Here is a 57671-nt window from a genome sequence, read left to right on the forward strand (position 1 = left end):
AAGATAGTCTGTTTCAGCAATGGTTAGATTTCGAGGCCGAAGCTCTTATATCCAAAGATAAGCGAATCTGGTGTTTGCTCATCAACACAAACGGCAACAGGTCTTTATCTAATACGCCTTTTGGCCATATACAAACTCTGCAGATCAAGAAGCATGATTTTGAGCGTCTGTTTAAGGAACTCTGTAGCATATACGGCGATAACTACGATGACTATAAGATCAGGTTTGACGAATGTTGGCCTCGATTTGAAGAAGAAACAAAAAAGATAATCCTGGCGAATCATATTGATGAAGGTACTGACATCAAAGATATAGTTTCGCATTATACGCAAATATACAACGATGCAGTGAGCACAGACAGTATAACAACAATACCTTGCGGATTTGAAACACACGAACTCTATGATTATGTTTTAAAACAATGCACCAAAAGACTATGGGTCTTCGGTAGAAAGAACAAAAAACTGTTTGACATACAGCATAATAAGGAATTGATCGAACTCGGCTTAAAGATCAGTGACGGCTGTGACTTCCGTTGTCTGTTCTTCAGTCCGAAGACTACCGGGTATGAAGAATCTTTCCTGCAGAATAAGAGGCATTTTCATCGCGCTCTGGAAACAAGTATTGATGATGCTTTAGACCGTTGTTGCGATGCAAATATCAGCAGCCAGAAATGCTTCCGCTATTATTCCGGATTAAGAAACACAGCTATGATCATCATTGATAACACAGTCATGTTTGCACATGTAAGTTACAATCTCGACGGAACTCCTATGCATCTGACAAATGTTCCTTTTCATATCGTAGATGTTGATTCCATGATCGGAAAGCAATTGATCAATGAGTTCGCCACTGCTTGGAATGGGGGTGTGTTAGTTGAATAATTTGGAGATCTTTTCCAATAAGGCAGATAATTACAAGAGATATCGCCCCCCCTATTCAGATGAGGCGATCAACTTCTTATTTGATAACTCCATTCTTGATCCAACTGACACAGTAGCGGACATAGGATCCGGAACAGGTCTTTTCGCATCACAAATAATCGGCAGAGTTCAAAGCATCTATGGTGTTGAACCTAACGAGCAAATGCGAAATGCAGCGCAAAATGCTTTTATCAATGAACCCAAGTACATTCCGGTTAACGGAACTGCCGAGAACACACAACTGTCTTCTGAAAGTGTTGATGCTGTCTCTGCCGCACAGGCTTTTCATTGGTTTGATCCGATCCGTTTCAGGAACGAGTGCAAAAGGATATTAAAACCTAACGGTCCTGTAATCCTTGCAAATTCCGCTAAAACAGCATGCCGATTCCGATAGAACGGCATGCTGTTCCGCTTCACGCGGCACGGAGTGACGCTATAAAATAGATTTACTCTGTTTTGCGCATATCTCTGCCGTTACATTCTAGGCGATATGCCTTAGCAGTCATCCTGCTTAAGCAGGCATCCGCATAGGTGCTGTCTTTGAATAAGTCCCACCAGTTTGCGACTGGTAGCTGAGATACAATCATTGTGGCTTTTCTTGAGTCGCGCGTTTCAATAATCTCGAAGAGATCTCTGCATTTCTCAAGATCCAGTTCCATTAGACCGAAGTCATCAATTACCAGAAGATCGTAAGAAGACATCTCGTTTGTATATTCATAGCTTGAGTTTGTCTTTCTGGCCTTCTCGCTCTGTTGCAGCAGTGTGTTGGCTCTTATGTATTTAACAGTTCTAAGCTGTTGCAGTGCCGTAATGCAGAAAGCATTAGCTATGTGTGTCTTGCCGGCTCCGGCACTTCCGGTAATCAGAAGGTTTTTGGGCTCGTCGATCCATTTACATGTCTGTAGCTTCTCTATGGTGTGAGTATCAAGTTTCCTGTCAGGTTCATACAGTGATTCGTCAAAGTCTGCATGCGGATACTTGAGCGTAGCTTTGCGCAGCAACTTATTGAACTTTGTTGTTTGCCGCTGATCCCATTCATAGTTAATGAGAGCAGCTATTCTGGTGTGAAAATCTTCTAGCTCTGAGTTAGGGTTCAGGAATTGCTGCTCTAACGCTTCTGCCATATGAGACAACTTAAACTTGAAGAGCCGGTCCAACAGAATGTTTTCTTCCGTTGTCAGTTTAGGGTTATATGTATAGTCTTTTTGTCTGTATGCCATAGTCAGTTACCATTACTTATAGAAGCCCTTTCCTCTGATGTTCTCATGCTGCGGAAGATGTTCTTCTGAACATGGTTCACCGGATTGTAGCTTTCCGAGCACCTGCTTGAAGGTTTTATATCTGCACGAGTTCATCTCGATACACTGACGTGCAACTTCCTCGACAATTCCGTGAGGCAGATCCTTAACAGAATGCAGGATCCCCGCACAAGCGTTATAAGATTGTTCTTCATGCTTAGAGGATTTGAGCAGTCGGTCTATAAATTCCGACATGTTGGGACCAAAAACAGATGCCCATCTTCTGTAATATGCCCCATCCTTGGAGTTAACTTCCTTGTAGTAAAGGTGTTCCGGTCTCATGTGACTGTCTTCAGTTATATAACGAGGAAAGTCACGATAAGATCGCTTATGTTTGCATAACAGACGGTTATAACTGTCACATATCCTTATCTCTGTATGCGTAGCCTTTAAGATTGCAGGCTTACCGCATTGTGTGTAAACTACAGAATAGTAGTGGCCATCGTACTCTATGTGGTAGTTATCAGGAACCTTGCTGATTGCTTTGTAATCGCATACCGTGAAGATTTCATGTGGTAGTGGTTTCATACACGGTTTGTCGTATCGTTCGAAGGCATCCAATCTTGAATAAGGTCTGTTCTGAAACTTCCTGGAGTTGAGAACTGCTACTTTTTCTTTTATATCGCGGTTAATATCTTCCAACGATGTATACGTTCGTTCCTTCAGCGGTTCGATCAGGTGCGTCTCAAGATACCTTACATGGTTCTCGACTGTTGCTTTGCCTCTTGGCTTGCGTGGTGGTGGAGGAAGCACAATGGTATCGTAGAAATCCTCCAGATCTGAATACACGCTCTGTAAGACCAACTCATCCTTTGAATGTTTGGTCACTGCAGCTTTAAGGTTGTCTGGGACAAAATACTTGGCAATACCGCCATAGAACTGAACTGCATGTATAGTGCCTTCAACAAAGCTCGACAGTTTCTCGTTAAGAAATGCTTCTGCATAGATGAGACTGCTTACACCTAGCGTGGTAGCAAAGAAGTGAACCTTGTGGACTTCACCTGTATCGGGTTCCAGAAGTAAGAACGGCTGATCTCCGACCCAATCGATATACATCTTTTCTCCAGGTACTCTTTCTACAGCCATTGTTGTATCTCGCTTGCCATAGTGAGTCTCCACAAAACGGTTATAGTACTCGTAGAATTGGGATTGTTCGTAGCCGTCGGGATGTTCCGTCTTGTACTCGATCCAGCAATAGGCGATATTAACCTTACTGCCTTTAGCATGTATCCGGTCGTAGTAGTACTGGAAATCCGGTAGCGGAATATCCTTTCGTCTGACTTGTTCCAGCGGATAGATGAGTTCCTCGACAGTGTGCGGATCCATCTTCCGCAGTTCTTCCAACGTTAATCCTGATGCTTCAAATCTGCTCAAGATCCGTTGCGTTGTGCCTGAACCGATGTGATACCGTTTCTGTATAACGGAGAACGAGCATTCATTCTGCCGCATCTGTATCACGCCGATTATCGTATTGAAATCTTGCATGGTTTCCATGCCTCCTTTCCGCAGCATAAAGCTACAGGAAAGAATATATATTGGAATCCGTGCAGTTTGAAGCGGAAACTCGTGCCGTTAGTATCGGAAAGCCATGCCGTTCACTCCGGAAACGTCATGCCGCTGTTAGTGGAATCAGCGTGCCGTCGGAGCGGAATTTGCATGTAATCCTTATCTGGAACAGAAAAACTCCCTGTCAGGCTGAGAACGAGAGAAGAAAGATCATCGCTAAATATGACAGTGTCGTCGACACATATGACTATTCATGGGAGAAACGAATCCAAGGCATTGAAGAGTTCTTCGCGGGGAACGTCCAATATAAGGAGTTTGACTGCAATTTGACAGAGGATTTCGATTCATTTATCGGCAGGACGTTATCCTCTTCCCATTCTATAGATCAGGATTCACCACTATTTGATGAATACATAAGCGATTGGAAATTTTACTTTGACAGATTCTCTGAAAACGGAATGATTACGATATTGAATAAAACTGTTCTGTATTGGGGTGTTGTTACATCCTGAGGGAAATAAATGCTTGACAGTCGAACTATCTGTCAAGCATTTATCAATTATATCCGCAAACAATTGATTGAATTCAGTTTGAAGATACCACTACTGAAGCACTATCATATACTTCTCCATACTGATCAGGAGAAGCTGTAACACTATAATCTGAATATACAGTTATAGATAATTCAGAAGGATCAACATTTTCATCAACCTTAACCTGAAAGGTCAATTCCGCTTTGGCTTTTGGACCATACAAACCTGTGTTAAATCCATTCTGATCAACAATATCCTTCATTAACAGACCATCCGGATTAGCTCCATTTACTAATACAGTAGTTCCGGGAACGAGTGATAATCCTTCAGGGAATACAGCATGGAATGTTACATCCGATAAGTTTTCAGATCCGGTATTCATAAAAACAGCTTTATATGTCAACACATCACCGGGATTAGCTTTAGCAGAATAATTGTAATTCCCTCCTTCTCTGCAAACATCGACATCTATCCTTGACGCTATCTGTTCAGCGCGGATCCGATATGTTACATATCCAGAGAATTCAGCACATGCAGGAATAGTACCGTCAAGTTGATTCTCCCCAATTAAAACACCGTCATCCATAAATATATCTTCTGAAAGCAATGTGCCACTCGCATCCCATCCGTTATGAATTACAGCGGAGTCTTCAACATATCGCAAAATAACATCATTGTCATAGTCGGTTGTAATATATGCACCATCCCAGATCTTCTCCGGATTTGAATTAGATGCAGTAATAGTTGCAGATACTACAGCACGATTATCTCTATTCACTTTCCATGAAGTCAGACCAGAAAAAACTCTCACATCTGTAGCAACTCCATTACCGGTTCCATTCAGGCTGCTCTTACCATCATTATGGAAATATATGTAAACCTCATATTCAAGTCCTGGAACGACACTTACAGAATCTCTGTATTTATTATTTGTATTTGCTTCTCTGATGCGGACAAAATTACGCTCATCGCCAACAGCAACATTATCTGTAATCGAATTGAATGTAATGTAATCTGCCGGATTATCCATTGTAAAGGTTTCACGTTCAGGTCCCCAACCGGCAACAGGCTGATCAGATTCACTTTCAGAAGAACTAGTCTCTACAGAAGTAGTCGTTTCAACAGATTCCTCTGTTGTTTGAGAAATACTGGTCTCACTACTTTCAGAAGTCGTCGACTCAGCAATAGAACTGCAACCAAATAACTGTAATCCCAAACCTAAAACCATAGTCATAGAAATAATGCTTCTGATTCTCTTATTCATTTTATGTCTCCTTTATATTCATTCCACTTTTAATCAAAGTTATTAATTAGCCCAAGATAAAGTACATGTACTCCCCCCAAATGGCAAATACGAAATAACTATCTTTACCCTCTCAATCCTAAATCAGCATACCTGTATTTCACAGCTGATGACTCCATCAATTCATCATACTTCACTTCATATATCTTACCGCCAACAGGATTGGTGCCAACCTGACGGAACCCAAGTTTTACCACAAAACTTTCAAGCATATCTGAATAAACAGAAATAGCAATTGAAGATAAAATGATATTTTTCTTTTTCCAATAAGCTATATGCTCGAATAACCAGTCAAACATCAGGTAGTAATTTGAGTAACCCTCGTACTCAGGCGAGATGCCGATCATCGCAATGTAGGCAGGAAAGACTCCGCCAAAACCATAAACTTCGATCATATCATCACGTATGATGCATTCACCATTAACCAGTTCTTTATAAGCTTCTTTCTTAACCGGATAAATATCACAATACCCGATTATCACATCGTCTTTGACAAGGCATGCCGATGTCTCATATTCCATACACTCAATTGCATGGCGCCAATCATCAAGAGTTCCTTCCATCTCCTCGTTCATCTTGAATTTTTCTGCAGGAATACAAAGATAGTCGATCTCTATCTCTCTCATGGCAATATAATCAACGGAGACTCCATCAGCCAGCAATTCCTCTAAAGGTTTCACATATGTTCCCTTATTCTTTATTTCAGGAACATCTTCTGATTCGCTCTGATTCTTATCTTCGATAATGCTTTCAATACCGCCTATCTTCTCCTTATAGTCCTTGCCACGGAAATCTATCCACTGCGAAACCCCAAGATAATACTGGAGATCATCATTCAGGACCACATCCTCAAATTTCAGCGGGATAATGGTTTTATTTCTTGAAACAGCTGCATTTATCTCGCGAAGAACCTGATGGGAATCAACAGCAGACTGAGTCATTATCAAAACAAAAGTGTTGCATTTTTCAATAGCCTTGATTATTTCTCCGGCATATCCGCGTCCCGGTGTCACATCTCTCGGCGCAAAGAAACAACGATTGCCTTTTTTCTCAAGCTCGGCAATTACCCTTTTCGCTATTGTTTTATCTTTAAACGAGTACGATATGAAAATAAATTCATTTTTGAGATTAATTGTGTCAGCCATCGTTCACCTTCTCCATGATCTTTGACCCGTGTTCAGACAAGCACACTACTTCATAACCCAGATTCGACAACAGTCTTTCTCCTGATTCTGTTACCGCATCAGCCACGATTCTTTTAATGTACACGCCCTCATTATCAATACTCTTCAACAGCTCAATAAGACTTTCGATCAATAATCCTGCAATTCCTTTACGTCTATATTCAGGACGCACACATACTGAAGAGAAATACACACTGTATTCCCTGCCGGTTTCATATGCCAAAATATCTTCAGCAGAAATAATAGTATCGACAGATCGTCCGCTTCTCATAACCTCGTATATTTTGTCAGTTACAGGGGAAAAATTAACGTACCCGACTACCTCATCAGAGTCGTTGACAGCCATTATATAGATCAAAGGATTCTTCTTATGGTACTCTATACATCTTTCCAGATCCAAATGATAAAGATCATCGTAACTCAGATAATCTATCTCCAACGCTGATCTGATATTCTGCGGACTGACCTGTTTTCCGTAAATAACACGGAAACCTTTACTGTTGCGTTCACCCAGACTGTCCGGCAGAAATACTCTGTCCTCAATAGAACTCATCGTATTAATCGTTCCTCGCCTATAATCATTCAGTTAACTTTATATTATTACACAAAAATGCTTTTAATTCTCAAGTTTCAACTGTTACCCAGTTTAGATTGCAGTTTTAAAACATTCTTTCTGGCTTTTTTTGTTCTCGGATCAGCTTCTCCATATACTTTTTGGCAAAGGGAGTAATATAGTTTATACGCACCCAAACTATTCTTCTTATCACCAACAACATCATAAGTGTAAGCCAGGTTATACAATGTGTTTAATGATTCGGGGTGTTCTTTGCCACGCACTTTACAATTAAGGTTGTGGCATTTTTTGAACAGTTCCAGACCAGTCTTTGAATCACCTGAGCGCAAATATGCCAAAGCAAGATTATTTAATGCTATCAGTGTTAATGGGGCTTCCGTGCCACGAACTGTGCAGTTAATCTCATAGCATTTCTTTGACAGTCCCATACACTTTGATTTTTTGCCAACTTCACCATATGCCAAAGCGAGATTATTAAAGGCTGTCAGTGTATCCGGATGGGTCTTTCCAAGAATTTTACAGTCTAACATATAGCATTTCTTTATGACTTTAAGAGCCTTAATTTTTCTGCCTATGCATGCATATGCTCTAGCCAGATCATTTAAAGCAATAAGTGTCAAAGGATGTTCTTCTCCTAAGACTTTACATTTAAGCAGATAGCATTTCTTTATTAGTTTTAGATACTGTTTATTGTCACCTATGCAACCATAAGCTCTAGACAGATCATTTAGCGTAATAAGTGTCGAAGGATGCTCTTCTCCACGCACTTGGCAGTCAAGCTCGTAGCATTTCTTTGTTAACTCAAAACACTTTAGATAATTGCCAGTGTTCCCATATGCCACAGCAAGATTATTCAATGCTGACAGCGTATCCGGATTGTTCTCTCCAAGAACTCTACAGTCTAACGCATAGCATTTCTCAATTAGTTCAAGATATTTTTTATTATCGCCTGTGCAACCATATGCTCTAGCCAGATCACATAATGCAATAAGTGTCATAGGCTGTTCTTCTCCTAAGACCTCACATTTAAGTTGATAGCATTTCACACATAGTTCAAGGTACATTTTATTATCGCCTATGCGGCCATATGCTCTGGCCAGATCACTTAGAGTAATAAGTGTCGAAGGATGCTTTTCTCCACGCACCTGGCAGTCAAGCCCATAGCATTTCTTTGTTAACTCAAAACACTTTAGATAATTGCCGACTTCACCATATGCCACAGCAAGATTATTTAAAGCAGTCAGGGTCTCCGGATGGGTCTCTCCAAGAACTTTACAGTTCAACATATAGCATTTCTCAATTAGTTCAAGAAACTTTTTATTATCGCCTGAGTGACTATACGCTCTGGCCAGATTATTTAATGACATTAATGTTAATGGGTGTTCCTTGCCACGAACCGCGCAGTTAATCTCATAGCATTTCTCTGATAAATCCAAACATCTCCGATTATTGCCAACTTCACCACATGCCAAAGCAAGATTATTTAGTGATGTCAGCGTTTCCGAATGGGTCTCTCCACGGATTTTACAATTTAACAAATAGCATTTCTCAATCAGCTCAAAAAACTTTTGATTATTGCCAACTTTCCAATAAGCCAAAGCAAGATTATTTAATGATGTCAGCGTCTCAGAATGGGACTCTCCATGTTCTTTAAGATTTAACGTATAGCATTTCTCAATCAGTTCAAGAAACTTTTGATTATTGCCATTTTTCATATATGCCAAAGCAAGATTATTTAGCGAAATGAGCGTATCCGTATGGGTCTCTCCAAGCTTTTTATCTCGTATTTCATAACACATTCCATGAGTTTTAAGACTCATAGCATAATTACCACTATCGGAATATGCAGATCCAAGCTCATTCAAAGCAAATAATGTGTCCTGATGTTCAGCACCAAGTGTCTTCCAGTTGTGCGAACAAAGTTTTTCTATCCAATATACCGCTCTTTTATAATCTAATTCTACGCCAATACCATCATGGTACATATCATAAAGCATCCGCATTGCCTCAGGCAGATCCGCTTCAGCAGCTTTGGTTATAAGCCTCACTCCCCTGTCAATATCGATCTCAACATCGATTCCCTTTAGGTATGCTAAACCAATAAGATAGTTGTGTTCCGGATCATTGTTGTTCTCGGATACCGCTATGCCCATCAGCGCATCCAGAAGACGCTTATTGAAAGCTTCTTCATCACTCGTATCCGAACAAACAGGTATACCCTCAAACTCTCTTTTGAGAGCTTCCTCATCTGTCTTTTCCATCTCTGCAGGAAGGATCGGTTTGCCTAATTTTACTGCGGCAGGATATTCCTCTTTCATTACATAATTAGGATTTCCATCCGCCTCTCTCTCCAGCAATCTGGGTGTTACCAGAAGTGTAAAAAGTTTACTGTCACCCAATATCTTTCCAATATTCTCCCTGAAACTTTCTCCGGGAGTCAGGAACTCATCAAACCAAATAGCGATATCTTCACATTCGGGATTTCTGTGGATCAGCTTCATCAGTTCATTCGCGTTTTTTCTGTCCGTCTTTCTGTAACTTAGAAAAATATAGGCATCAAAGGCTTTCCTTATTCTTTCTGTCAATTCGTTACTGATGAGAACAGACTCAAGATAGTTCTTCAGTTTATCTTTATATCCAATTTTCGTCGAATCCGTGTTATATGGTCTCAAATATTGCATTTCGCCAAAGTTCTCGGGCCGGCTATAGATTTCATGAATCCCGGATTCCATCATAAGCGGTAAGACAGGAATATGTTTCTCCCGGGCAAACCTGTAATCGAAATCCATTGCCCTGTTGGGAGTAGTCAAAAGTCTGAAAGTTACAGGTATAACAAACAGACTCATACGTTCAAGATCGACAAGCGTGTTCTCATCTTTAAGCGGGATGCTCATATCCTCAGTATAGAATATGGCGCAGTCATTGACTTCAAGTATATCATTACATATATCTTCAAAATACCTGTCAAAATCTTCAGGATGACATGTGAAATAAACCTTCGGTTTGTTATCAGGTCTAGCGTTGCCGCGTGTTCTATATGCAAAAATATCTTTGTTGTTCATTATATGTGAAACACCTTATTTATATCCAAATTCGGAACGTCTGATTACTCTGCAATATTCATCTGAATTCACGCAATTATCATTCAATAATCGAATCAATAAAACCTTTGGTTATTTCTTCATCACCTTTGAAAACAGCAAAATCTATTTGAGGTATCATAAACAGAGGCTGCTCAACTAATTCAATTACAGCTTTCTCCATACCCGGATGTCTGTTATCGTTATCGATAAAAGTAAAGTAACCACAACCTTCCATCAGATATCCTCTTTTTTCATTATGAAAAATCTTAATAGTTGTATATGATTGATCAATAAGTTCACGTTCATTTTCGTATTTCAACGTAACATATCCAACAAACTTGTTATTCATTAATCCTGTCTCCGAATTGGTTATTCCAATTGCATGGCGCAAATCATCACGATTCAGATCACTCAGTATCAAGCCTGCCTCGATACCTTCCCATGCATATACGGCTTTTTCACCATCAATTTCAATACCCGAAACTGAAGAAGACAATATTCTGCCATCCGCGAAAACAACATAAACAGTATCCCCGACATTAATGTCACCGGAGATCAAAGTGCCGTACACGATCGTGCCACGATCAGAATACGGAAAGATGTCTTTGACATTCATAAAGAACCTGGCAATAAAATCTTTATATGCACTCAAATCTGCCAGTGACTCCACTTTTGCAGTTTTAGGCATTTCAGGTGGCAGAATTATTTCTTCAACAAGGTCATCATCATCCATCTTAAGATCCGCTTGACAGAACGGACACTTCTTCATGATTCTGGCTACTCTTTCAGGCATATTCCATTCACGTCCGCAACTGTCACAAATCATATCAATGACCTCCTCAATTAATTGGCTTATTCCAGGCGAATTTAGTTGCAAGAATATTGGTTTCGAAAATATTCAAGCAAATCAATACCCGTCTAAATGTGATCTTATCGACTCCGCTCCCGCTCATCGATATTCTCCCAAAACTAAAAATCATTATATACCTTTTTGAGAATGCATACATTTCACTACCACATCAGGTTTACATTGTATTGCTTATCCCTAAGCGATAAAATCATTCTATACAATAACTCAGGAGCAGTCCGATGCTATCAAATATCATATCCTGCGATAACAGCAATATAACAAATCTAAGAACGCAATATTCTGACGGTCTTCATTTTGTAGTCGGAGATATACACGGTGAATGGAAAACTCTGGAAGCCTTGATGAATAATATTCTCTTTGACCCTGAAAAAGATCATGTCTTTTTTGTCGGCGATTATAATGCCGGAGGCAATGTCCGAAATCTTCTTGCATATATCTCAAATTATTATTCAGACGACTATCAAAAACCGGGGTTTCATTTGATACGCGGCAACCACGAGCGCGAATTGGGACCCGAATACCCGCTTCCAAACCAGCCTGATATAATAGTCATCCGCCAAAAGCAAATGAATTATTACATCGCTCATGCCGGAATGCTTCATAAAATTTTCAAAGTTATCAATGAAGATATCAACTCACAGCCTGACAAAGAAGTATTCGCATATAAACTGGAAGATGACACTGTCTGTTTTGATGCCCCATTAAGACAGATCATATGGTCAAGAAACGGACTATACTCGCAAAGGTCACGCTGGCATAACTGGCCTACTGAAGAGGAATTGACAAACAATCACGCATGCATATTACACGGTCATACACCATACTGCTTCTTTATGGGAAGAAGCTATTTCTCATATGGGGATCTTAATCTGTTCTGGGAGAATCAGCACGTATTTTTCAGCGAGGATCTTCAGTCCTTTGACTTAGATTCCAACATTAAAGGATTATATAAGAATGGTGAAACATACAGAGGACTTACTTGCGTCTGTCTAGAAGTATTGGAAGAAGTTGCAGCTAATAACAGTGGACGATTGACCAGAGAGGGGATCACCAACACTCAAAATGGACTTTTCTATGCTGAATATACTCCATGCTGGTCATTTGATACTACCGGTGACATAAGCAAAGTTCTGTACTCATCACCTGCCATGAAGACCATTGGTTGTGATGATACATACGGAGTTGTAATCAAATAATCATTAACATATTATCCTGCTTGTTGAAGGGAGAAATTCGGTGTCGAAGATTTTAGATAAGATGTGGTCAAAACTGCTCGCAGTTATTGTTATCGTCTTATTCGTAATTGGATTCAAGGAACTGATCGTAACTGATTCGAAATTTTCCGATGCATTCGGTGAGCTAATGCAAACTCTTCCTTTTTCCAAGCTTATTACCAGCATTATCTGCAAGGTTATGAAATATCAAAAAGCAGTTCCATTCAAAACTTCAACAGATGTTATTTTTGACTTCGTTAAGCTTGCTGTAATGGCAACTGTTCAACCTGCGGTTGTAAGATTATTTTCAATAATATTCTTAAGAGTTCCGGGCGGGGACTATCATGAACGGGAAGACCTCATGAATGGTGTCGGCTATAGAATAAAAGAAATGATCATAACAATATTCACTGCCCCATTCGTCGCGTTCATTTTCTCTTATATAATATCCCAAGTATCATCTAATCTTGCTGACAAGCTTGGGCAGATATTATCAAGTGTTATTGGGATTGTTGCTCTTATTGTTATATGTATTCTCTCTGCATTGATATTGGCTATTGTCGGAAGGATATCTTTCGGTAAAGCTCTTTTATGGAGAATTTCTATAACGCTAGTTGGGAAAATGCTTCAATCAACCGGAACAAACGCAATCTGCCTTTGGATATATCTGGCGATCATAGAGGGAATAAGCGGACAGGTCATAAGCGCAATTGTCGCTATAGTCATTTGGTTGATAATCACAGAAACGGCACTGCGTATAATAAGACATTCTATTGCGTGAAGCAGCTAAATTGTAAACTCAGAATAAATGAGCAATAATCAAATGCCGTAGTACCTCCTGCAGTCTTCACATATTCCTTTAGAATTGCAGTCATCCTTGATTTTTCCGCATTTGGTACATTTTGAGCGTTCAACTCTTGAAGCTCCGTATCCGCTTGCACGTCTATATGATTCGCAGGCTTCACAATAGCCTTCCGAGTTACAGTAGGCAAGATTACCGCATCGCTCACATTTCTTATATGCCATAGTTTTTCCTCCCCGCATTAAAAATCACTTTTTCATTCATTTTCATTTTACTTATTATTATTCATCAATTAATCAATTAATGCTATTCTAAACTTGAATATGGAATTAATCATACTGTTGAGGAGAAACAAATGAAAAAGAACTTCGAAGTCGTTACATTGGCGTTAATTCTTGTTCTCTCTTCATTATCCGTATGTGCATGCGAATCCATAAACCATATTACCAGATACGAGAAAACGTACTCCAAGAACTTTGCAGCTCCAAAAAACGGTTGGATACACGAAGATGGTACTGATCACTATTATCATAACAATATAAGCATGTCAGGATGGATTCAGGACACCGGAAAGTATTACATAGATCCAGTTACATACACTAAAACTATCGGATGGAAAAAAATAGAAGACTATTTGTATTACTTTGATGAATCAGGTGCCGTAATTACCGGTTGGCACGAGATTGACAATAATAAATACTACTTCCGTTCTTCAGGTGCTATGGCGACTGAGTGGATTCTTATAGACGGAAAATGGTACTACTTTAATTCTGAAGGCATAATGCTTACTGGCTGGCAAAAATTAGATGATAATTGGTACTATTTGATCTCAACGGGCGAAATGTTGCAAGATGAATGGTTTAAAGACGGCGAGGATTGGTACTATTTTGGCCCAACCGGAAAGATGCTCACAAAATGGCAACAAATAAATGGCAAATGGTACTTTTTCTATTCCGACGGCAAAATGGCTCATGATACAACAATAAACGGCTACACGTTGGGTTCAAATGGAGTGCTTAATTGACACCCCCAGAATCGATGGGCTGAGCAGATTTCACACTTTCAGCTAAACTCCGGCGATCAGATTAAGAACATCATTCAAAACTTCTGTATAGTCTTCAAATGAAGACTCCCATGCGAACACCCCGACATTGCTATGCATCTCTCCTTTGACCGGAAGACAAAAACTGCAACAATCAATATCTTTTTCATCGTAATCCCACGATTCATCTTCAGCCGCTTCTTTCCTTATCAAGTTCGCTACTGGAACATAAGAAGGTACATCAGAAGGATCCCCGGGAACAAATTTCCAGTTGTGTCCGCTTTTTATTGCATTTGAAACTATCTTCTCGCCATAGTATTCATCCCAAAAATCATTTTCGATAGTAAAAGATGCACTTTCTGATCGCACATCACTCCAGCCCTCATCTGTAACATCGAGAACAAACAAATGAAAAACTTCTATACTGTTTTGTCTTAAGAACCTTGCTAATTGAAGCGCGCCCTCCGATTCTTCCTCTTCATCACCTGTAAATGCAACAAGCACATTATCCGGAAGCGACTCAGAGAGCATTAACGACAGGATTGCCGCGTTGGTAATAGCATTATCATATGTTCCCTTAAGAAGACCATTCTCCTCGCGTCTTGAGAAACACCGTGTTATTGTTCTTTCGCAGTCAACATGAGTAGATACCACAACAACTTTCCTGTTGCGATAATAGTCCACAGGTTGCCTTGAATACAGATTAAACAAACCATCTGCATTAAGTCGTCTGTAGCCGCTATCCCAAAGCAACGAAGCTATAACATCCAGTCTTTCCGTGTTGGTGAAGTGTCGGGAGTTATCTTTATTTAGTACAGATATCTTTTCCAACAGTTGTATCAAGTCCATAAATCAATTCCTCTAAAAAAAATATCTATCACTAATCCATAACGCAGGTCTTATTCCTGCTTCACAGTTTACATTAAGGTTTCTTCCTTGATCATTTACCATATGAATCTCACCTGAATCTATAACGTTAGATATTTCAAAAGAATTGTTTCCTTTGGCCGCATTTGTTCTAAGCAACCACACATCTCGTCTTCGCAGGCCAATATATTTTCCAATATGCTTTGGAACAAGATACGGAGCAGGACCATCTATACGTATTCTGCACTTATCAAAATATCTATGAGCTTCCTCTGATGATAAGAGAAATACATTATCAATATATTCACAATCGTTTTCATCACTCTTATCACCGATGATATATCTTCGCTCACTTTCATTAAAGGCATGAAAGAAAAAAACTTTATTCAACCACTCTCTAACAGAACACGTTTCCCAATTGACACTTGCATACTTTTCATGGAATGGAAGATACTCAATAATGTTATTACACAACAGCAAATGTCGGGAATCTTTATAATCCAATTCAATCCATGAAAGGTGGTAATATCTATATGAACCGAAATATTCAATTCTAGAATAAGATTCATTCGGCTGGTTTTGATCCTTCTTTTCAATTTCTCCACCTTCAGAATTGTTTTGAAATAGCCTTATCACAATTATTCTTTCCTTTTTTTAATGTAATCGAGTAGGGGGAATTTAATCCCCCTCTCACACCACCGTACGTGCCGTTCGGCATACGGCGGTTCAACTTAACTTCAAAGCGTGGCGCTCATTGTAGTAATCAAGGCAACTGATAAGACCTGCCCTGCCAAGCACCTCTTTTGAGATTGCCCGTGATACGCAAGTCTTGGTCACGACCCATTGGTATCTGTCTCCACAATACGATGTCAGTCTTGCTAAGTCTTTGGATACTCCGAGTTTTTGGAGTCCCCATTGTCTCTTGCTCGGCACCTTCCATTGTTTCCAGATAATGGTTCTAATCCTTGTCCTTAAATGTGCGTCAATGTCAGATATTGTTGACTTCATATCCCCTAATGCAAAGTAGTTTATCCAACCTCTCGTTACTTGGTTAATCTTCTCAATTCTCAATCCTAATCTCATTGAATTCTTTCTTTGCGTCAAGGCTTTGAGTCTGCGTTTGAACTTGGCGACAGAGTCTTGGTGTGGTCTTGCTTTCCATTCAAGTGTCTTTGGGTCTTTGTAGAATCCGAACCCGAGGTATTTGACTTTCGTCGGTCTGACAATCTTAGTCTTTTCTGCGTTGACCTTGAGTCCGAGTTTCCTTTCTATCCAGGACGTGATGGAGTACATCACACGCTTTGCACTTGCTTCGCTCTTTACTGCGATTATGCAGTCGTCAGCATATCTTGCGAAGTGCAGTCCTCTGTTTTCAAGTTCTTTGTCCAGTTCATTCAGCATTATGTTGCTAAGTAATGGTGAGAGGTTGCCGCCCTGCGGTGTTCCCATTTCTGTTTGCTCGTATCCTTCCGGGGTCATTACACCTGCCTTGAGATATTTGCGTATCAGAGATTCCGTGTCTCCATCGTTAATCAGTATGTGAACGTAGCTCATTAGTCTGTCTTGTGGTACGTTGTCAAAGAATTTCTCCAAGTCTATATCCACAATCCACGTGTAGTCCTCATTTAGGTATTCAAGGACTTTTCTTATTGCCATTTCACAGCTTCTGTTCGGACGGAAACCATAACTGAACTCTGAGAAATGCGGGTCACATATCGGTCCTATCACTTGTACTATTGCCTGCTGGATTACTCTGTCCATTGCTGTAGGGATTCCAAGTTTTCTCTTTCCGCCATTAGGTTTTGGTATTTCTACTCGTCTGACGGGTTGAGGCTTGTATTCCCTTCGTAGTATCTGCTCTTTTATCGTAGGCCAATTTGCCTTGATATACTCACCAAGTTCCTCTGTACTGACACCGTCAACTCCGCCCGCACCCTTATTGGCACAGACCCTTTTGTAGGCTTCGTTCATATTGTCCTTGTGTAAGATTTTATCGAGCAGTTCCGACATTGCCTTGTGTGCTCTTCTCCTTTCCGCTCCCTCGGACTCAGCCTTATGTTGTGTGTTCAGATTTCATATACGTTTCATCCTACCACTGTCGGGCATATCCTCAGGACATACATTTGCGTCGCACGGTTAAATTGTTCCGCCCTTCCCGATTCATCGGTACTATGGCTTCTGCTGACTTCTCACAGTTCGTTGTTACTACGGATCGTGCTCCGTCTGTGAGACCTCACGGGATAAGCCCCGAACCTTTCCCCGTTTACTCGCCTGATTTACGCATTGAGGTTACGGTTGCCTTTAGGACTTTGATGTCTCAAGCCATCTCATCCGCTCAACACGCCTTAATATCAGGTTTCTGTCCGTCAAGCCACGGTTTCGCTATTGCTTCTTCTCGCCTGCACCTCACGGTACAAACCTTGCAAGTCGCTTTAAGGTTCGTCGGCAACTACGCCCCTCAGGACTTTCACCTGAGGTTCGGGACATGCCCGTCATACTTAAAAAGGAATATCATCGAAAAGATGATATTCCCGAAACCATAAAACTACCTTATTTGTTCGACCTGCTCCTAAATCTATATACTAATGATACAAAATAGAGAGTATTCGATTACTTCACGTCCTTAAACACTTCACATATCTTTTCTTCAGTAGCCTGATTGTGCTTTGCCAGGTAATCAGCAAGCTTCTTAACGTGCTTCTTGCCTTTGGTAATGAGTTCGATGGTGTTCTTCATTTCCTGTTCAAGAAGCTCATTTACCTTATTTATGGCATCATCACCCATCTGCGAAGAAATAAGTCTGTCGTAAGGGATATAAGCCATACTGTTTTCAGACATGGCATAGGAATAGAGCATCCTGAATGCAGTTCCTGTTGCAGACTTGATATCACCTGATATACCAGTGTTAATACCCTTTTCTTCTCCGAAGAATACGATCTCAGCAGCACGTCCTGCCAAAGCAGTCCTGATATGCCAAATAAGATCTTCCTTGGTATAAGAAGGTGTCTTCTCAGGATTCTGATGCTGCATATAGCCGCCAAAATCACCTCTGGATACGATAGTGACGAAGCTCGGCTTCTCGCCTGACAGGAAGCTTATATATGCATGACCGGATTCATGTATTGCGACAGAATCATAGTAGTCCTGACTCCATTCCTTCTTTTCACCAAACATATACTCTTCATAAGCATTGAGAAGAATATCATCCGTCAGCTCACCGCCGTTAGATTTGCGCAATGCTCTTTCAACAATATTCTTAATCGTTGCAAGGCTTTCTCCTGTAGTACGCTGAGCAACGTTATGAACAGTCTTAGGTGATACGGACTTATCCTTGATCTTCTTAAGCAGGATATTCAGATACTTCTCTCTGTCCTTCTCCTCAGGAAGATCAACAAGGATCTGGTTATCGAATCTTCTGAGCAATGCAGGATCCAGTCCTTCTCCGATACCTGAGTTTTCATCGACACCATAGTTCGTCGCTGCCATGACAAATACGGGTCTGGTAGGATCTGTTTTAAATCCCTGCATCTGAGTAAGCAAGGTGTTCAGTACGCTTTCTGAAGCAGCTGACTGTCCGCTGCCGGTTCTCTTTTTACCGATAGCATCGATCTCATCGATAAAGATGACGCTCGGAGCAAATTTCTTGGCAACAGTAAACAGTTTTCTGACACTGGCTTCACTTTCGCCATACCATTTATTCATAAAATCAGTAGCACTTGTCTGAATAAATGCAACATCGCTCTCACCTGCCATAGCACGTGCGAGCATGGTCTTACCTGTTCCCGGAGGACCATAGAGCAGGATACCGTTAGGAACCTTAACACTGCGCGCCAGGAACTTCTTAGGGTTCTTCAAATAATCCACAAACTTGGCAAGTTCTTCCTTTGCCAGATCGGCACCGATAACATCAGCAAATCTCTCTTCAGGACGCTCACCATCAGATAACAGCAGTTTGTTCTCCTCTGCATCGGCAGCAACTTCGATCTTGAAGTCGTAGAAGTTGATATTTGCTTCATCACCTTTCAACTGCTGCGCAGTGTTATACGAGAGAACTCTTCCCCTGCTGGATAATTCATCCACGCGTGCCTGCATGTAGACCATGTCAGAGATCTGAGCAAGTTCATCTGCCAACTCGGCATCGTCATTCCATTTAATGAATGCTCTTACGCCTCTTTCAAGGAAGACATCTACATCCTCAGTTCTGAGTTCGTCCTTATAAGCCATATAAATAGGCATGTTAGGGATCTTCTTGGAAACAAGTTCAAAAGAGATGACAGCTTCATTCTTAACATCATCAAGGCTCAGATATCCCTTTTCATTATCTGAACTGTCATACTTCATATTGATGAGGACAAACGAGATATCCTTCTTTGCTATATCTTCAAGAACATGATCCTTGTCCGTATTTACGATCTTAAACTTCTTACTTGAAGGAACACGCTTTATCTCGGCAGGATCGCCGATATACAAAACCTGAGCCGTCTCTTCATTTACAAACAATCTCTTTATGTCTGCAGACTCATTCTCCAGATCTACATTCATATTGATCTTCTTTAAGTTGTTCAGCGCATTATCACGGCTCAACGCGTGACGTCCCAATTCATGGAGTTCATTCTTGATCAGAATGGTGCTCTGACTTGACATATTGCGGGCATCCATACGTGAACTCTGCGAGAACAAAAGAAGCGGAGCGACTCTATTATCGATCTGCATATCATAACCGTATGTATTTTTAACGAGTCCTGCGATCTCGTTGAATTTCTTATTAATGATGTCAATAAAATTGTGTGCGGCAAGTCTATTGAACATAACGACATTTCCGGATGCAAATCTGGAACAGATAGCTGAAGGGAATGCCTTTCTTCCTCTCTCATCAACTTCCTCCTCGATTTCTTTCATGACAACAGAACGCGGAGTTGAGGAAAGATTCTTGATAGAAGTATCCTCATATAACTTCTTACCGACATTGGTGGTAAAGATAAGGATTACCTTCTTAAAATTGACGGGCTTCATCGTGCACTCATCTGTGAGGATACCACCGTCAAGCACCTGTAAAAACTGATAGATTACATCTATATGGGCCTTCTCGATCTCGTCAAGAAGGATGATGGACTTCGGGTTGACCCTGACAAATTCAGTAAGATCTCCTGGCTTAGGTGCCTTATAAGTCTTAGGGACACCCATTAATCTCTGGACTGAATCTTCTTTGGAAAATTCACTCATGTCCAAACGGAGATATGGCATTTCCAGGATGTCTGCTACTGAAGATGCAAGGAAAGTCTTACCGACACCCGGAGGGCCGGCAAAAAGGAATGTGGCGCTCGGACCTTTACGGCCTTCATCTTCGCCATTAAAGATCTGGCTTTGGAAGAAGCCATTAGCAAATAATCTAATGGCTTCATCCTGGCCGAAGATCTTACGTTTTAAGCATTCATAGAGATGGCTTGTCTTTTTGACAAGTTCATCAAAACCGATCCTCTCGACTGGTTCCGTTTCTTCAGAGATAGAAGAATCCGCTTCAGAATCTTTATCTCCTTTTAAGGCTGTAGCAATGTCTTTGCCGGCTTTCTTTGCAGCTTTTTTCGCTTTAGCTTCCTCGCTCTTCTTATCCGGCTCCTTTTCTTTTGGAGCTTCGCTCTTCTGAGCAGGCTTGGCAAGGCTTAACACATCATCTATGCTGTTACCCTGCTTCATAACCCTGAGTTCGGGAATATCCACGGTCAAAAGTTTTGCAAGAGCATCAGAAGCTGATTTCTCACTTTCCAAAAATGCGAGAACGTCCTTTTCCTCTTCAGATTTGTCTCTTCCCGCACGCAAGAGCGGCAGACCGGTCTTTATGAGTTCGGGATCGAGTTTCTTAAGCGTGAATAAAGAACGCACCTTGTCGATATCTGCACGATCAGCCTCTTCAGTAAAAAGTGTCTCCAAAACCTCCCTGTTCATCAGGACCAGTTTTGCATAACCGAAGATATAATCCAACTCGGTCAGTCCATCTTTACCGAAGGATGTCTCAGTCAACTTAACGACATAATCAAAAACTTTGTTACTAGCCATATAATCTCACTCTACAAATTTAAGATTTTAATTAAGCATAGATAGCTTTCATGATGATCGGATAAGATTCGTCAACTATATCTGCAAGCTGGCAGCAGCAACGGAATACTTCCTCTCCGCATGAATCGAGCTGGATAACAGCATCGTCTTCAGCAGCGATGGTGCATTCTTCTTCATCAACGATGAACTTAACCCATCTGAACTTTCTGTTAAGCTCATTGACCAACTTGAACATATCAGCCTTCTTAGCCTCGGGGAACTTAGCGAAATCTCTTGTTCTGATAGCTACTGCTTCCTCACTCTTATCGAATACGATAAGGAATCTTACGCCTTCAAGATTGTCAAGACCAAAACCTGTCAGGATAGCCTCGCTGTCATCACCGACGAGATCATAACGAATTCCCTTGGAATCGAAAAAAGCCGCAGTAACCTTTGCTGCCATGTTTGCCATAATAATGTCCTCCTGAAAATAAAGAATAATAACCAAACGCAAAGAAGTTTGATTTTGATATTATAGCATTCGAATAATAGAAGTTATATAAACTAACAATGAATTTATGGGACAAAAAGCAATTGCTTGTGCATATTGCACAAGCAATTGCTGGATTATTCAACATTTTGTGATATTGAAATAGATCCTATCAAATCTTTTCACTAATTCAGCCAAAGTGACCTGACGATCTTATTCCATTCATCATCTGAAAGATAGGTCAGATCCTTATATTTACTGCCTTTGCTCTGTCCTTCGACAATCCTTATACCCATATCCTGAGCACGCTGTCTTATGTAATTGCCGTAATCATTGTCTTCGAGCGCACTGGCGACAAGTACCTTCTTCGCATATTTTCCGCCAAAACGTTCAGCAACGGCATTGAGCTTATATAGTTCTTCCTTCTCGATATATCCGTTCTTACAGGAAACAAATATTGGAACCATTCCGTGCATTATAATGACATCTATCTCGTTTTCCGTATCATATTCCTCGTGATCCGGGTGAATATTGCCGTCCCAATCAATGATCACACCGTTCATGACGTCATTATAGACAGGCTTTCCGTCCTTCTCCTTTAATTCAAGTGCGGTAAGAAAGACTTTCATCTCAAGTATCAGGCCTGCCATGGTCAGACAGTATTTGACCTGGTGGTTTTTATATGTAACAGAGAAAACATCGTTGTTTATTGTGTAGGAGGTAAGAAGGCCTGCCTTCAACAGTTCATGGAAAAAGGCCACTGTGATACGGCAATAGCCTCCGTTATTATGCGCAACGATACTGTTAAGCACACTAGTCTGAACAGAAACCGTCAGCAGATCTTCATCACCATTCGTTTTCTCAGCATAAGCCAACAATGTCGTCTGTGTGTTCCACAAACCGGTGTTTTCGCTGCAAATACTCCACATCGTTCTGATGTCTTGCTTGAACTCTTCATTCATATCCCAACGGTAAGTGGTATTATCCCTTACCTCATCATAGATTACATCTCCTCCGTAGATCTTGATGAGTTCATCGACAGTCAGTTGCGGTGTGTCTCCTGAAACTATTGTCTCGCCGTCCATATCGACATCAATGATAGTCTTCGGAAGAAGATTAAAGCGGTGCATCTGGATATTGCGGGATTTATAACGTTCATATACCATTCCGGCAGCTACAAGGGAGAGATCGTCCCCGCCGGTCAGATCAAATGTGACCTCTTCATTCTCTTCAATGATCCCCGTAAGGACATTGATAATACTCTCGATACTGTTTTTATTGTAAGACATTAATCTTATTTCGATGTGAATGCCTCTTCCGTCAAATACAGTTTTATAACGCTCAGCAAAAGCTCGCATTATCTTTATGTTGCTTCCAACCATATAAACAATATCTGCAGCATTAGTAAGACTGGAGCAGATGTTTTCAACTGAATCCTTCTCAAAAAACTCTACAAGAACCATAATGTTCCATCACCTCACCTGTTATTCCAAAGGTTCTTTCTCAAATGCTTCAACAATCTCCTTTGTTAGCTTAAGCCTATCCTGTTTCTTTACTTTCGGCGGAAGCTCATCAAAATGGACAAGATCCTCATGGACCTTTGCAGTTGAACGTATCAGTTGCCTTTGTCTCTTTAATTCTTTCTCGACTTTTTTGTCAGCCTCTTTTCTGATCTTTTCATTCAGATCCTTAAGCACCTTTTCCAGATGCTCGTTTGGTCTGACATAACCCTGTGATCTTGTGTACATATTCCATCTCATATGCTCATATATAAGCCACGGGTCTATCTGGCTTGAAACAGACGGCTCAAGACCCTGCTCAAGTATATATCTGACTTTGTGTCTGAAGCTTAATGTTCTGGCATAGACCGAATGACGGTTATACTCGTTGTTATAATAATCTTCCCATGGTGTCTCATGGGCATTGTCAGCTTTTTTCTGAGCCTCAGCCGCCGCAGCCGCTGCTTCCTCCGACTCTTTCTTCGCCGCCTCTATTTCTTTTTTGCTCTTTCCCTTCTGTTTCTGAAGGCTCTCATATCTTTCCAGTGCAACTCTGGCCGTCTCCTGTGCTTTAACGGCGTCTTCCTTAGTCTCGGCAACCTTATCAGCCTGCCTGACTTCGTGGATCTTCTTACTCAACCGTTCGATATCAGACATGGTAATAAACGGGTAACTGTAGACTTCACTTATCTCGCCTGTAACCTGGATACCGTCGAGCATCTTTTCATCCCACTGTTCACAAACAGAAGAATCAGAAACACTTACCTGTATCTTATAACCGTCCTGTCTTTCGAGTCTCTTGCATATTGAATTAACCTTCAACGCAGTATTAATATTGATAAGATCAGTACCGACATTGACATAAGCAAACGTGAAATCCTGATGAGTATCCCTGATCAATTCTTCAAACTTAATCGAATTGATCGACACACCGCCACAGTAGATGTATTTATAGATGGCATCGCCCTTAACATCAACCTCATCCTTTATCTCAGGGATTATGGTACGGATGAGATCAGGCCTGTCTTCATCATCAACAACAACGATCGTTGCTCTGAAACCCGGCATCTGTGAAAGGAACAGTACGGTCTTCAGAAACTCGATATTCCTGTCGTTAACACCGACGATAAGTATCTTGATTTCTTTATCACCTGACTCATTTGTGTGAGCATTTTTGAATATCGAATTATGAAGCAGGTTATTGTATACATATGTCTCTTCTTCACGCACAAAATTGATAACGGTTCTTGCATTCTTTTTGGTGTTTTCAATGTCGTAATGGACCAGATATTCATTGTATACATCACTGGGAGTCTTATTGATCTCGACGTATATCTTTGAGATTACTGGAGTGTTAGTCATCTCATCCGTAATATTTCCGAGATCGCTCAGGTTGTTCTGCTCTATGTCATCAAACAAAAAGACCTCGATGCCTTTCGCATTTTTTTTGTATTTTCTTATTATCAACTTCAACTCTTCATATATAACGATCGCGCCTAATTCCTCTATCTTATGTTTCTTTTCCTCCGACAGTTCATCCTCAGAACCTGCAAAAATAACGTTTCCCGGTTTATCTTTGGGAAGCGTCTTTGCTATAGACGCAGTCTTATCGTTATATTCGGAAAAAACATAAAGATACTTGTTCTTGTTTGTTAATAACTTGATCCTGTTGATAGGACCGTCGAAGAACTTAATAATGAAACCTGCCATAAACAGGAGCATAACGATATTGACCAATGCATGCATTCCGCCATAAAACATTGAGAAATAGGGATGTCCGGGAAAGTAAACCCCTTCATATCCATCACCCAGATACTTTGTAAATGACTTCAGGAATGCTATCAGCGCACTGTGTATCGAATGAAGAAGCAGGTCATTTCCATCGAATTCCCTGCAGAACTCAAACGGGATAAACATAAGCCAGTACGCTGCAAACTCTGATGCAGCTGCGATTACGATCCTGTTTCTGTTATCCTTTCTAAAGAGGAAAACATAAAGTCCGAAGAGGAATAAGATTGTTCCGATGATAAGGAAGATACACCAAGTAATAAAGGCGGCATCAGTATTCCAAAACCAATCTTCACTTAACATAAACCAATTCCTCCGCTGCCTTTATCCGCTTGAAAGATCAACTGTTCTTTTTATTTACTGAAAATAAGACACCACTTACCGGATAAACCCATGTATCATTTAAAACGATATTGTAATTGCGCCCGTTCTCAGAATGTGCATTCTCATAAGAAGTGTTATCACATATATCAAGGAATGAGTACATTTCCACATTCATATCATCAGTATAGTTGACCCTGATCCTGGGATTATGAGTCGGGTCGACCATTGCGACCTCAAGAAGTCCGTTCCATTTTTTAGGCATCTGGAACTGGATCTGAACACTGTGAGATTTAGCGTTAACATCATGATTTGTCTCAAACGATGCGACAATTCCGCAATCAAACACTTTTACATCGACCAGTTTGCCCTGCTTTTTATCCACCCTTATATCAGGAGTAAAAACATTTAAGAATATGTCATTAAATTTCCCGGCAATGAATTGCTGCTGGAAAAACTCAATGTCTTCGATCTCAACATCTAGGCTTTCTCTGAAGATGCATTTCTCAAGTTCATTACCTTCATCATCCATCGGGTTATCTCTCAGGAAAGCATCCAGATTCTCATTATTAAAAAGGAATCCGATGCTTACGCAATTCTTCTTCATATTATTCGTCTCATCTGACAGATACTTTATCTCGTAAAATAATGTCTCCTGAACAAGATAGTATTCTTCCATGCACTTCATATTGCTGAAATATTCATTTTTAGGAAGTGCCTGCAAAATGAAACTGTATTCAAACTGGGTGCGCAGCCTCAGTTTGGATTCTTCAGCAAGATATGTCTTAAGAAAACCATCGATCATAGATCTCTCATCATCATCTTTTTTTATTGAATCGACGTTTCTATTGATCAGATCAAGTCTATGCTTAACAGAAAAATTATCTATCTGCTGTATGACAGACTCACTCTTTGACTCTTCATGGAAGTAATCTTCCAGGGCTTTTGTTATCTCTTTTGAAGCATCCCCGTCTTTATCAAGTGAGATAAGAGACTTAGTAACGAAGACCTTTTTTACATCATCACTAAGTTCATCAATTCCTTCCTGATCAAAGAGCGTTGATCGGATCTTTTCTGAAACTTCATCAGCATAACTATCCTTAGAAAGCTTATCGTGAATTACATCAAAGATTAGGAAAGCCACCAGAACACCCAAAAGATTCATGGCTGTTTCCTTGATCAGGTCGACCCATGAGAAACTGTTGGTATTTATCAGTATGACAACCTCAATTGCGGTCAACACACATATGATAAAAATAACTATCAGATAACTGAGCGTGTTGATGAGTTTATTCGCCTGTTTTCTACGGTTTTGATAATGCTTCTTTTCTGATTCAGTCTCCATTGAATTCTCCCCGGGTAAATACCCCTTTGAAAAAAGCCGGCTGTTCGGTGTAGAATGCCCAGAATCTGTCCCCGTAATCGTAGTGCCACCATTCCGAAGGAAGATTCGTAAATCCTGCGTCGATCATTGCATAATAAAGAAGCCTTCTGTTCTCTCTGATCATTTCAGATTGACTGTCAGCCCCATTATTCTCATAGTAAGTAGTATACGTTCTGTCTGAAAACTCATCAAAACCTGATCCCATGTCAAGTTCGTTACCTTCAGGATCTATTATCGTAAGATCCACGGCACCCCCTGTCGTATGAACCGGAGGCACATTACGGTCAGATACGGGACGTGAGACAAAGCTGATTATTACAGAGTGCTGTATATCACTGTCCTGATCTTCAAGACCGAAATCCTTTATTATCTTTTCTGAATATTTCTCAAACAACTCAAACTGCAGATCAAACGGACGCCAGGTATCCCATATCCTGAATCTGTATCCTTGGGGAAGATTTTCTGAAGCCTTAAGTAGCCTTTCGAATACTTCTTTTCTGACAAAACAGCCTTTCTCAGCATTATTCATGCCCAATTCGGGATACATCATCCTAATATCAAAAGAATCACAGGAATGAAGTTCTATGAATTCTGACTTTATGAATGAAGTTTCAAGGTAAACGAACGGTTCTGGCTTGTCAGGAATTACTCTGCTCATTACAGTTTGCTTCCTTTTGATCCTCCCAGGCTTGCAGTATTAAGGATATTGGTATCAAAGGCAAAAGTAAGACCGCCTTCAATACGCATTCTCTTAAGTGCCAGTTCGATCATCCTGTCGAGAAGTTCTTTGTAAGGAACACCAACAGGTTCCCACAGATAGAATGCAAGTGATCCCGGGATAGTGTTTATCTCATTGAAATAGAGCTTGCCGGTATCCTCATCGATCATGAAGTCGATCCTGGACACTCCGTTGCATCCTAAGCCCTGGAAGGCTTTAACTGCAAGTGAGCGTATTTCCTCCCGCATCTCCGGAGAGAGTTCTGCAGGGATAATACGCGAGGTGCTGGCCATTCCCTTCGATCCGCCGGACTTGGAATTGCCCGTGTATTTATCTTCGTAACTCAGTATATCCTTAGAATGCAGAGGTTCCTCGCATTCGGAAGCCATAGCATCATTCTCATCACCCAAAACAGAGCAGTTGATCTCTCGCAAATTGGTTATGGCAGTCTCAACCAGCACCTTGGTAGCGTAGCGGAAAGCGTCATCTACGGAATTGGTAAGTTCAAGCCTGTCCTTAGCCACGCTGATACCAACGCTGGAACCGAGATTGACGGGCTTAACGATAACCGGATATCCGAACTTGTTCTCGATATCATCAAGGAGCGTGTCTATGTTGCTGTAATCCTTTAGTGTGTACAGTGCGGAATCCAGGACAGGTATGCCCTTTTCTTTAAGAACGATCTTCATTACATACTTATCCATTCCCAAAGCGGATGCTTCTACATCACATCCGACAAAAGGAATGCCCAATGTCTTAAGGTATCCCTGAAGGGCTCCATCCTCAACATTGGTTCCGTGTACGATTGGGAAAACGACATCAATATCGATATCAACATTTTTGCCGAATTTCTTGAACGGGTAACCGACGATATGAACTTTCTCGCCTTCATTTACCATGATCACTCTCTGCGATCTGCTCAAGAGTGAGTCTATATCCTTATATGATTCGATCTTGCCTATATCGTCTCCGATATACATCAGGTTCTTCTTCGTAAGATAAACTGGTACTATCTCATACTTATCCGTGTCCATGCTGAGGATCGCCTGTATGCCTGATATTACGGAAATCTCGTGTTCAACGCTCTTTCCTCCGAACATCATAGCAACTCTGGTCTTCATATCGATTCCTCCTAGTAGTTATCGGGAAGGTCATTCTCGAGGAGAATATATCTGTGGCCTTCACCTTTTATTGTATATGCGTAAGCCAACGCGTCTTCAAGTTTATCATAAACAAGGCACTTTTTCTCAGGAAAACCCTTGCTCAGAACACCGTTCCTGATAGGTACCGCACGCTTTTTGCCGACTAAAAGTATGTAATCACAGCAATCAGCGGCATATGTGCCGAAATTGAAGTTGTACTCTTCTTCCTTTTCGCCGAGTTCAACCATACCCGGAGTGATGAGTATCCTGATACCGTCGAACATTGCCAGGGTCTCCACAGCAGCCTTGGAACCTATGGGATTGGAATTGTACGCATCATCGATGATGGTGACATTCCCGTGTTCTTTCATCTGCATGCGGTGTTCGACAGGCTGTATCCTTCTAACAGGCACGATCAGGTCTTTCAAGGCTATTCCCATTGAATTGGCAACCGCTATGGCACCGACAACGTTTATGACATTGTGCATCCCGATAAGCTTCATCTGGTATCTTTCAGTGTCGCCATTTGGGGTTACGACTGTAAAATCCGTGCCATAGTTAGATACGGATACGTCCTTGGCATAGTATCCCTGGCCTTCATGTTCAGAGAAATACATTATCCTGTTCGGATAATCGGCAGCCTTACGCTGAATATATTCATTGTCACCGTTCAGGAACAGCATCCCGTTACTTGGAACTGCATCTGCAAGCTCATACTTTGTCTTAATGATGTTATCAATGTTATTGAATGTATCCAGGTGCTGAGGGCCGATTGAAGTAATAATGCCGTGATCAGGGTGAACAAGATCACATATTTCCTTTATGTCCCCTACCCTTCTTGCACCCATCTCGCAGATAAAGACCTCGTGAGTCGGTTTCAAATACTCCCTTATAGTCCTTGTAACACCCAACGTAGTGTTGAAATTACCGGGAGTGACCAAGACATTGTATCTGTTCTGAAGCAAAGTCTGAAGGTAATATTTTACGCTCGTCTTACCGAAGCTTCCCGTGACTCCGATTATTACCAATTCAGGCATCTCCTTGAGCTTGCGTTTTGCGTCGTTGATGTAATGATTGTTTATCATTACTTCCATGGGGCGGTTAATGATGTTAGCGATAAGGAGAACAAATATCTGGCATGAAACCGTCAGCATCAGAACACCTGTAACCCGCTCGATGCCTATCAAGAATACTACAAGCACAAAAGGGATAACCGAAATAATGGTGATAGTTGTAATCAATCGCTTAACCCTGGCAGTGTAAACAAGCTTTTTCTTGGTGTTTATCCTGTGGAGCGCTCTGTATACGGCGATCTCAAGGAGCAGTACCAGATAGATCAGTATATCCAATGCCAATAACGGGAAAAACAATCTGAATATGGCAACTACAGCGCCGAATCCCAAAAGCCACTGCTGACGGAGGTTTTTCTTTATCCACCATAATTGCTCATCGTTCTTATAGCCGTTGAGCTGGAACATATGGATGTTATGCCGCATGACCAGGAAAAAGGTATATATGACCAGAGCAAATGTTATTACGGTACGTACTATCATCATCTTGCTCCTATCCCGAAATAGGACTGCATGATAGCCCTGAATTGATTAGGTTTCTCAAGGAAGGAGAAGTGTCCTGTTCCTTCAAGCACGACAAGCCCTGACGAAGGAATCTTCTCCTTCATTATCTGTGCATCGGTTATAGGTGTTGCCGTATCCTTATCGCCCCAGACAAGGAGCGTGTCCTGTTTGATGCTCGGCAAAAGGGCTGTAAGGTCCTCATTGACAGCCTTAACAAGGCAATTTCTCATTACCGGTGAAGCATTTCTGTAGTCGCTCGAACCCTGTCTGCTGCGCCAATCGTCTATCAGCTCGGGAAACAGCGCATAGATGACTTTATTCTTGAAGATACGGTTAAGGATCTTATACTTTCTCGTCTTTATCTTCTTCCATAAAGAACGCTTCGGCATTATGCCGGCGCTGTCTATCAGCACTACTCTGTCGATCTCAAATGGAATATTATCTCTTGCAGCCAACTTGATAATGATCCTTCCGCCGTAAGAATGACCTATCAGGGTAGCCTTTCTGATATCCAAAGCCTGCATCAGCTTACAGAAGAAATCCGCAAACTCATCAACATTCCACGAAGTCTTGGGTTCATCGCTGCCGCCAAAACCCGGTAAATCGAACTGAAGCACACGATACTTACTGTTTACAGAGTCTGCCACCCAGTCGTAGACACCCAAATGTGTCCCCCAGCCCTGGAGGATCACAATAGTTTCAAGGCCTTCGCCTGTTATCTTGTAATTTATGTTATAGCCGTCAACGGTAATATTCATGTGCACTATTATATAACTTTAAAATATTATGTCCAAACACGGCATATTTCAAAGTTATTTGACAATCATTGCACTCCCATCAGCCTGCGGCACAGATCCGAATACTCGTTCGGACCACCAAAATATCTGTCAAAGTATGTAATTGCCTGATAATAGTCCCGAAAACAATCAAAATAGAGTTTTCCTTTACAAAGATCACCAATTCCGTCATCCTGCTGATCGATCACTAACAGTTTTTTACCGATATTTCGCCTGACAGCTTCATTATCAGTGCTGTGCGCAAGTTTCAAGAACGCATCCACCAAAGCACTACGCAGACTCAATTGGGTGGAAATATCATACTCATGACTCAAGTATTCGTTTATTTCCGAAAAAGCACTTTCGACATTCAGGCAAAGATTATATGAATAGCTCCAATCAAAAGACCTTTTTTCAGGATCAGATGTCAGTTCCAGCATCTTTATAGTTACCAAAGAATTACGTTTCTTGTTTACGACCATTTTCAGAAAACCCGCTGCACTTAAATCATCATGGTATAGCAGGCGCCTTCCTGCATTATCCGGAACATTACCTTCTTCCAGCATACACATCCCAATATTACCGGCACAAATAATGTCTCCCTCTAAGGCTCTCCTAAGCTCATGACGGACCAGATATGCTGAAAATGCACTTTCAACCGAACCTAATAACTGTCCATGAACAAACTCATCAAGAAACTCATCCAATGAATCACTGCCGTCAATTCCTATTTCACGCAAACAGGAATAATAATGCAACGCATCAAAACTCGAACTGTAATAATCATTTCTTGTATATCGTGAACCTTTTGCTCTTTTAAGTTTGTCCCAGTCCTTATTGTCGAACCCGACCAAATAATCCATCGCCAACTTCAGATCAGGAGCAGTTCCAAATCCGAAGATATAACAAATGGCTCTTGATAAAGCCGCTTCGCCGTACTCAAGCTCGCTGTAAAGCAAGGTATTATCAATCGAAGCCTCAAAATCATCAATAAACTGAAATGCATTCTTATTAGCAAACCGCTCCTTATACTCTTCAAAAGGCCAACGCATATAACCGATCTCGCCACGACGTTCTTCGAAGGCGATTTCGATTTCAGTAGGATATATAGCTTTATGTTTGGATATCATTGTCGGGCGGAATCTCATCCTGTATATATCAGTCACAGCTTCAACATCACCAAAAGACTGATAATAAAGCATCATCCTCCGCTTTGAAACATAAGATCCGTTTCGAGCTGCTTTAATATCCCACTCAATAAATTTTTTGTAATCCTTTTCGACTCCCCAGCCCCAAAAATAGGCATCAGCAATCCAAGTCTGTGCCCATGACACTCTCTTATTGGCCAAGCTTAAATAGTGTTCAAATATCTTCTTTAATTCATTTTGTTCAGCTTCAGGATTCATATTAAAAACCTAATTGCTACCATTCCCACCCACAAAGGGAAACAAATCAATTCGGACTCCGCAATTTATTATATTTATTAATTATGCTTAAACGCCACTCTTCTTCAAGAATACTCATCTTCAGTGCTTCTAAAGCAATATCCAATACTTTATTCTTTTTCACGTTATTATTTTTACGCTCGCATATTTCAACAAGAGCATAGACAGCATAATCCATGAATTGCCATTCCCAATAGTTCTGATAAGAACCATAGAAATGCCGGTCGACTACAGAAGAACAATAATTCAAATCTTCCAATGGCAACAGAAATATCTCGGCCAAACTAATACACTGTTGTTTAACATCCGCTACAGGCAGAGAATCGATCCATTCCATACCTTGCTCTTCAAGTTTCTCAGCATTAAGAGCCTGTCGGTAATATGCATTTGCAGATAAGATCAAAAAACGGTCTTCAGTGAAGGCCTTTGCTATATCAGAACATTTTTTATCGTATTGATTCGCGGAAAAGTAATTCTTCTTTTTCCTTTCAGCCTGAGATTCAAACAAAAGCTGGACACAATAATAAAACGAAATATTGCTTTGAACATCTCTCAGCAGACGTCCGTCAATATCATATTGTTTATATCTTCCGAAGTTATTAGCCAAAAGAGTTATTCTACGGTTAAGATCTTCAAATCTCTGTAAAAGGCCATAGTCATCGCTCCAAGAATATTCTTCTTCGATTATATCTAAATAATCCCTGCAAACCGATAAGAACTCTTCTTTATATTCTTCATATTCGATCTCAAACGAATAAGCCTCACTTCTTTTCTTAGCTTCGTCAGAATAAGACTTTAACTCACGGCCGTCTGATATCGTTTCCGGATTTTGTTTCGAAAACTCATATACTTTATTCATTTCCTTGCTGAGCTTAAGCCATCTGTCACGCAATTCAGTAGCTGATGCAAAAGGATTTTTCACCAACTGTTTTTTATATCTGCTAACTGTTTCAGCCTTGATCTTGTAATACTCCGCCAAGCGGATCGCATGGGCATCTTTCTTTTCTTTATGATTAATCGCAGATTGCGCTTTCGATGAATCAGGCATCTGCCCGATAACATATGCACCGCATTTGCGACAGAATTTAGCTCCGGGATTAATTCTCGTTCCGCACTTAATACAAAAAGCCATCTAATCCCTCATCTTTTACCAAACACAAACACATATTCATTTAGCGCGCCCATATCTGGCGCGCATTCCGTAAAACAATCATTAAGAAATTGAACTGATATAATCAAAGATACTATCACTTATCTTTTCTATATTTTCGTATTGAATCCTAAATACTTCGCCTGATTCATTAACGATTATTAAAACAGCCTCTATCCCAAGGTCTTCAAATACAAAACAGTCTTTTGGAAAAGAAGGATTAACACTGATCTCCTTTTTCGTTGCAGTTACAGTATTTAATCTTCCTTCTATATTCAATCCGGTAAATTCATGCGCAGAAAAATCCACACACCCGAATTCCTTAACATAGTCAATGAATTCTTGCGGAAACTTCAATCCCAACTCTTTTTCAGCTTCACTTATTTGCTCTTCCGAACACCCTTCAATAGTATAAGCATTCGGAATAGAATTGATCAGATCAACTATTTTACTCATTCTCTTTTACCTCCTTAAAACCAGCGGCTCGGCTTTTCCAATAGTTTTGTCTTTCTGTGTCCCAATTTGTTCCTTCTGCATGAGTTTCCGACTCAATTGTCTTGTCATGCAATATAGAATCATTTCCTTTTCCACGATGCTGATCAAAAGTAAGTTCGGCAATGGGAGAATCCAATTTCTGACCAACGTGATGAAGTTCTAAAGACTCGCCGTTCGAATCCAACGGCGCCAACCCCAACTCCATTCTTTCCAAATTTGTTCGTCCTTTTTCATCCTTTTGCTCCAGATTAATATCTGTTCGGGTTAATGCGGTTTTATCACCGACTTCGCCTTCTTTCAAGCCGACATCTTGATATATATCCAATTCGTCTTTTGATCTTATATATGAATTAACTTCATCTGAATACTCAGAATTCTCCTTTATTAATTCAGCTTCAGTTTTATTGCCCGCTTCCGCTTTTTCAGCAAGATCGTTATCCGGATTAACAATGTTACTATCTGTCTCGATCTTATCAGTTTCAATCTTCATCTCATTGACAGAGAGACTGTTTTCGGTTTCAATTGGCTCCGATTTACTGATTTCAACCTTTTCGGTTTCTATCGCTCCTTCTCCGGTACCAATCTCGGGGACACTTGAAATACCAGCATCCAAGGAATCATTTTCACCTTTCACCGCCTGATACCTCCTTCAGATTATTATAATACCTTATCAGTTCTTTTGAATACTCGTCTTCCAAATTCCAAGTTACTATTAAATTATTAACGACGCATATTCTATTCTGTAAATCTTTCGCAAAAGATGGATTAACCTCATTTGAAAGGAACTCTCTAACGCTATAGTCAATCTCACTTCCCTTGCATTTTTTCGTTTTATAAGGATTGATGGACTCTGCAAATGCAGCATAATTCTCCGGATTCAGCGCATTGAGAATATCTGCAAAATGTTTCTGACAGTTTCTGTTACACATTCTGCACATTTTATTCTGCCTGTCTGTAAGAATGCGATATTCCGATTTATCTACATATCCTGTAATATTTTTACTTGTATTGGTCAAAACCCCTTCTCTATCTAACTCTTTCAGTTCAGCAATCTCATTTGCACCCGCATATTTAGATTTGACCAGGATAGGCCTGTTGTCACCCTCTGAATATACAGCAGCTACACCCTGCTTTAATGAAGCAAGATAATCGATCTGTTCATCCGTCATATGCATAGATCCGCCCAGAAGAACACGTTCTTCCTCTGCAACAGTTCTGTGAACGATCTTAAGATTCGTATTCTTGATCAGATCAGGGGCAAGTTTAGACGGAATCTGATCAGCAACAATAAAGCCTTGCCCCTTGCTTCTGAGTTCTGCAAGAAGATTGCAGAAAAACTCAACCGCCGCACCTCTCGGGTCAGCATTCTCACCTGTCCCTGATTGAACATTTTTAAGTAGACGGTGCGCTTCTTCGATAACCATCAAGTGCCGTAGTTCCAACTGAGAGTCTTTTTGCTGACGTCTGTATTCAAGCAAAAGTATGAGGATCATGCTGATGATAAAGGCTTTTACATCATCATCACCAATATCCTCTAATTCAATAATGACATTACCATTAAATATGTTCTTAAGCGGAAATGTTTTTGCTACATTAAGAGTTTCGCCTTTCGTTCCAAGACGCATGGAGTTGATACGCGCCTGAAGAGAACCGATGAGATCGTGCTTCATTCTATCATCATAACCGTTACTGTTAACAACATCCTCGATCTTGAAAAACAGATCTTCCATCGTTGGATATATCTCACCATTGTCATTGGTATTATCCTGTATATTCCAACCAACATCTTCGTAGATGCCATAGATTGCTCTTTCCAAAACATATGGCATAGGAGTATACATAATAAAACTGGCCTTGAAAGCTGCATAAACAAAGTCTATATGTGTTTGAATCGGAACTCTGTATTCCCTGCCGTTCTCATCAATATAACATGCTCTTTCAAACGGATTGATACACAATTTATGGCTGTTCTTTTCATTTGAACCTACACTAAAGATCTGCAGTTCTGTAAATCCGAGTTTATACAGCTCCCAGTATTCCTTTTTTGCCGGCTCTACGATCAAGAACGGAAGACCAAGATCATGCGAAGCAGAATAGATCAAACTCTTTAAAGTATTCGTTTTGCCGGAACCGGTCAATCCAGCAACAAGACAGTGCCGGTTAAGTTCGTTTACATCAAACTTATATATGTTACCAGTCACACATCCCGAATCTATGATATTACCTAATTCAAGATTACCCTCATCTAATCTGTCAACATCAAACTCAGCATAATCATCTATCGATAATCCATACAACTCCTTAGTCGGAAACGCTGCAAACGAAGCTAATTCGGAGCTGCTGACAAAATTCGAATACCTGGGATAATTCAAATTGCAAATATAATTATTGTGATACACCTGATTCTCGATCAGCCCGACATTAGCGCCTTTATTCACGATCTTATGAACAGGCTCAGGCCCGGATTCACGACCATAATATGAAGAAACAAGCAACGAGCCAAGCAATTCCGCATTAGAAATACTGTCAGAACTATAATTCACAGTTACATTCCATTCGCCGTTCACAAGTGCTTCATCCAGATTCTTAATGAACTGCTCAACTAAACCACAATACTTTCTGCTTTGCTGATATGATTTCTGATATGTAAGAGATTCTTCTGCATAGGATTCGGAAAAAGAAACACTCGATAAAACACTGCATTCAGAAGACTTTGTCATCCAAACCTCATGACGGATAACCGTATTAACTTTACGCTCCGGGAATGCGTATATTGATATGCACCAATCTCTATTTCCCATTCCGCTGATAACAACCGACAAAGGTTTATCATCAGCCTCATGTACAACAGCCGGGTTCCCCTTTATATATCCTCCAAAGGAATACTTTGCAGGATCACGCAATTGATTCAAAACCAATATCTTATAGTTTTCTTCATTACTCCCTTTTCCGAATTCTATCATCGGGAAGACACCGCAAAGCATGCTTTTAACATTCTCTATATGCCGACTGTCTGAACCGATATACACCCGGAAACAATCATCCTTATTAACAAAAACAATAGAAAACGGGCACTCCAAAGAATGCAGTCCCACAATCAGCGTAGTCATATAATCATAGATACTCTTGTCTTCTTTGTTCCACTTCTCCGCCAATCCAATAATATTGATATAAAAGAAATGATTAGCTGTTTGAGATAAACTAACATCCTCAACTACATGATCCAAGTACATTTCCTGAATCATTCTGCTGTATTCTTCGGTTAATCTCTGACTTAAATCTTCAATTCCCTGTCTATTCATAACTCAGAACCCTGATCATCACATTATTATCCTTAGTGCGATAGCAATAACAGCAAATATAGCGGCAGCAACTAGAACCGCCCAGAAAAACTGGGAAACAATATTTCCCGTCGAAGCCCAGATTAGCTCTCTGTTCATAAACACAAGTGAAGCTATAAACGATGACGCAAATAATCCGCCTATCGTTTTGCTGCCCTTCTTAATTAGCAGAATTAATGCTATCCATTTCAATAATGCAAAATAAAGCACCAGGAATATCAACGTCATCAGGATCCATGTAATTGCAAGCGAGCTTATTCCTTCAACGAAAGTGCCATCATATGTAATAGCAGTAAATATGCTCAGTATTATGATTATCGAAGCCCATATTAGATCCGCAATAAATTTGGGAGAATGACGAAAACGTATCTTGACCGGATTCCCGTTATTAACTATATACGCTTCTCTTGCCATAAAAATCTTATCACGTCTGAACTTACCCCTGATCTCAAGCATTTCATTGTTATCAATGATCATTCCGTCAGAAATACTGCCATAAACATTTACAGGTATATTGCTTGAATCAGAATAACCTATATTATTTGACTGACCTGTATACAGAAAGAACCTGTGTAATACATCATCAGATTTTTGCCCGTAAACGATAAATTGATATAGTTTCTTAAGAAATGGTCTTCTGATGGCTCGGTCCTTTTCTCCTTGTGCACATGTATAATTGACAACCTTCCCGGTAAAACTGTTTGCTCCCGACGGGGTAACATTAAATCCCCCGTCACCGCCAAACGCGGACACATTGCCAGAAACAGAAGAACTAACACTCGAATTATCTGTCAGCGAAGAAACCGTGCTGTTCGAATTGCCGGCACTTGCATTATCCGAAAATGACAAACGATATCTGCCCTCAGGACCATTTGATCCCGATACCATCTCAGTTAAAAGCTCAGTCCCGCAATTCGGACATATACCCCTGGACAGATCATCTGTATATGGTTTTCCCACACAGAAAGGACAGTATTTAATAACCATTTATTCACTCCATATATTAAGAGTCACACATATAATTATAACTTTTTCTTAACACAAGTTCCAAAACCGCACACTGACCGCATAATCTCTTCTAATCAAAATAGTGAATTGTATCATTAATCTCTTTGAGTTTATCAAGCTCAGCTCTTACGATCTTCTGCAGGCACGGAGACTTAACAAAATGCTCGATACGAACCTCTCGCTTCCTTTCAACATCAGACAAAGTACAATCATTAGGAATAGGAATTGGAGAATTGTATTCTATGTTCTTCGAAAGATGTTCCAATTGATCCTGCGTCTGAAGTCTATCATCTTTATACTCGTTCTTCTTTCCATCTTCAAAAGCATTTCTAAAAGAACACATAAATGCGTCTGAAATGGTGAAAATTCCAAAATCAGAGTAATCATAATCGTGAATTACACCTTTGGCTTCAGCTTCTAAATACAAATCCTTGGCTTCTTCTGCAAGGCGCATTAGCTCAGAATTTGAATATTTATTTTGCATTAAGCGAAATGGAATTGGCGAAGGTAAGAGTCTCCAATCACGGCCAATTATCTCCTTACCATCGTCTTTATAACTCTTTCCCTCATAAATGTGCTGCCCGGAAATTTTGCTGTTAACAGAGTCGTTTTCGTACCAATATACGCCATTATACCCATAAAGCGGAATACCGTAGCAATAGTTCAATATTGATATTCTATCAGAGAAAGCTCCATCAACAACCGCAAATGCTTGTCTGTTTGCAACTGCCAGATTCATAGCAGCTTCCCTTGCTTCTACACAAAAGTCGGGGACTGTTATGTATCCTTTCATACATGAACAACGAATATCATAAGTATTGGAAGTCCAAAACATTGGATCAGCTCTCATACGCAGGTTATTCAAGAAGTCAGTTTCAATATAATGCACAAGTTGCTCTGGAGTCGTAGTTTTATATTTCGTTTGAAAATATTCCGTCATCGTCTTTTGAGAATATTCAAAGAACACATCCGTAAAGTAATGATTTATAAACATTGAAATCTTATCCTCATTACTGTTTATCCAAGCGTCTACGCCTTCTTTTGATGTCATCTTCAACATGAAATGATGAATATTCTGATCCATATTCATTGCTGCCACCGTGCTTAACAGTTCAGGCATAACATCATTTATCGTAGCAATCGGTATCTCATAACTTGGATGAATAGCAAATCCATCCTCAGCAAGATATCTTTTATTCTCATCAAATGTATCCTTTAATCGCTTTATAGTATTTAAAAGTTTATCCATGTATTCTGAGGAAAGGCTCATCAACTGTATATGTAAAGCATTCAACAAATGAAGCATATGCGCATATGTTTCAGCTCGAGCACGATGAATAATTAAATTGCGTGTTGCATTAGCATATATCTTATATCTGCGATTACCATTTATAACATTGGTATTACCAGAAAAAAACTCATCCTGAGCATTCTTCCATTCAGAATACAATTTATCTTCCTGTGCGTTTTCCTGTTCACGTTGTTCATTTGCAGTCTTTATGTAACCGTCTATTACAGCTACCAAGTCCTTTCTGATTGTAGATCTAAGCAATTTAGCAGCATAAAAAGGGCCACAAGCAGGATCTGTAGCCAAATATTTCAACGATTCGAAGATTCGTGAAATTAATGATCTTGTATTTGCTGTTCGACAATCAGAAATGGTTGAATAATCGTCAATCTTCCTTGAAAGGGTAGAATAATTCTCTTGTATTTTTCCGAGAACCCTGCACTTCATGTCTTCAAAATAAGTTACTGTCAGATTATCATTAGCTTGTGCATCTCTCCAATTAACATCTGGCATTGGGGAAAAATTTAAATCAGCACCCTGAGTTAACATATCAAAAATCCGATTATAAGATAAAGAATTCCTATTCATAAAATCGGTTAAGTCATTCTCATTGGGTATCTTATCAATTACAGCAATATACATATTCTCAAAAAGCTCTGACGCAAGATATGTCATCATTTCCTTATGTGGTACTGTTGCTGTTGCCGCACCTAAAGTGCAGTACTTATATGCTGCACCAAATTCTTTATTAATCATTCTCGATCTAGGATAAAGCTCCGAAAAATATCCCAGCCATGAAAACGAAGAATGATTATCCGGTTTCACCAATAGTCCTAAAATAAAGTCAGTAACCACATTCAAAGCATAATCATATCCATCAGCCAACATGTCGCCATTCGATGTCGTAGCAGAAATCAGATGGCAAAAATCGACAGGCTGTCGTATGCTTTCGACAAGGCCGATGCCTTTATAATACTGAGACCATTTATCTCCATTTTTTTCATAATTCATGCAATAATCTAATTCTTGAAGTGCAGCATAACCATTATTCTTAATATATTGATAGCTATAATCATCTATCCCCTTGGCACCATATACATCCGGGAGGAAAAAATAGCCACACAAAATACAATTATTTGCTACAGCATTTTTAATCGCCTCTCTAACAAGATAGCAGACATCTAAGAAAGCACCTGCGCCTGTTCCACCACTTACTCCACTAAAAATGTGGATATACACATAGGGATTAGATAAACCGATACTAGCTTGATTGATCATATTTGTTATTACATCAAAAAAAGCATTTGCTTGGCAAGCAAACAGGTATCTACCAATCTGAGGAACTCCACCTGCTCCAGCATCAGCACTAAAAGATCTAATATTCGTGTGTTCTAACCATTCCCGAAAAGCAGGATTAGAATCAAAAACTCTTTTGTCCTGGAATAAATCTGAGTTTCTAACACCTTGTCCAATTGGGAAATATTCATTATAGGGATCTAACTTACAGAAATCTCCAAATCCGCTTTTCTCACCATACTCAAAAGCCCTTCTATCTGAATCAACAGCTAAAAACTTAATATGACTATATTGAGGAACAGGTGAATCAATGTCATCCGGACAGATTCGGTCATACACCTTCGCTTTTAGATTCTTAAGACAATCAACACCTGTTCCGCCCAGTCCGATACAGATATGCACAGAATTATCCTGTTCTGCCATTTGAGAAACATCGATGATCCCGCCTTGTTTGCAGAGTAACAACCTATCAATCATATAACTTTCCTCACTAAATTGTATTTATTTACCATTTATTCACTTCATATTCTTTTACGCACGCATGCAGTTAACTTTTGCTCAACACGAGTTCCAAAACCGTACACTGACCGCATAATCTCTTCTAATCTAAATAGTGAATTGCTTCATTAATCTCTTTGAGTTTTTCAAGTTCCGCTCTTACAATCTTCTGCAAACAAGGAGACTTAACAAAGTGCTCGATACGAACCTCTCGCTTCCTTTCAACTTCAGATAAACTACAATCGTTAGGAATCGGAATTGGAGAATTGTATTCTATATTCTTAGATAGTTGTTCCAATTGTTCCTTCGCCTGTAGCTTATCATCTTTATTCTCTTTCTTTTTTCCATCTTCAAAAGCGTTTCTAAAAGAACACATAAATGCGTCTGAAATAGTAAAGATTCCAAAATCATAGGAATCATACTCGTGAATTACACCGTTGGCTTCAGCTTCTGAATACAAATCCTTGGCTTCTTCTGCAAGATGCATTAGTTCAGGACTGGAAAAATCTTCACACATTAAACGAAATGGAATTGGCGAAGGTAAATGTTTCCAATTACGTCCTTGTATTAACTTGCTACCATCAAAGTATTGCTTCCCCTCATAGATATGCTGACCAACAATATTACCGTTCAAAGAATCCCTTTCATAGCGGTAAATACCTTCGTATGCAAATAACGGAATGCAGTATTTATGCCTAATAAAAACAACTCTTTCGTCATAGCCACATCGAAAAACAAAGCAACTCATCATATTTCTAGTTGCGTGTTCGACTTCATAAGCATTATAAGGCATAAAAAATAAATCTCTCCCCCAAGCATCAAAAACATAGTATTGATGAGCACTCCATAATGCTGGGTTAGAAGAATGAATCATATTGTATAGATAATCATGTTCAATCACATTAGATAACGCTTCTGGTTCGTTAATTCTATATTTCATTCTAAAGTAATCAGCCAAAGTTTTTTGAGAATAATCTGGAAACAAATCGGTAAAATAGCGAATAATAAATACAGATATATCATTCTCATTATTATCTATCCAAGCATCAACACCTTCTTTTGAAGTTAATGATCTCATTACTCGTGTGATATTCTGTCCGACATCCATTTCAGCAATGGTACTCTTTAAATCCGGCATAACATCGTTCAGAGTAGCAATCGGCATTTCGTAACTAACATGCTTAATTACACCACTATCAAGGTATCTCTTATTCTCATCAAAAGTGTCAATAAGGTGATTAACAGTATTCACAAGAACATCCATATATCCTGTTGAAAGTTTGATGAGTTGGTCATGAAGCAGTCTCATAAGGTCAACCATTCTGCTTATTGCAGCTGCTTTTGCACGATGCATATTTAATTGCCTTGTTGCATTAGCATATTTCTTGAATCTTCTTTCACCATTAAAAGAACCCGTATTACTGGCAAAAAACTCATCCTGAGCTTTCTTCCATTCAGGATACAGTTTATCTTCCTGGGCATTTTCCTGAACAAGCTTGCCTTGTGCTTCCTTTAGATATCCATCTACAATCGCAAGAAGATCAACACCCGTATTAGAGCGCAGGAGTCTTGCAGCATAAAAAGGACCATATTTGTTATCACAAGCAATATCTTTCAAAGCAACAAAGATCTTGGTTATCAAAGATCTGGCAACATCCTGCAACGCTTCCGTATCATCATAATATTTTTTTATTTCTCTTGATAATGCTGTATAATTCTCATCAATCTTTCCGTAAGATCTATTAGCCATATTCGTAAAATACGTAACCGTAAGATCATCATTTGCAAGAGCGTCTCTCCATCTGACATCATTCAAAGGGAAGGCTGTAAGGTCAGCACCATATGTCAATTGAGCAAAAATCCTGTCATATGAAAGAGCGTTTTTATTGATAAACTCATCACAATCATTTTTAGTAGGAACAATATCTTTAACAGCAACTGCCATTTTTTCAAAGATGGCTGATGCTAAATATGTTAGACATTCATTAGTGGGAATTCCGCTTGTTGATACCCCTAAAGAACAATAATCATAATTCGCTCCATACTCTTTTTCGCAACATCCATTAAAAGCAAAATGTTTACCAATATCTCCTTCAAAGCAATGTGTTGTATTGTTAACTATAAGAGAAATTATATGTTCTGCAACAGTATTCATCACAAAGTAATAACCATCATTGTAAATATTTCCATTTGTATTTGAAGCAGACAATAAATAACCTATATCCACCGGCATTCTCTTACTCTCAACTAAACCGACTCCATTGTAATACTGAGACCACTTGTCTCCATTACGCTCAAAATTCATGCAATAATCGAGTTCCTGCAAAGAAGCATAACCATTAGCACGAACAACTCGTTCTATTTCAACATGTAAACCATTAACGATATTTACATCTGGAAGAAAAAAATAACCGCACAAGTAGCATCGCGAAAATTCATTTCGTTTTATAACCTCGCGGATCAGATAACACACGTCAAGAAATGAACCAGAACCAGTGCCTCCACCCAAACCAGTAAAAACATGAATGAAGATTGCTGGCTTTGATAAACCTTGAATAGATTCAAATATCATGTTACGAACTAAATCACAAAAAGCACCAGCTTGACTTATTAGAAAAAAGCGACCAACCTGACGAATTGCATTTGCGCCAGGACCGACCATACACGCTTTAATCTTCCTATACTCAAACCACTCTCGATATGTTGGATCAGAATCAAAATCCACTTTTAAAAATTTAACACCCTGACCTAAATGGAAGACTTCTTTTTCAAAATCCAACTTACAAAAATCAGCATATCGGCTTTTTTCATCATACTTAATAGAATCCATATCTGAATCTACAGCTAAAAACTTAATATGACTATATCGAGGAACAGATGAATTCGGATTATCAGGACGTATGCGGTTATACACCTTTGCTTTTAGATTCTTCAGACAATCAACACCTGTTCCGCCCAGTCCGATACAGATATGCACAGAATTATCCTGTTCTGCCATATGAGAAATATCGATGATCCCGCCTTGTTTGCAGAGTAACAACCTATCATACATATAACTGTCCTCACTTAATTAGGATGTTATTGTTAAGTATTAATTCTCAATAACACTAGCCGTTGCTTCATATTCTACGAAGCAGCAATTGTTTCCTTTCTCCCAGCAGATATGGACATTCACATCAGTACCATACCACACGCAATTATGAAGATCTCCAGTATCCTGATCATATGTAACCGAGTCACTTTCACCCAAGTGTTTCGAATAAACATTACTCAGACTATCAGGATAAAATGAATCAGAAGAATAATGATAAATCATACTCACACATACTTCATCGCTATTAAATTTCAAGGAAATTGGACCGTAATATGCCTTATAAACTGCGTCCAGATCACCTTCATTCCAATCTTGCAGCTCAGACAAATTTCCATTGAATAGATCATCTATCTCAGAATAAGTCATTCCAAACAGCGAATTGTCAACACCAACATATCCGTCTTCATATGTAAATATATTTCCTGGGAGGTTCTGAATATATAGACGGTTCTGGTCATTGGATGCGGGCGAGACCGGTTCAGTCCTTTCTCTAACTTCAGCATAAGCTAAAACATAAGGAACATTAAGGCTTTCATCTGAAGCAACTACAACAACATAAAAACCTTGCTTAATATTCCCAGAAAACTCAATATCATAGTATGTACCGCTGTCATATTTCTTAGGAACAACAGTATTAGAAAAAATGGGATTCAGAAGATCATTTCTGTCAAAGTAAGCGTCGTCACTATAATAGAACTCATAATAAACTGGATCTTTTACAGTATCCTCGACTTCGATAGAAAAAGGGAGAATGGTTATTCGACCATCGTACACTCCTGACTTAAGCATAGCGTCTTCATAATCCCACCATCTCGCCTCAATAACTCCAGAATAGAATTCTTCATTATAGATAGTGTAATTGCATCCTAACTCAACCTTATCTTTCTTTTCGAGACGTGATATTAATGTATTTCCACCAAATACAGAGTCTGAATCACTATATGGTTCAAACCAGAAGTCTTTGCGGGTTTCCATACCATTTGTATCCAAGGCCCAAACAATCAAATGAGAATCATTTAATTCAACAGTAACCGTATCACCATCGACATTAACAACGTCTGCCGTGTCATAGATAAGATTCTTACAAAAAACATATCTCATGGATACTACTTCATTTGCTTTGCCGTCAGCAGTTGAACTAATTGATATGGTGGTAGGATTGATCACATAATTGCTTACAATATCCCCTTCTTTCTCTGCTTCGATCTTCACATGAGAACCACCCTTGTATATAGGGATAATCAAAAGCAAAGCATAAAAGAATATCATTATAGCCTTCATTTCTTTGAAGTCATTGTGTCCAACCTCATTATTGTGGTCAACAAAGAACAAAGAAAATGTTGCAAACAGAAAAATAGCAGCAATCAGTAATATCTTATTAAGAGAATAGCCTACGGTAATAACACGGGAGCATGCGAGCAATGCAAAAGAAAACGTATAGGCAAAACTTTTAGCAAAATCTTCATGCCAACCTGTAAACAAGCCAGGGAAAAAAGCGATAATGAAAAATACAAGTCCCAAAACAACCACAAAGTAAAAGTGTCCATAACAGATCTGTGAAGCTACAAAAGAAAGCATTCCCTCAACAAGCAACATATAGAACAAAGGATTGTCGAAGTCATCAAAATCAAGATTTTGAACAATTTTCTTTTTGCAATTAGAAGCATGTTTTATAGCCGCACCTATTAAAACAATAACTCCAATAATAATGAGCAACCAACTTGCGGCGAAATGAAAATACACACAACACTTAGCAACAACTGCTAAAGAAGCAATTCCGCAAAACAGGATCATATCATTTGTGATATGGCGATTAATACTGAAAAAGAGATCAATCGCGGTCAATACAACGGCAATAATAATGACAACTATTAATACATAAAAAGGAAGGATCTTAAAATTAAGAGTAGCCATCAGCGAATTTTCCGAGTATTCAAATGACGGGAATAATAACCTTCTGGCAAGAAATACGGCTATCGTAATCAAAGTAATCCAATAGTTTCTTCCAAATGCTTTGCTGTTTGAATCTATATCGTTTAAAGTTGCTGTGAACAGGTAATAACTTATAATAGCGCCAAGAATAAAATAATCATAAACATTAAGATTGCCGCCAAGAGTAAAAGCCAAAGATAGCGTTATCGATACTACACCGATCAAACGCTTAATAAGAACAACTTTTTTCAAGGGTCTGCTTAATATGAGTGTTACAAAAACAGATCCTCCTATAAACAACAGGCCCCACCAATTCATATTATTTGCCAGATATGAAATGGCTATCTCATTGTAATGTCCGATCAGATCCCCGAACTGAGCACCTGTGATACCCAATACAAGAAACAGTAGATAAATATCGCTCTTAGCACTAAACTCAACTTCCGGCTGCCATACAAATAAAACCAAAGCAATTACTATGACACTTACGACCGAAATAATAGTACCGATCACATTAAACGGATGTGTAAACAATTCTCTGGCAATAATCGCTACTGTAGCAATACTGATTAATATATTTTTAATGGAACTCTGTGTCATCTTTAATCCTCCGTCACGCCAATTCAAGAATAAAGATATAGATTATCCAAAGGAAGTATTGGAGGAATACAGCGGTTCGAATATTGTTAAACTTACTCGTTTTATGATAGTAAACAAATACTGCTATATCGTACAAAACGATAATCGCTAAAAAAACTATCCCTACTATCAGACGACTGGAGTCAGAAAACATTCCTTTATTAAAGAAAACAAGGAACAAAACTGAAAGCAAAGTTGAAGCAATTAGAAAAGCAATGGTAAATTTGTTTTCCTTACGCTGATCATAAATATCTTCAACACGTCTTTGACGTTTTGAGTTGAGAGGAACACTGCCGGGTCTAGTATAATAATAGAATGCTTTATCAAATGACCTCTCGAGAAATGAGTCTTCTTCATAATAGGTATCAGCCAATTCAGCAATAGCCTCTGTATGTCCCGCATCAGCAGCCGCTTTGATTAATTCAGTAGCTTTCACTGGGTTCAACACAGTATTGAGATAACCAAGCTGATAACACTTTGCCAACAGATAAAACCCCTCGGGAACACCTGCGTTTGCCAAAGTAATTATATCTTTAAGCAAGTTTTTCTCTCTTTGATCGAGTTCCTTTTGGCTAGTCTTTGCAATTTCTGAAAATTCTTTGCGAACCCGCACAGATTCGTCATAAACATAATCAGAAGGCAGAATAGCATGAATTGCCAATTTCACATTATCCCCCTCAAGAATAGGACTATATTCAATTCCAAAATCCAAACCCAGCGCGTAGAGAATATCAGAAAGTGTCTCAACAGCTGCTATATATGTAAGACCAGTTTCGCTGCAAATAATATGGAGCATATTGTCGATATCAGTCATCTTAAACAAAAGCCTGTTATCTTTAGTTATAAGATTCTTTCTGACTGTGTCGCAACCGAGAATAAGCTTAACCTGAAGCTTTGACTTTTCAGAACATGCAGCTTCGTCGATCAAAGAAAACAAAGCATTTTTATCGGAGAGAATGTTCCTGCCATTTTCATCTATTATCTTCTTAAGCGCCACTGAAGTCTTCGTAATACGCTTGTCAGAATCACATTTGTCAATAACATTTTTGAAATTACTAAAACCCATTGCTGCTCCTTACTCGGATAATACTAAGATTAGCGATAATAGTTTAGCATTTAGTCTTCTTTGTACTGTTTAAACCATGGTGTAAGTATCTGCTTCCATTGCTGTGGTGTAACATAAAAAGGTGTACATTCCCGCATTACATTCTTATGTTGAAACACACGTGAAAAATAATCACGTATTTCAGGAGACAGAGTTTGCCATCGATTTATATACTCTTCTTCGTCAGCCATTTCGCCTATCAAGTTTGCACCTTCTTCGTCTGCATCATCACCGAAGATAAAGTAAATGGAATTCTTGTGATAGTAATTTATCCATTCATATTCGCCACGATCAGGAATAGCAGCCATGATATGTCCGTCAAAAGGCAATTTCCCAATAAGGAGTCTGAAAAGGAACACTGAAACGGTATGATACATGCTCAGCAGATCCATTCTTCCTTTTGAATCCTCAGTATAAAAGAATGGATCAGCATACTGATGATCTATACCATGAACATCAACAGCAAAAGCGTGATCACTCCAAGTTATATATCTAGTAAAACCTATAAAGATCTTATTCTTATCATTAAAATAAATACAATGGTCATCTGATAAACCATAATAGGCATATCCGGCTTCATCCAGAGCAATCATTGCATTCATGAAATCACTCATCAATTCAAAATGAGCCTTGCCCCAAGTTATACTGTCGCCAATTACTTTCCCTGTAAATAAAGTCTTCAAAGGCTTAAGGTTTCTCGGAATATTCTCAAAAGGAAATACCAGAGCATATTTTTCATCGTGTTCAATAACATCAACAGGCCAAGATATTTTTATACTGTCAACATTATGCCTGATCATTTTGATCCAATGATCAATATAATTTCTGTTCTCTGCAATATCAATATAACAGTATTCTTCTCCAGTCTTAAAATGTCGGATAATACACCGATCCGACCCTAACACATTAATACTACGTTCTTCAACCGTATAATAGTTATATCCACTACATACACTATAAAAAAAACGAGCATTACCTTGATTTACCATTATTCGGTTCCGCCATTATCTTTGTCTTCTATTTCACTATTTGGGAAATTAGGAATAGTCGGCACATCGCCATTATCTTTCAATGGAACAAATGGACTATTCGATACAACCCCAACATCACTATTAGGGAAAACAGGATCGGCAGGCTTTTCACCATTGCCGGTTAATGGGACAAATGCACTTTGAATTACTTCCCCCAAGCCGTTATTCTGAGCAAGCTGATTATCAGGTATACCACTTCCTGCATTGTTAGGAACAAACGGATAGAATTGTCCATTACTCTGAACAGGTGAATTAGCCGGAACAAAAGAAGGTCTCACACCGGATTGATATCCAAAATTCGAGTTAGATGGTTTAACCCCACCTTTCTTCTTGCGACTCATAATCTTTTGAACTTCATTGATCAAGTGCTCTTCAGTTTTACCTTCAGGTTTATATGTCCGAATATTATCCATGAACCAATTCCAGTACTTCTCATCGGATAATAATCGCGAGTTTTCACATGCAATATCAAAAGAAAGCGTAAAAGACCCTATAGGCGCATTCATTAAGACTTTGATAGGATTCTCTTTCATCTGAGTAAAACCATGCAAAAGACATATCCAATTGTCTATTTTTCCACTAACGCGTCTATCACCTTTTAATCGCAAACACTCATTCAACAGTTTTTCTTCTATAATCTTCTGTTGTGAAAAAGAAAGAGGAGATTGATGAGATGCAAAATACTTCTCCATTAGTTTCTCTAATATATCAATTCTGTAATTTAAGAAACTCTCTAACATATTAAACAAATCATCAACCACTATACATTTTTTATGCGAAGGCAGCATGATCGCATCTATAACATACGAGTTAAGATAATCCTGTCCAAAATCAAAATCCTCAAGATTATAATTATCCCAATACTTTTGCTTCAAATATTGAACCAGGCTCAGACGTTTCTGTTCATCATAAATACCGACACTGCTCATCAATCTGTAACAAACATCAAGAATATAACCTGGCTTCTTTTTCTCAGATGTAATTTTGTCGATATATCTTTTCAATACAACAAAAAGCGACTCACAAACGATATCTCTATCCTTAATCGATAACGTGTCACGATAGAAAGCAATAATATGTTCCTCATCTGGAACGACATCATCAGCTTTCAAAACAAAAGCGTAATCTAATATTTCTTGTCCTTTTTCATTCTTCTTTAATAACTCTTCAATATTTTTATACTCATCTTTATTATTTCCATACTCTTTGTTAAGCATCTGAGCAGCATCTTTAGAGCTCATTTCGAGCATCTTATCGACAATAAATTGCTGTCCGCAACTCTTCAGATTATCATTACGGGTCTCACTCAAACGTTTATGGACTTTCTCTTCTAACATTTTGGGGATTATAATTCCTCTTTCCATGATATCAGACAAAGCATATTGAATCTGCTGATCGATATAGGGATGTACTAATGGAACATTAAGAAGATTATTAAGTCTCTTTAGATAATCCTCCGGAGCATCAGATTCATTGCCGTTAGCCGTAGCCATCATAATCTCATATGCAACTCTATAAAGCTCCAATGTAATTGGCTGCCTATCAACAAATTTCTTTAACTCGATATCCAAATTCTCGAAATAAAACTCCGGAGACATGTCAGTATCATAGCCTTCAGGAATTACATCTATAAATCCATATCGCTTCATCTTCTTTATAAGAATATCTGAAAGAACATTATTTGCACCGGTTTTTATATTAAAGAAATATTCTCCTTTAGCCTTATCAGTTCTATCAAAGATGATAGCTTTATATGCTGAATCTCTAGACAAATAAGTTGAATAGGTAACTCTCTTACGGTATTCGATCGGCATAGCACTAAGAATACACATAAGAATTCTGGCAATAGTTTCAGACTTACAATCACAAATAATATGCAAAATATCTCGAGACTTACTATCGAGAATATAAAAAACACACCTCATCAGCTTTTTGTATGTTTCTTTGGTCAAACCGACATTCTCAACGCATTCTTTAAGACTCAGCACTTCCATCATTTCAAGCGAAGCAGGAATTTCCTTTGTAGTATCAACTGAAAAATGGAAATTAGAATCAGCAGCAAAAAGCACTTCTTGAGGTTTATGCGCATAATCATTCAGCCCAAAAACATAAGAATGTGCAAAAGAAATGGATCTACCCAACGGATCCGTACCAACATCATACTTGATTTTGGTTAAAAACACAGAATCCTGATTAACAACAAATTCTTCAACAATTTTCGTTTGACTATCCTCAGGATCGAAAACCGGAGGAGTAATATTTGCATTTTGAATACTTGAAAAATACGAAGAATCTTTATCACTCAGAGTAGGCGAACAATTGACCAACTGCCAGCCATCACCTGAACCCTGACCACCGATTCTGGTAAAACAAGCTTGTTTAAAATCCACTTGCAGGCCTCCCTCTAATTTTCATTTCACTAAAACGAGAAAATAGACTTTTTCTTTCCATCACTATCTCTTTTACATTTAGGGCAGTAATTCTTACCGTCTTTATTATATTCATATTCAACATTACATCTGAAACAATAACACTTACTTTGACCAGCATTTACATGACACTTAGGACAATACTTAACTTCATGCTTTAGTCTCTGCTTACATACAGGGCAAAACCAGTCTGTGGGCTCATGAATAATCCCTTCTGCCGTAATATATCTATACTCTTCCAGGATCCACAACAATGGTTCCATTATTCTTCTAGGAACTGGAATGGCAACAGGTTCAAAAACCCCTTCCCCCTTTTTTTCGACATCACAGCCTAATGCAGAAAATAAAAAGTAATTATAATTGTTGTAATGTGTTTGCAATTCATTATGCAAAACTCCATCAGTTACTCTTACAAATTCACTCATCTTATCATTAACAGCATTATAGTCGTCTGCATTAAACTTAGGGAGAGGAACGCCTAAGGAATCTTTGACCTCAACAATATCAGTTAATTCAGTTCCTAAAATATGTTTTGCAGCTTTATCACCTTTTGAAACACAAACCGCAAAAGGAATTTTCGTAAGCTTATCCGCGCCCAACGTATTATATATAGTATTTAAAACCTGCGAGGGTTCATCTGCCTCCGTACCCATCGTAAATTGTATAGGATCTATAACCAAAATTATGGCATCTGCATGCAGAATAAACTTTCCCCATCTGTCAAGTTTTTCTGGATTTACACAATTCTCACCGGCTATATCATAAAACACTAATGTATGATTATGCACAATATCATTGTTATCTCTATACGCAACATCAAAACACAGAGGCTGCAAAAGAACTTCAGGAGCTGTAGGTCTTGGAAGTTGCGATCCAATCTTAACAGGAAAGCGGCTTACATATTGAGCAGCATATTGCGAAGTGGTATTGCATGAAATACTATATCTTGCTAATGATCTAGTTATATATTTGCATACCTGTGATAAATATACAGTTTTTCCAGAACCAGTCACACCAATTATAGGAATAAAAAGAACAGGATAGCGGCCATAACTTTTACCAGGTAAAGGATTATGACAGTAAGGACATACACGTCGCTTCGTTTGGTTTCCGAAGCAGTCAGTCGCACCTACAACCAGATCGTCTTCTATTATAGTTTTCTTATCCGCAACTTTGCTGAAAAAAGCATTATGTTCCTTCTTGCTAATAGAATAAACAGGCCTATGATACGGCTTTATCGACTTAGTTCTTCCATCAACAGCATCAAAACTCTCTTCGGTGGTTCCAGGACCAAAATTTCTCCAAAAATCTTCATAGGTCTGATCCGGACCTGCTTGAAAATGAGCTCTAAACTCATATTGTTCAATGACGCTTCTGGTTCTCTGAATTATTTCTTCATCATTAGTCGTCAATATAATGCCTTCAAGATCTTCTTTAGTGCGAGCCTCTCCTTCCGGATCTAATTCCTCATCCTTAAAAACCGTCTCCATTCGAAAATGAACATCTTGGTCGTTAAAACTATTAAAACAGAAGGGGCATGTTATTTTTTTATCAGGCATAATACTACCTCCAAATAGAGAATCAAATTTCCACTACATCATAACCATCGGATAATTGCGAAAAAATATGTATTTTCTCCGAATTCTCACAATCAACAAAAAAACTTCTACTTGTCATAGTTTCTGTAATCGGGTATACATTTCCAGTATCACCGATTCTATAAAATAATCCTTCTTTATAATTCGGGATATTCGGTATTTTAACTGCATATCTGCTTTTTGTTTTTTTACCGAATACACCTTTTCTTTGAGCAGGTTCAAATGTACATGCTACCTCTATTCTTGCAGAAACATTACGCGAATAATTACTTTGTTCTGAAGATTGGAATACCGTAACAGTATTAGAATTCTCATCCAATTGGCAACAATAAACTGAATAAGTAGCAGGTCTAGTAACAATCTTAAAGCTATTAGTAAATGAAACCTCAAAAAAAGTTATGTAGACACCTTCCTGTATCATAATTTCCCTATCAATCAATTCATTGGTGTTTACATAAGTATCCGAAGAATTCAGTGTATTCAGAACACTTCTTATATCAATCCTCTTTTTGAATCCTGTTCTAACCATCAAAAAAAGGCCGCCACCATTAGATAACCAATTGAGAGAATCGTCTACACACTGCAAATCAGCTGTAAAGTGGTTTTCATTAAAATCAGAAACTGAAAATTTCAAATTATAACCTCCAAATTATCCAACAAAATTATCTTCGCTCAATTCATAAAACCAAATGGTCTCAATATTATCATCATTGCTTGAATTAAAAAGTCGAATTTCAGACCTTGGAGCAGTATCCATATCCTGAAGATATTTTATCAACTCTTTCATATTATCATCATTGTTATCAGTATTAAGAAAATACAATTCCAATACTCTTTCAAAGATTACACCTTTAGAGAAAAACTCAATTCGTTCCTCAATATTAGCAGTCAATTTTTCTGCGACAAACGAAGGAATACCAACCGGCATATTCCCAAACATCAGAGCTAATACATTAAGAAATGCCATATGATATATTGGATCTGAATCAAATAACAATTTTATTTCATTTAGCAATATCTCAATTAATTGTTCTTTACTATTCCCAATTTTAAAAAATTTAGAGTAGAGTTCAGCGATTCTGCCTTGGTCGCTAAAAAATCTTTTTGCATTTTCTTCATATCTGTCATTTTTGCCGCCAATAATACTATGCCCTATTGAATAATCACTTTGAATATTCCTGTTTAACTCATTAAACGAAGAAATACTATGTTCAGCCTCAACCTTAATCTGGTCAATCAATTCACACATGACATCAGCATAAAGTTTATAAATCTCGACTCTCACCATAAGATCAACCGCTTGATTTATAGGCATCTGTTCTAATACATCGTAATTAACTTTAAACATCGATTTCAAATCATTCTTTACAGAAGTAAGATTAATTGAATTGAATTTTATCGAAGATAATCCATTCCTGACTCCCGAAGCAATATCATTACAAATTGCATCGCGGCGTCTTTCGAACTCATTCTCAACAACTTTTAGATGGTTTTCCTTAACAAAGGCAATGAGACATTCTTTAGTTACTTTACCATTTCTACCGAAACAGTTCTCTTCGATATGCTGTTCATCTGTATAAGGAAGATACTTCAGAAAACCACTATCGGGCAAAAATTGTCTAATATCAGTATAGAAAGCATCAGCTTTAGATATTCTTCCATTTGCTATACCAAGACTCCTAATCAAATCATCGTCTGGATTTGCAAATTGATTTTTGGAAGCATTTATCGAATCCATTATAGAATCCATAGCAATCTTAAGAGACAAGAGCATTATTTCACGATTAGGTTTTCCTACCAATCCATAAGAAGCTGTAAAAGCAGGAACTTTTTTGTCTACAAATTTGGATTTATATGTTATATACATATTATCTTCCACAGTATTTGCAAACAAAATTACATCAGCAGGAAGATTATAATCAACATGGGATTGATGACCAACATCAAACCCCTGTGAATATGATCCGTTCCTAAAATGATTGCTTAAGGCAAACACAGTGTTATAAAGATGGCGCTCTGAATCTCGAACCTCAGAACTACAATACAACTCTAGTATTTTTGCTCTAATTTCGCCAGAAAGATCTCTTCTCGCTAATGATTCGTTGAGAAATAGAACCAACGTAGATTGAATTGGCATGCTTAGTTCTTTTTCTATAATATTATATTTCATATACCAACGCTCAAATTCTTCTGCGCTTTCAGCATCAGTAGTATCAAAATAACAAAACAGAGCAATTTTATTCATTTCTTTATAAACACAAGTTTCAGCACTCATAATCCGGGTAAGCTGAGACAAAAGCACGTCAGAAGATACTTCTTTTCCGTCCATGTCAACGATAAAATCGGAAAATGAATCAACGAAAGAATAAAACAAAACATACTGAGAATTTCCACCCCAGCTTCGCTCAACATCTTTAATAATTTCTGCATGATAGGCTTGAGATTTCTTTCCAAAATAAAATACAACCGTTGGATAACACGGATGCAGATATTTAGACCCTGAAATATCATTATGGCGTAATAACCTGTCCGCAGAGTTGATTATTATCTCACTAATACTATTCATCTACCAAAACCTACTAAACCAATCATAATTAATTTAAGCATATATCAAATATGAGTTATACAAGCTTAATTCCAAATCGTTTTGCAAAAATACTAAGATCTCCTTTAATTCTCTTAAGAAAATCTTTAAGATCATCAATCTCATCAGGGAACGACACTGCAGCATCTTGAACAGGCGTCTTAAGATCTTTGAGCTCATCCCATATTGTTTGACACGATGTATTAATTGAATTCTTGATTTCCGGATCAGTACCAAAAGCTTTTCTGTTAATTTCAGCTTTCTTGCACATTTCTTCTCGCAAATCTTCATCAAGGCTACTGAAGCTCAGATATGATTGATAAAGCGGAACAACCGAGTGACTCATTTCCGGACTATTTAGTTCAATAGTTTCTCCAAACTCATTCTCAAAGTTGATAAACGGAGGAGTATAACTGACAATACCAGCAAACATAATACTTTCAAATTGTTCAAGCAATATATTAACCTTAGGAGTTAGTTCATCAATTGCAGCATCAATTTCCTCGTGCTTAGCCATCTCATTTTTGACGATAGCCTGCAAACAAGGAGAAATAATAAAATGGTCTATTCTAACATTTTCTTTATTCTGCTCTTCGTTAATTGAACAATCATTAGGAATCAAACTCGTTGTATCATCATAGATTATATTTTTAGACATATTTACTAATCTATTTTTTGCTTCAAGCTTGGATGCATCATCACTTTTTCTTTTACCATCTTCAAAAACTTTTCTGAATTCATCCATAAAACTTTCATTAATAGTGTGTATTTCGCACTCGTCATTATTTGACATTTGTATTATTCCGTGTTTTACAGCACTCAAATAAAGCAACTTAGCATTTCTAGCATTTTCCATTAAACGCGCATTATTATCGGTAGCATTCATCAATATTATTGGTGTTGGAGAAGCAAGTTCCCTCCAATCTCTTCCCTTTTTTATTTCGCCATTTCCGTCTCTATATGTTTTTCCTTCATAAATATGCTGTCCACTAATATTACTTTCGACAGAATTATTCTCATATAAAACAATACCTTGATAACCAAAAAGCGGAACTCCAACATAACATCTCATTATTGAAATTCTATCTGAAACAGCCCCATCACGTGACTTAAATTCTTTCTTATTTGAATTCTCCATATTCAAGGCAGCAGTTGTTACTTCCAAACTGGTAGCAGGATACGTTATGTAACCTATTTTAGAAGCCTCTTGAACATTATAACTATGGGAAGTCCAAAACATCGGATTTGCCCTAATAAACAATTCATGCATAAGATCATTCTCAATTCTGTCAATTAGTTGATCTGATGATTGTGTATTGTATTTTGTTTGGAGATAACTTGTCATTGTCTTCTGAGAATATGCAGAGAACACATCCGTAAAGTAATGATTTATAAACATTGAAATCTTATCCTCATTACTGTTTATCCAAGCGTCTACGCCTTCTTTTGATGTCATGACCTGCATGAAATTAGTAATATTCTGATCCATATTCATTGCTGCCACCGTGCTTAACAGATCAGGCATAACATCATTTATCGTAGCAATCGGTATCTCATAACTTGGACGATTAGCAACTCCACCCTCTGCAAGATATCTTCTATTCTCATCAAATGTATCCATTAAGCGCTTTACAGTAGTTGCAAGAAGATCCATATATTCCGAAGAAAGACTGGTCAACTGTGAACGCAAAGTCTTCAGTAAATCATACATATATGTATATGCTTCAACCTGGGCACGATGAATAGTTAAATTTCGTGTTGCATTAGCATATTTCTTATATCGTTTATCACCGTTTAGACTATTAGTATTGCT

The 57671-nt window shown here is 38.8% G+C and carries 42 protein-coding genes (2 of these 42 cut by a window edge); 6 read left to right on the forward strand and 36 right to left on the reverse strand.

Annotation, left to right across the window (positions count from 1 at the left end; genetic code table 11):
* Window positions 1-884, forward strand: partial view of a hypothetical protein gene (locus tag BO18_RS15645; protein WP_034447813.1) — the 3' portion only. 193 nt of this gene lie to the left of the window's left edge; 884 of the gene's 1077 nt are visible here — the last part of the coding sequence; the start codon falls outside the window, past its left edge; its stop codon occupies window positions 882-884.
* On the forward strand, window positions 877-1317 hold the full coding sequence (locus BO18_RS15650) for a class I SAM-dependent methyltransferase (RefSeq protein WP_051688820.1): 441 nt from the start codon (window positions 877-879) through the stop codon (window positions 1315-1317). The genes BO18_RS15645 and BO18_RS15650 overlap by 8 nt, the downstream gene beginning before the upstream one ends.
* Window positions 1318-1369: 52 nt before the next feature.
* On the opposite strand, the gene BO18_RS15655 is transcribed toward BO18_RS15650, so the two are convergent.
* Window positions 1370-2143, reverse strand: a complete 774-nt coding sequence (locus BO18_RS15655) for an ATP-binding protein (RefSeq protein WP_034447816.1) — start codon at window positions 2141-2143, stop codon at window positions 1370-1372.
* Window positions 2144-2155: 12 nt separating this feature from the next.
* Window positions 2156-3706 carry an IS21 family transposase gene (gene istA / locus BO18_RS15660; protein WP_034447819.1) on the reverse strand — a complete coding sequence of 517 codons (1551 nt, stop codon included), beginning with the start codon at window positions 3704-3706 and terminating at the stop codon, window positions 2156-2158.
* Window positions 3707-3873: 167 nt separating this feature from the next.
* Between istA and BO18_RS15665 the strand changes: the two genes are divergently transcribed.
* A complete protein-coding gene (locus BO18_RS15665; RefSeq protein WP_034447822.1) occupies window positions 3874-4239 on the forward strand; it encodes a hypothetical protein in 366 nt (121 codons plus the stop codon).
* A gap of 73 nt (window positions 4240-4312) precedes the next feature.
* Here the strand turns inward: BO18_RS15665 and BO18_RS15670 are convergent, their stop codons facing one another.
* The 5 genes from BO18_RS15670 to BO18_RS15690 form a co-directional block, all read right to left on the reverse strand.
* The gene (locus BO18_RS15670) at window positions 4313-5524 is read right to left on the reverse strand and encodes a hypothetical protein (protein WP_034447825.1); all 1212 of its coding nucleotides are present in this window, start codon (window positions 5522-5524) and stop codon (window positions 4313-4315) included.
* A 104-nt stretch (window positions 5525-5628) separates the two neighbouring features.
* The gene (locus tag BO18_RS15675; RefSeq protein ID WP_034447827.1) at window positions 5629-6708 is read right to left on the reverse strand and encodes a toll/interleukin-1 receptor domain-containing protein; all 1080 of its coding nucleotides are present in this window, start codon (window positions 6706-6708) and stop codon (window positions 5629-5631) included.
* Window positions 6701-7300 carry a GNAT family N-acetyltransferase gene (locus BO18_RS15680; RefSeq protein WP_034447828.1) on the reverse strand — a complete coding sequence of 200 codons (600 nt, stop codon included), beginning with the start codon at window positions 7298-7300 and terminating at the stop codon, window positions 6701-6703. The genes BO18_RS15675 and BO18_RS15680 overlap by 8 nt, the downstream gene beginning before the upstream one ends.
* Before the next feature lie 77 nt (window positions 7301-7377).
* Complete coding sequence (locus BO18_RS15685; protein WP_034447830.1) at window positions 7378-10383, reverse strand: tetratricopeptide repeat protein; 3006 nt, start codon at window positions 10381-10383, stop codon at window positions 7378-7380.
* A 79-nt stretch (window positions 10384-10462) separates the two neighbouring features.
* Window positions 10463-11230 carry a hypothetical protein gene (locus BO18_RS15690; RefSeq protein WP_034447831.1) on the reverse strand — a complete coding sequence of 256 codons (768 nt, stop codon included), beginning with the start codon at window positions 11228-11230 and terminating at the stop codon, window positions 10463-10465.
* A 263-nt stretch (window positions 11231-11493) separates the two neighbouring features.
* Here BO18_RS15690 and BO18_RS15695 point away from each other — a divergent pair, with 263 nt between their 5' ends.
* Entirely contained in the window at window positions 11494-12471 is a 978-nt protein-coding gene (locus tag BO18_RS15695; protein WP_034447834.1) for a metallophosphoesterase, read from the forward strand.
* Between the two features lie 40 nt (window positions 12472-12511).
* The gene (locus BO18_RS15700) at window positions 12512-13270 is read left to right on the forward strand and encodes a hypothetical protein (protein WP_034447836.1); all 759 of its coding nucleotides are present in this window, start codon (window positions 12512-12514) and stop codon (window positions 13268-13270) included.
* Between the two features lie 38 nt (window positions 13271-13308).
* Here BO18_RS15700 and BO18_RS15705 read toward each other — a convergent pair whose 3' ends face one another.
* On the reverse strand, window positions 13309-13515 hold the full coding sequence (locus BO18_RS15705) for a hypothetical protein (protein WP_034447838.1): 207 nt from the start codon (window positions 13513-13515) through the stop codon (window positions 13309-13311).
* A gap of 131 nt (window positions 13516-13646) precedes the next feature.
* Between BO18_RS15705 and BO18_RS15710 the strand changes: the two genes are divergently transcribed.
* Window positions 13647-14315, forward strand: a complete 669-nt coding sequence (locus tag BO18_RS15710; protein WP_051688821.1) for an N-acetylmuramoyl-L-alanine amidase family protein — start codon at window positions 13647-13649, stop codon at window positions 14313-14315.
* 42 nt (window positions 14316-14357) lie between these two features.
* Here the strand turns inward: BO18_RS15710 and BO18_RS15715 are convergent, their stop codons facing one another.
* The 28 genes from BO18_RS15715 to BO18_RS15850 form a co-directional block, all read right to left on the reverse strand.
* A complete protein-coding gene (locus BO18_RS15715) occupies window positions 14358-15182 on the reverse strand; it encodes a hypothetical protein (protein WP_034447839.1) in 825 nt (274 codons plus the stop codon).
* Between the two features lie 12 nt (window positions 15183-15194).
* A complete protein-coding gene (locus tag BO18_RS15720; RefSeq protein WP_034447841.1) occupies window positions 15195-15836 on the reverse strand; it encodes a DUF6273 domain-containing protein in 642 nt (213 codons plus the stop codon).
* A 90-nt stretch (window positions 15837-15926) separates the two neighbouring features.
* Window positions 15927-17210 carry a group II intron reverse transcriptase/maturase gene (gene ltrA, locus BO18_RS15725; RefSeq protein WP_034447843.1) on the reverse strand — a complete coding sequence of 428 codons (1284 nt, stop codon included), beginning with the start codon at window positions 17208-17210 and terminating at the stop codon, window positions 15927-15929.
* Window positions 17211-17810: 600 nt separating this feature from the next.
* A complete protein-coding gene (locus tag BO18_RS32920) occupies window positions 17811-21254 on the reverse strand; it encodes an AAA family ATPase (protein WP_051688822.1) in 3444 nt (1147 codons plus the stop codon).
* A gap of 31 nt (window positions 21255-21285) precedes the next feature.
* Window positions 21286-21705, reverse strand: coding sequence for a YbjN domain-containing protein (locus BO18_RS15735; RefSeq protein ID WP_034447845.1), 420 nt, complete (start codon window positions 21703-21705; stop codon window positions 21286-21288).
* Between the two features lie 203 nt (window positions 21706-21908).
* A complete protein-coding gene (locus tag BO18_RS15740) occupies window positions 21909-23186 on the reverse strand; it encodes a Card1-like endonuclease domain-containing protein (RefSeq protein WP_034447846.1) in 1278 nt (425 codons plus the stop codon).
* Window positions 23187-23207: 21 nt separating this feature from the next.
* Window positions 23208-25313 carry a hypothetical protein gene (locus tag BO18_RS15745; protein ID WP_034447848.1) on the reverse strand — a complete coding sequence of 702 codons (2106 nt, stop codon included), beginning with the start codon at window positions 25311-25313 and terminating at the stop codon, window positions 23208-23210.
* Window positions 25314-25350: 37 nt separating this feature from the next.
* The gene (locus BO18_RS15750) at window positions 25351-26676 is read right to left on the reverse strand and encodes a hypothetical protein (protein WP_034447851.1); all 1326 of its coding nucleotides are present in this window, start codon (window positions 26674-26676) and stop codon (window positions 25351-25353) included.
* Window positions 26666-27373 carry a M15 family metallopeptidase gene (locus BO18_RS15755; protein ID WP_051688823.1) on the reverse strand — a complete coding sequence of 236 codons (708 nt, stop codon included), beginning with the start codon at window positions 27371-27373 and terminating at the stop codon, window positions 26666-26668. The genes BO18_RS15750 and BO18_RS15755 overlap by 11 nt, the downstream gene beginning before the upstream one ends.
* On the reverse strand, window positions 27373-28554 hold the full coding sequence (locus tag BO18_RS15760) for a D-alanine--D-alanine ligase family protein (protein WP_034447853.1): 1182 nt from the start codon (window positions 28552-28554) through the stop codon (window positions 27373-27375). Before BO18_RS15760 ends, BO18_RS15755 begins: the two co-directional genes overlap by 1 nt.
* Window positions 28555-28565: 11 nt before the next feature.
* Window positions 28566-30131, reverse strand: coding sequence for a UDP-N-acetylmuramoyl-tripeptide--D-alanyl-D-alanine ligase (locus BO18_RS15765; RefSeq protein ID WP_081861088.1), 1566 nt, complete (start codon window positions 30129-30131; stop codon window positions 28566-28568).
* On the reverse strand, window positions 30128-30907 hold the full coding sequence (locus tag BO18_RS15770) for an alpha/beta fold hydrolase (protein WP_034447856.1): 780 nt from the start codon (window positions 30905-30907) through the stop codon (window positions 30128-30130). Before BO18_RS15770 ends, BO18_RS15765 begins: the two co-directional genes overlap by 4 nt.
* Before the next feature lie 65 nt (window positions 30908-30972).
* A complete protein-coding gene (locus BO18_RS15775) occupies window positions 30973-32331 on the reverse strand; it encodes a sel1 repeat family protein (protein ID WP_034447859.1) in 1359 nt (452 codons plus the stop codon).
* 46 nt (window positions 32332-32377) lie between these two features.
* Window positions 32378-33502 (reverse strand): zinc ribbon domain-containing protein, encoded by a 1125-nt coding sequence (locus BO18_RS15780; protein ID WP_034447862.1) that lies wholly within the window; start codon window positions 33500-33502, stop codon window positions 32378-32380.
* Between the two features lie 81 nt (window positions 33503-33583).
* Window positions 33584-33976: an SMI1/KNR4 family protein gene (locus BO18_RS15785; protein ID WP_051688824.1), complete on the reverse strand. Its 393-nt coding sequence runs from the start codon at window positions 33974-33976 to the stop codon at window positions 33584-33586.
* Window positions 33969-34649, reverse strand: a complete 681-nt coding sequence (locus tag BO18_RS15790) for an HNH/ENDO VII family nuclease (RefSeq protein ID WP_051688825.1) — start codon at window positions 34647-34649, stop codon at window positions 33969-33971. Before BO18_RS15790 ends, BO18_RS15785 begins: the two co-directional genes overlap by 8 nt.
* Entirely contained in the window at window positions 34639-37317 is a 2679-nt protein-coding gene (locus tag BO18_RS15795) for an ATP-binding protein (protein ID WP_034447865.1), read from the reverse strand. Before BO18_RS15795 ends, BO18_RS15790 begins: the two co-directional genes overlap by 11 nt.
* 18 nt (window positions 37318-37335) lie before the next feature.
* Window positions 37336-38343 carry a TFIIB-type zinc ribbon-containing protein gene (locus tag BO18_RS15800; protein WP_034447869.1) on the reverse strand — a complete coding sequence of 336 codons (1008 nt, stop codon included), beginning with the start codon at window positions 38341-38343 and terminating at the stop codon, window positions 37336-37338.
* Window positions 38344-38434: 91 nt separating this feature from the next.
* Window positions 38435-41425, reverse strand: coding sequence for a tubulin-like doman-containing protein (locus tag BO18_RS15805; protein ID WP_034447871.1), 2991 nt, complete (start codon window positions 41423-41425; stop codon window positions 38435-38437).
* Between the two features lie 124 nt (window positions 41426-41549).
* Entirely contained in the window at window positions 41550-44498 is a 2949-nt protein-coding gene (locus BO18_RS15810; RefSeq protein WP_034447874.1) for a tubulin-like doman-containing protein, read from the reverse strand.
* A gap of 39 nt (window positions 44499-44537) precedes the next feature.
* Window positions 44538-47072, reverse strand: coding sequence for a hypothetical protein (locus tag BO18_RS15815; RefSeq protein WP_034447876.1), 2535 nt, complete (start codon window positions 47070-47072; stop codon window positions 44538-44540).
* Window positions 47073-47085: 13 nt separating this feature from the next.
* Entirely contained in the window at window positions 47086-48177 is a 1092-nt protein-coding gene (locus BO18_RS15820) for a tetratricopeptide repeat protein (RefSeq protein ID WP_034447879.1), read from the reverse strand.
* Between the two features lie 50 nt (window positions 48178-48227).
* On the reverse strand, window positions 48228-49205 hold the full coding sequence (locus BO18_RS15825) for a hypothetical protein (protein ID WP_034447880.1): 978 nt from the start codon (window positions 49203-49205) through the stop codon (window positions 48228-48230).
* Window positions 49205-51637 (reverse strand): hypothetical protein, encoded by a 2433-nt coding sequence (locus BO18_RS15830; protein WP_034447882.1) that lies wholly within the window; start codon window positions 51635-51637, stop codon window positions 49205-49207. The genes BO18_RS15825 and BO18_RS15830 overlap by 1 nt, the downstream gene beginning before the upstream one ends.
* Window positions 51638-51666: 29 nt before the next feature.
* Window positions 51667-53235 carry a TRAFAC clade GTPase domain-containing protein gene (locus BO18_RS15835; RefSeq protein ID WP_034447884.1) on the reverse strand — a complete coding sequence of 523 codons (1569 nt, stop codon included), beginning with the start codon at window positions 53233-53235 and terminating at the stop codon, window positions 51667-51669.
* Between the two features lie 22 nt (window positions 53236-53257).
* Complete coding sequence (locus BO18_RS15840) at window positions 53258-53908, reverse strand: hypothetical protein (protein ID WP_034447886.1); 651 nt, start codon at window positions 53906-53908, stop codon at window positions 53258-53260.
* A gap of 15 nt (window positions 53909-53923) precedes the next feature.
* Complete coding sequence (locus BO18_RS15845) at window positions 53924-55840, reverse strand: hypothetical protein (protein WP_034447889.1); 1917 nt, start codon at window positions 55838-55840, stop codon at window positions 53924-53926.
* A gap of 55 nt (window positions 55841-55895) precedes the next feature.
* On the reverse strand, window positions 55896-57671 hold the 3' portion of the coding sequence (locus BO18_RS15850) for a tubulin-like doman-containing protein (protein WP_034447891.1). It continues 1647 nt past the right edge of the window; 1776 of the gene's 3423 nt are visible here — the last part of the coding sequence; its start codon lies off the right edge, out of view; its stop codon occupies window positions 55896-55898.

The organism is Butyrivibrio sp. AE2032 (assembly GCF_000702965.1).

Bases quoted from the DNA above. Each gene is read 5' to 3' on its own strand.
- BO18_RS15655 (WP_034447816.1), bottom strand. From the start codon at position 2,143: ATGGCATACAGACAAAAAGACTATACATATAACCCTAAACTGACAACG.
- istA (WP_034447819.1), bottom strand. From the start codon at position 3,706: ATGCAAGATTTCAATACGATAATCGGCGTGATACAGATGCGGCAGAAT.
- BO18_RS15670 (WP_034447825.1), bottom strand. From the start codon at position 5,524: ATGAATAAGAGAATCAGAAGCATTATTTCTATGACTATGGTTTTAGGT.
- BO18_RS15675 (WP_034447827.1), bottom strand. From the start codon at position 6,708: ATGGCTGACACAATTAATCTCAAAAATGAATTTATTTTCATATCGTAC.
- BO18_RS15680 (WP_034447828.1), bottom strand. From the start codon at position 7,300: ATGAGTTCTATTGAGGACAGAGTATTTCTGCCGGACAGTCTGGGTGAA.
- BO18_RS15685 (WP_034447830.1), bottom strand. From the start codon at position 10,383: ATGAACAACAAAGATATTTTTGCATATAGAACACGCGGCAACGCTAGA.
- BO18_RS15690 (WP_034447831.1), bottom strand. From the start codon at position 11,230: ATGATTTGTGACAGTTGCGGACGTGAATGGAATATGCCTGAAAGAGTA.
- BO18_RS15695 (WP_034447834.1), top strand. From the start codon at position 11,494: ATGCTATCAAATATCATATCCTGCGATAACAGCAATATAACAAATCTA.
- BO18_RS15705 (WP_034447838.1), bottom strand. From the start codon at position 13,515: ATGGCATATAAGAAATGTGAGCGATGCGGTAATCTTGCCTACTGTAAC.
- BO18_RS15710 (WP_051688821.1), top strand. From the start codon at position 13,647: ATGAAAAAGAACTTCGAAGTCGTTACATTGGCGTTAATTCTTGTTCTC.
- BO18_RS15715 (WP_034447839.1), bottom strand. From the start codon at position 15,182: ATGGACTTGATACAACTGTTGGAAAAGATATCTGTACTAAATAAAGAT.
- ltrA (WP_034447843.1), bottom strand. From the start codon at position 17,210: ATGTCGGAACTGCTCGATAAAATCTTACACAAGGACAATATGAACGAA.
- BO18_RS32920 (WP_051688822.1), bottom strand. From the start codon at position 21,254: ATGGCTAGTAACAAAGTTTTTGATTATGTCGTTAAGTTGACTGAGACA.
- BO18_RS15735 (WP_034447845.1), bottom strand. From the start codon at position 21,705: ATGGCAAACATGGCAGCAAAGGTTACTGCGGCTTTTTTCGATTCCAAG.
- BO18_RS15740 (WP_034447846.1), bottom strand. From the start codon at position 23,186: ATGGTTCTTGTAGAGTTTTTTGAGAAGGATTCAGTTGAAAACATCTGC.
- BO18_RS15745 (WP_034447848.1), bottom strand. From the start codon at position 25,313: ATGTTAAGTGAAGATTGGTTTTGGAATACTGATGCCGCCTTTATTACT.
- BO18_RS15750 (WP_034447851.1), bottom strand. From the start codon at position 26,676: ATGGAGACTGAATCAGAAAAGAAGCATTATCAAAACCGTAGAAAACAG.
- BO18_RS15755 (WP_051688823.1), bottom strand. From the start codon at position 27,373: ATGAGCAGAGTAATTCCTGACAAGCCAGAACCGTTCGTTTACCTTGAA.
- BO18_RS15760 (WP_034447853.1), bottom strand. From the start codon at position 28,554: ATGAAGACCAGAGTTGCTATGATGTTCGGAGGAAAGAGCGTTGAACAC.
- BO18_RS15765 (WP_081861088.1), bottom strand. From the start codon at position 30,131: ATGATGATAGTACGTACCGTAATAACATTTGCTCTGGTCATATATACC.
- BO18_RS15770 (WP_034447856.1), bottom strand. From the start codon at position 30,907: ATGAATATTACCGTTGACGGCTATAACATAAATTACAAGATAACAGGC.
- BO18_RS15775 (WP_034447859.1), bottom strand. From the start codon at position 32,331: ATGAATCCTGAAGCTGAACAAAATGAATTAAAGAAGATATTTGAACAC.
- BO18_RS15780 (WP_034447862.1), bottom strand. From the start codon at position 33,502: ATGGCTTTTTGTATTAAGTGCGGAACGAGAATTAATCCCGGAGCTAAA.
- BO18_RS15785 (WP_051688824.1), bottom strand. From the start codon at position 33,976: ATGAGTAAAATAGTTGATCTGATCAATTCTATTCCGAATGCTTATACT.
- BO18_RS15795 (WP_034447865.1), bottom strand. From the start codon at position 37,317: ATGAATAGACAGGGAATTGAAGATTTAAGTCAGAGATTAACCGAAGAA.
- BO18_RS15800 (WP_034447869.1), bottom strand. From the start codon at position 38,343: ATGGTTATTAAATACTGTCCTTTCTGTGTGGGAAAACCATATACAGAT.
- BO18_RS15805 (WP_034447871.1), bottom strand. From the start codon at position 41,425: ATGATTGATAGGTTGTTACTCTGCAAACAAGGCGGGATCATCGATGTT.
- BO18_RS15810 (WP_034447874.1), bottom strand. From the start codon at position 44,498: ATGTATGATAGGTTGTTACTCTGCAAACAAGGCGGGATCATCGATATT.
- BO18_RS15815 (WP_034447876.1), bottom strand. From the start codon at position 47,072: ATGACACAGAGTTCCATTAAAAATATATTAATCAGTATTGCTACAGTA.
- BO18_RS15820 (WP_034447879.1), bottom strand. From the start codon at position 48,177: ATGGGTTTTAGTAATTTCAAAAATGTTATTGACAAATGTGATTCTGAC.
- BO18_RS15825 (WP_034447880.1), bottom strand. From the start codon at position 49,205: ATGGTAAATCAAGGTAATGCTCGTTTTTTTTATAGTGTATGTAGTGGA.
- BO18_RS15835 (WP_034447884.1), bottom strand. From the start codon at position 53,235: ATGCCTGATAAAAAAATAACATGCCCCTTCTGTTTTAATAGTTTTAAC.
- BO18_RS15845 (WP_034447889.1), bottom strand. From the start codon at position 55,840: ATGAATAGTATTAGTGAGATAATAATCAACTCTGCGGACAGGTTATTA.